The sequence below is a fragment of the Micromonospora sp. CPCC 205554 genome, from assembly GCF_036902745.1.
In the GTDB taxonomy this organism is placed as follows: domain Bacteria; phylum Actinomycetota; class Actinomycetes; order Mycobacteriales; family Micromonosporaceae; genus Micromonospora; species Micromonospora tulbaghiae.
Window position 1 is genome coordinate 1 of record NZ_JBAKHP010000039.1, and the last position, 42872, is coordinate 42872.

Consider the following 42872-nt stretch of genomic DNA (forward strand, 5'->3'; position numbering starts at 1 on the left):
TCGACAAGCCAGAACCTAGGCAGGACAACGGCGTGCGCCATCAACGACGCGCCCAACCACCCACAGACACGTCACAAGACCCAAAAAGATGTCGTGTCGCGATCGTGGAAACAGACGCCGGGCGACGATGCCGTACGGGTGATGCTCAGCCTCGAGAGGCGCCCAGTCTTCTTCTCGGACCTTCACTCGTCCGGATCCTCGTCATCGAAGAGATCGATCTCCAGCTGCCTCCAGACGTCATTGACGACGTACTCGGTCTCGGTCGGATGTTCCGAGAACGGAAAGCTGATCGCGAAGCCCACCAAGGGAGGCAGGTCCACGTCAGCTTTGGCCTCAGGATGCTCGATGGGGTAGATCAGGAGCAGGGGCTCCTGCACCGGCCGGAACCTCCGCAGCGGCTGCCCCGTGGGAATGCTCGGCTCCTTGAACTCCTTCCCCTTGCGGTCGGTTTCGAGCCGACGAGCTGCGCTCGTCGCTTCCAGAGCGCGTGTCCGAAGATCCTCGGGCAGATCCCTGCTCTCGTCCGCTGGACTGAGCACGCGCTTGATGGTGTGCCGCCCTGGCTCCGCTTCCAAGCCTTCGGGACGGGAACGGGTCACGAGGCGAAGAGAGTGGGTGCCAATCGTGCGCAGCTTCCCGGTAGGCGTGCCCACCAGCCGCACCGTCCAGCTCGACAGTTCGTGCACCGCCATGCAGCCACGGATGTACTGCGCGATGAGCGCTGGGCGCACCCGGTAGGAACCGCGGTCGGAGATGTATCCGTCGAGGAAGCCGTCGATGATCTCCGTGGGCGGCACGCCTCGCCAGACCAGACTGGTCCCATCGGTGTCAGGACCGCTTTGCTGGTCTAGGCCGGTGATGAAGCGTTTGAGGATGTCGAAGTTCCGCCGGACGGCCTCGGGATGCAGGCTGAAGACTGTCGTCTCAGGAAGCGCCCCGGAGTAGCTGAGCCGCACCTTGACGCCGCGTCGCATCTTGTTGGCGGCGGTGACCGCCAGTCCGGCCGGAGAAGCGCGAACGCGCAGTCCGAAACTCTCCGGCGTCTGGCCCAGGCGCGCCATCTCCGCGAAGTCCTGACGGAGCTCGTTGTCCGCTGCTGTGATCTCCCTGTACGAGTTGAAGAGCTCCGACGTCGTGTACAGCCTGCACAGGTCCTCGTAGCCGGGGCGGTAGCCGAACCAACGGCCCATCTGGAGCAGTGTGTCGTACATACTCGACGCGCGAAGGTAGTAACTCACACTGAGGCCCTCGAGCGTCAGCCCACGGGAGAGCTTGTCCGCACCGACGGCGATGACGGACAGCCCGGCCTTGCGCTTCTCGTAGTATTCGAGCGCGTCGCGGGAGGTGCCGTTGACGGCCCGGATATCGATCTTCCGGAGAGCCGGTCGCAGCTCCTTCTCAACCTCGGTCCATTGGACCGGCGAGGCTTCCTCGGCCGGAAACATCACACTGGTGGTGGCGAAGTCCCCCTCCCACAGGTCCCGGAGTTGGTCCAGCACGTGGGCCGCCTCGCCGCCCATGCCGTCGCGGAGCCGGTCACGCATCAGGCTGACGTACTCGTCGATCTGGTCGCGGATCCGGTTCTGCACGCTGACGAACCGCGTGACGTGGATGAGCATTGAGTTGTGCTGGGTGCCCTGTCCCCGTACCCGACGGGCGGCGCAGGTCAGGATGAAGGCATCGATCGCTTGGCAGAGTGACGGAGGAAGCTCCTCGGGCGGCATCCACTCCTTCTTGTGCCGGGGGGGCATCCAGGCCTCGTGGTCATGGACGGGGCGGAAGATCGGAAGTGCCTTGATCCCGTCCTCGTCAGGGTCCGTGGCGCTGAGCCCGAACACCCGTTCCGGTCCGAGGTAGTTCGAGGGCGCAGGCAGGCTCTCGATGAAGCTTTCGGGGAACAGGTCCAGCCCGAACGTGTCGTGGTCCGCCTTCGGCTTGATGTAGATGTTGGCGAAGGGCGTCGCGGTGTACCCGACGTAGGCCGCCTTGTCGAAGCTGTTGAGCAGGTGTCTGATCGACCGGTTGATCGTCGAGGGGTCGGTGTCGTCGTCCTTGGTCGTGTCGACGGATGCGTGATCCGCCTCATCGTCGATGACGAGGAGAGGAATGTCCCGCACGACCTTGGACTTGCCGTCCCCAATGGGCACACCCTCAACCTCAACGATCCACTTGCGGACGTTCTCAAGGATGCTCTTGTGCTTCTTGATCACCAGAACGACGGGGTAGTCGCCGATCGGCAGGTTGAGGTTCCTGGCTATCTGCTGCTTGAAATCCCCACCCTCCGCACTGTTGGTCAGTGAGGCGATCTTCAGGCGCTTCACGCCGGGCATCACTCCGACACCGATACGTGCCGTGTTCGTCGCCTCGTCGTAGCGCTGCTGGTACTGCGTGTCAAAGCCGAGCAGGCCCTCGTCGACCCGAAGCTGGGTCTGACTCCGGAGGCTGTTGTGGATGCCTGCCAGGATGACGATGAGCTTGTAACCGGCGTCCGCCGCCTTACAGGCCATGCCGATGTAGTTGCCGGTCTTACCCGACTGCACCTGGCCGACAACCAAGCCGGTACGACGCCAAGCGCCCGGGCGCCGCGGATCCTCGATCTGGCGAAGGATGCGGTCCGTGCTCTGGTCCAGCCGACGGACAACCCTCGGCGGCATCAGACGCACATCCTCGAGATACCGGCGGTAGCGGTCCCAGAAGTCCCAGCTGCGCTCCAGCTGAGCCTCGGTAAGCCACTCAATGTGGTTGCGATCGTCTTTCAAGCCGACCGAGTCGTCCTGCCACACGGCAACCCGCGACTCGATTTCCTTCAGCAGGACGTCCCGATCAAGCAACTGCCCGCGGGACTGCTGCATCACCCAGATCGGATCGACGCTTTCCGAGATCTCGTCGTGCGTGGCCTGACGGTCCTGAGGCAGCATTGCGAGCACCAAGCGGATCGCCTGCTGCATCGCGTCGTCGTTTGTCTGCGTCTGTGCAGTCATGTGGCCCTCCCCGTTGGTCTGATGGTGCGGTCGGCGGCGACAGGGCCATCAGCGTTGTTGCCAGAAGCCGTCGAACTGGTCGAAGGGCGGCATCAGCGCAAGTCGCTCCTTCGCCTCGCGCGGTGTCCGGCCTTGAGCTACGAAGGCGGCGTAGATGCGGTTCGCCACGTCGCCCACCTCCTTCGGTGCCGCTCCGAGGAACGGCTCGGGGTCGTCCGCCACGTCACCGTCGTGCATGATCCGCAGTGCGGCCACGGGGACCGTCTCCTCCAACAGTCGGATCAGCGCTTTGGCGTCAACGGCGGCATCAGGTCCGCCCTGCATCACCTCCCGTACCAGCGGGTGGTCGCGGTTGATGCGGCACCGGATGTTGCCATCGCGCTTGTCCACCCGCCATGCGTAGATGAACTCCGCGCCGTGCTCACGGGCAGCAATCCGACCGCGATGGCTGAGCACCTCTGCCGCCCTGCTGCGGGTGGCGGTACCGATGCGCTGGAGATGGCGCCGGACACCCACCGGGGGCACGGCCGTCGACTTCCGCACGTCGATGGCCCATTCGGCATCCGCCTCGGCGGGGACGTCCACGACGATCCGCGCGAGGTTGTAGCGCTCGTCGCGTCGGAAGCCGCGGATGCCGAGCCAGTCGCCGGCGAGGATCAGTCGATCCCGTCGGTAGACGTAGAAACCCTGCTGGTCGAGCCATCCGGCGGGACCGGCGGCCTGTTCCTGCTGCGCGGAGTCCAGCTTCTTGGGATGAGGCAGGATGAACGGCTCGATCCGCACAGTGTGCGAACCGACGGGCAGCTCTTCGGCGGGAAGTCTTTGAACCGACGGATGGCCAGTTAGGAAAGGATTCCACGCCTTCACCAGCGTGCCGTTGACCGTTATCGTGATCCGGTTCCGGCCGGACAGGAAACGGGCGAAGACCATGCCGAGGTGCTCCTCCACCCGGGTCGCCTCGGTGTAGAACTGCTTCTGCGCGCGGGTGTCCTCCACCGTCAGGCCATCGACATCGAACCGGTGCAGGCTCCGCCAGATGACCGTCGTGCCAACGCCCCCGTCCGGCCGCAGTTGGGCCAGTGTCTGAGTGGTCTCGTCATCGGTGCCATGCAGCAGGCGCCACTCGCTGGTGGCGGACACGACCGCCAAGTCCCAGGTGCGGACAGCCTCGGCGCCGCCCTCGGGTCTTGTCGCAACCGTGAGCCGAGCGGCCTGCGAGAACGAGGCGCTCTTCAGGCCCATACCGAAGCGACCCAGATCCTCAGATGCCCGAGCCGCGAAGGAGCCCCGCGCGGCGACGGTCATCGCGCCGACTAGGTCTTCGGTCGTCATGCCTCTGCCGTCGTCGGCGACCGCGACCCACGATGCGCGGCCCGCCCAGGTGAAGTAGACGTCGATACACCGAGCGCCGGCCGAGACGCTGTTGTCAACGAGGTCCGCCACGGCAGCCTCGACGCTGTACCCGAAGGACCGAAGCGAGGTGATTGTCCCGGCGGGGTCGGGGTTAGCGATGTCGTAGCTCAAAGCAGGTCGGCTCCAGTTGGGCACGGAGCTCGGGGCGCCGCACGTCGCATTCGTTGCTGTCCGACGACCATCTATCCCTCGCGACGATGTGAGAGTGACCGGTGGCGGACAGCGCGAGTATAGGGAGGTGATGCTCATCTCATGCGGCGCATCAAGATCGTTTCTTGCGCTTCTGGGTGACTTGCCCCTTTTGCGCATGAAGCTTCCATCCGTACGGATGGTTGCTCGCTCAGGTCAATGGTCGGGTTGACAGCAGCGCTGAATGCTCCGGCGGTGTGTCGGGACGGGCTATCGTCGCCGCAGGCGCCCTAGCGGTAACCTGCCTGATCGTGACCAGTGAAGACCAGCCCGCCGCCGCACCTGTTCGTCGCCGTGGGTACGGGGTCAAGCTGGTTCGCGGTCCTTTCGTCCGCCTCGCTGCTCACCCTGACGCCTGCTCGGAGCCGGAGGAGCTTCTTGCCTTGGCGTCGAGGCTCAGGGCCGACGGCGGCCGGCTGGCCGCCGACCTCTTCAGCGGTGCTGGCGGCCTGAGCCTGGGACTGGAAGCGGCCGGCTATCAGGTCGTGATCGCAGTGGATCACGACGAGGAAGCGATCGAAACCCACCGGCACCATCACGGCGGGATGAGTGTCGACTGGGACCTCGGCGACCCGGAGCGGGTCCGGCAGGTGGCTGAACTCATCAAGGCGGCGGGGGTGGAACTCCTCGCTGGCGGTCCTCCTTGCCAACCGTTCTCCAAGGCGGGACGCTCCAAGATCAGGCACCGTGTCCGTCATGGGCTGCGCGACCCGTACGACGAGCGTCGGGACCTGTGGCGCTCCTACCTTGAGATCGCTCGCATCGCCCGCCCTCAGGCTGTTCTGATGGAGAACGTGCCGGACATGGCACTGGACAAGGAGATGTTCATTCTCCGGACCATGGTCCATGAACTCGAGTCGATCGGCTACTCAGTCGAGGAGCGTTCGGTCGAGACTTTTCGCTATGGGGTTCCGCAGTTCCGCCAGCGGCTCATCCTGGTGGCGCTCCGTGACGGTGTGGCCTTCACCTGGCCCCAGGAGCAGCGCGAGCGGGTGACCGTTTGGAATGCCATCGGGGATCTGCCGGAAGTGGAAGGCGGATGGCGGCCGGCGGGCGGTGCCGAGGGCTGGAGCGATTACGACCGACCGCACAGTGAGTTCCAGCGGCGCATGCGGAAGTCGGTGCCTGAAGCCGATGCGAACAAGATCTTCGACCACATCACGCGACCCGTCCGTGAAGATGACGCTCGGGCCTTCGAGGCGATGGACGCCACCACGAGGTACCGGGATCTTCCGGACGAGGTCAAGCGCTACCGCGAGGACATCTTCGACGACAAGTACAAGCGACTCGATGAGAACAACCTGTCCCGCACGATCACCGCGCACATCGCCAAGGACGGGTACTGGTACATCCATCCGCGGCAGAACCGCACCATCACAGTTCGTGAGGCGGCACGACTGCAGACGTTCCCGGACTGGTTCCGCTTTGCCGGGCCGCCATCGGCGGCGTTTCGCCAGATCGGCAACGCAGTTCCCCCGCTGCTCGGGGAGCACCTCGCCGGTGCTGTCCGTGCAGCCCTGGACGATCCGCGACCCGTGCCCGCGACGACGCAGGAGATCGCTGCGCTTCTCGCCGCCTGGTTCGACAGCGCCGCGGTCCGCGGCCTGCCGTGGCTGAGGGCGGAAACCCGCTGGCAGGTGATTCAGGCCGACATGCTGCTGGACCGGGCGCCGGCGGAGGTGGTGCGCTTCATCTGGCCTCTTCTGGCCCGCTGGCGTGAGCCGCAGGAGACCGTCCTTGCGGAGGCTGAGCTGCTGGAGATCAGCAAGTGGGCCGGACGGCCGGGCCGAGCCGGAGCGATCCTGGAGCTGGCCGGACGGCTCGCCGACAACCCGGAGCTGCTTCAGGATGACGACCAGCTCCGGCAGGTCCCAGGGCTCACCGAAACGGTGGCCGATCTCGCGATTCTCGTGGTTCAGGCCCATGGCGAGGAGGACTCCGAGGAGCCTGTCCTCGTGACGAAGGGCGTACTTCGGGTTGCGGCCCGCTTCAGCGGTGATCCAGTGGATCGCCGGAATCGACTCACGGACGGCCGCCTGGAGATCGCCCGGATGATCGGCGCGGACTCGGACGCCCGGCGAGCCCATCTGGGACTGGTCGAACTGGCCAACAGCCTGTGCCGACCGGTGGAACCGGAGTGCAACGCCTGCCCGCTCCAGAAGCTCTGCTCGGAGTCGCGCGCGGATCCGCTACGGCTCTTCTGATCCCGGTCGGGCAGCGGCTCACGGCTCCAAGCCCAGCGATCGGGCGATCTCCGGGGCCTCCTTGCGCAGCGTCGCTGCGATCCGCTGCCAGGCGGCCCACTCTCCGGACTGCATCGCCGCAGCTCTCAGAGCGAGCCCTGCAGTCGCCGCCGACTGGGTCGCGGACCGCACGTCGGCGGTGGTGTTCAGATCCGGAGGAACGGGCTTGTTCTTCACGCGCGCGCTCTTGCGGTAGGCGTCGTTGGCGTAGACGCACAGCTCGTTGACCGGGGCCTCGAGCATCTGACGCAGCTGCGCCGGTAGCGAGACCCGCATCTTCGCGACGTTGATGTTGAAGGCCGAGTCGAGGTCGGTGCTGAAATCCAGCGAGGCCCGGGCCATCTTGGTGTGCTCGTCGATGCCGCGAATGGCGCTCCAGCCGCCCCATTGCACCAGCCGGTCGGCACGGTAGACGTAGAGCCCTTGCTGTCGGTTCCAGTTCAGTGGCCCGGACAGCCGCTCGAATTCGCTTGGACTGGAGAATCGATCTCGGGACGGCAGGATGAAACGACGCAGGTCAACGTGACCGGAGACGTCACCGACGGTGATTTCGAAGCGTTGCGCGGGCAGCTCGGAACGGCTCTCCTCGTCCGGAGCAAAGGGGTTCCACGGACGAACCTTCTGACCGTTGACGGTGATGACGATCGGAGCCCGTCCGCTCACCCCGTCGATGAATCGATGGAATACGATTCCCAAGTGTTCCGCCGTCTTCGTCGCCAGCGCTTCGAGACGCCGGCGCGCCCAGCCTCCCTCGGGGCGGTTCTCCGGAAGTACGCGGTCGAGGTTGCGCCACAGGACGACAGTCCCCGTCCCTTCGGCCAGCCACTGGCGAGCTCTGGCGACATCCGGATCCGCGCCAGGGTCGACCACCACCCACTGGTCCCACTCCTCGACTATGTCGAGGTCGAGAACTCGGGCTGAGGTACGCACGACATCAGGGTTGCTCCGGGAGATCACGGCCACCGAGCGGCACTGAGACAGGGACGCGGTCTTCAGCCCAAGCCCGTAGCGTCCGAGCTCACCAGCCTTGTACGTCCGGCGTGTGCCCAGCCGGAGTCCCTCCAGCAGCGCTCCGGGAGACATGCCGCGTCCGTCGTCGGCGATGTATACCCGCGTCTTCGACCCAGCGAACTCGATCATCACCTCCACTCGCGACGCGCCGGCGGCGACGCTGTTGTCGACGATGTCGGCCACTGCGGTCGGAAAGTCGTAACCGATGTCGCGCAGCGAGTTTGTCAGGCGTGAAGCTGAGGGTGCGACATCGAACCACGCCTTGCCGGGCATCTGCCCACCTCCGTCAGCTCGTCCCTGGTGACGACCAGGATGTCACAACCTACGTCGTGATCTTGAGGCAGGCGCTGGTGTCCCCAGATGCCGCCATGTCTGCTCCAACTCCTCCGCCACGGCCGCAGGGTCTTCGTGTTCCCAGAAGTGCCGAACCTGCCAGCCCAGCGCCGTCAGCGCCGCGTCCTTCTCCCGGTCCCGCTCGACGTTTCGATGCAGCTTCGCCTGCCACCACTCACGGTTGTTCTTCGGCATCACCCCGTGCTTCGGACATTGGTGCCAGAAGCACCCATCAACGAAGACCGCCAGACGCACTCTGGTGAAGGCGATGTCAGGTCGTCCTGGCAGCGCAGGATGGTTGATCCGGAACCTCAAACCGCGGCGGTGCAGTTCTCGGCGGATGAGTAGCTCGGGCTTGGTGGAGGCTTGGCGCATCCGCTTCATCTGCCTGGAGACCGCTTCACTCAACGGAGCTGGTCGACGCGTGGGTGGCCCCCCAGAGCCGCTGCTCATCGCCACGCCCCCGCACCTCGTCGCGGCGACCATGTTTCCTGCACGCGTCATCCCTATCACTCGTGTCGGACAACCCTATGTCAACGCCTGCTGAATTTCGGCTCTGGCACACATTGAGCCATATTCATCCTGAGTAGCTGTTGGTTTCGACGTGGTGCAGGACGAGGACGGCTTGGACGACCGCGGTGGCTCGGTGTGGGCAGCAGCGCAGCTTGATCAGGATCTTCCAGGTTTGAGTGTGGCGATGGCTCGTTCGACGCGGGCGCGGATCTTCGCGTGGGTCCGGTTCACGGCCTTCTGCCGGCGTGACAGCTTCGGCCGGAAGCGGCGTCGCTTGAATGGCGTACGCACGCTGCCCCCGGGCGCCCTGGTAGCCCTTGTCGGCGAAGGCCATCACGTCCGCGCTGGTCAGGGCGGCGATGATGCCGCGGATGCGGGCGGCGGTGAGGTCGTGTGCCGAGCCTGGTAGTGCCGGTGATGCCCACACGAGCCGGCCGCGAGTCGGGTGTAGGTGTCGCCGTTGCGCAGATGGGCCAGAGCCAGCAGCGCCTGCGGCCGGGCTCAAGGCGCCACCACCGGGATCGGCGCTGTCTACGGTGGCCGCGGATGCGTTCGGCGAGGTAGTTCAGGGTGCGGCTGGACAACGGAATCGTGGCGGGGTAGGGCAGCATGGCGAGGTTCCCGGTCGGGCTTTCAAGTCTTGGTCGACCGATGTCCTACCCGGAGTGTCGCGCTTATCGATCACCGGGCCAGCAACACCCGTCCTGAGCTGCAAGATCAGCTTGGAAAAAGCTCATCAAGAACCCCTCAGTCGGCGGCCACTTCCGCTGCTGCACTTTGACACAGGTCGAGTATTGCCGGCATGAGCAGCGGAGACGCGGCCAGTGTTTCCTGAGATGTGCTGTCGTGGGCGTCGCCGTGCCGGTCCACCACTGATGCCCCAGCTTCCCGCGCGATGACGACGCCGGATGCCATGTCCCACAGGTGGTTCGAGAGGGTGATCGCGGCGTCCAGCCGTCCCTCAGCGAGCCATGCGAGGTCGAGTGCGGCGCTGCCCATCATGCGTACGCGTTGGGACCGTGCAGCGAGCTGGGCGGCCAGGGCCAGTCTCATCGCGTTCTTGGCATCGGCGCCAGGCCCGACTGCGTAATCGCCGACGGCGACGATCGCATCTTTCAAGACGCTGACCCCGCCGACCGTTATCCGCTGCCCGTTAGCGTGTGCGCCACAGCCTTCCACAGCGGTATAGAGCGAGCTCAGGAACGGCAGCTCGATCACGCCCAGCACTGGATTGTTCTGATGCACGAGTGCCAGCGAGACGGCGCACATCGGCAACCGGCGGAGGAAGTTCGCGGTGCCGTCGATAGGGTCGAGTACCCAACGGAGGTCGGCTCGGCCTGAGTCACCTTCCTCCTCACCGAGGAAGCCGATATCGGGCGTCTCCGCTGCCAGGAAGGCGCGGACATCCCGCTCGATCGCGAAGTCGAGTTCGGAGGCGACGTCGCGGTCGCCCTTGAGGGTGAGTACGCCGGGAGATCCCTGCCGCATGGCCCGAGCAGCTCGCCTAACGGCCTCGGTCGCGACGGGTAGGAGGTCTTGGTAGGTGCTCACAGCGCCTTGCCACGCTGCCAGTGCGACTCGAAGAACTGCTCGAACACCTGGTAGAGCCCGGATCGGTGCACGTCGCGCCGAATGACGAAGGCGGGTGAGTCCACCCCTCGACTGTCGGTCAGGTAGGGCTGCGCCACGCACTGATCATCCACGAGCACGATGTTGAAGCGAAGAGTCTCGTCATAGGTGGCCAACTCCAGGCGAGTCCGGAGTTCGACAGGTAAACGCTCGCGGACTCGCAGTAATGTCTCCAGGTTGAGTTTGGTGAGCGCCGCGAGCTGTCCGGAGAGGAATCCCTCCTCCGCCTCGCGCGCCTGGATCGCTGTTCCCGCCGGATCCAGGAACAGGCATCGGGCGTGGGTGCCGCCTGCCAGGAGCGCTTGCCAATGACGGTCCGCGTAGTCCTGGCAGAGCATGTTGAGAGACAACCCGATCGCTCGGACGCGACGCGCGCCGTCTAGGAGACGGTCTGCGGGCAGATGGGCGGTGAGCTGCGACCGGCTCGGATAGACCGCGATCAGACCAGCGAGGTTGTCGGCCGTCGGGCCGAACAACACGTCAAGCGCCAGGAGGACGTCTCCCGGCGGTGTTTCCGTCGTCTCCCAGTCGACGACGCGCTGAGCCGTTGGATCCCATCCGAGGACGGTGCCGAGCAGGCGAGCGAAGGCCTCTGGCGACAGTCCGGCAGCGTTCCGGCCGTCCGCCAGGCGTCGCCGCGCCGCAGCCGCGAGATCGGAGGCGACTTCTGCCGCCACGCGTCCCGCTTGGTCTCGTTGCGTCGAGGCGAAGCGGCTGCGAACGTCCTCCGCTGCCGTACCGAGTGCAGTGTCGAGGGCGGCCTGCATCTCCGGCCGGGGGCAAGCCGCGTCCATCGCGGCCTCCCACTTGGAGACGGTTCGCTCGGCGACGCCGAGGTGTGCGGAGAAGTCGCGAATGCTCATCCGCAGGGCCTGCCGCAACGCCCGCGTTTCCCGGCCCGTCCATTTCTGCACGGTCGTCATTCGCGCCGTCCTCGATCACGGGTAGTTCAGACCTGAGGCAGCGTAGCCCGCATCGGTGCAGTGCAGTTACCGCTGCGGTGCAGTGCGTAGTCGTGTTGCGTGAGGGCGGGGTTGACGAGGCTTTACGCATGGCCCGGGGCGGGTGCCGGGCTCCGGCGGCACCGCGTCCCCCGATCGCGGCTTCCGCCGACCCCGCCCGCCCCGGTGCCACTCCAGAAGACCCGAACCGGAGGCGCCTGCCGATGTCCGCCGTACTCGCCGACTTCCCCGTCCACACCCCGGTCACCGACGAGGATCTACTGGTCGCCGCGCTGGCCGTGCGCGTACACGTGCCCGAGCACTGGCCGCAGGGGCCGCTGTGCCGCAGCGAGCGTGTCCCGTACCCCTGCCGGCTGGCCCGGTGGGGGAGGGCGACGCTCGCCGCGGCCGGACTGCCCGACGAGGCCCTGGCGGCCGGGACGGTGGCGTGGTGATCTACGTGACCGGGGAGCGGGTGCAGGCGTACCAGGTGCGCAGCGCCGTCTTCGACACCCGCTGGCGTGGGCTGGACCCGGCGCAGGTGCACGACTACCTGTGCCGGGTCGCCGACGAGATGGACCGCCTGCACCGGGAGCTGACCACGGCGCGGACCGAGTCGGAGCGGGTCCGTCAGGCCCTTCGGCAGTGGCAGTCCCGCCACAACGGCTGCCGGCGGCGCGGCCACGATGGCTGAGCCGCGCTGGATCATCCACCTGCCGACCACGCTGACCAGCCGGGACGCCGCCGACGAGCTGGCCGCCGCGCTCGCCCGGTCGCTCGGTCACCTGGATGCCGTCGACTTCGGCGAGATGACGCTCAGCGAGGAGGACGCGCAGCACCTGCGGTACCGGGTCTGGTGCGACGTGCGGCTCCCCGGCGGTGGGCGCTGCGGACAGCGGGATGGTCACGACGGGTCATGCGGGGCGATGGAGCTGCGCTGACTTCGGCGTGTCGGTCGATGAACGTCCTGGTGGCGGCCGGGTCCGTTGGGAGCGGTCCCAAACCGGGCGTCCATCCACCCTGTACGGTCGCTACACTCCCCGAAAACGCCCGGAACCGCCACGGAGCCTGGAGACGCCTGTGACCCGCGACAAGGCCGCACCGCCCGGAATCGACGTCACCGTTCCCAGCGTGGCCCGGGTCTACGACTACTTCCTCGGCGGCAAGGACAACTTCGAGGTCGACCGGAAGGTCGCCGAGCACGCCCTGCGCATCACGCCGGACGGGCCGGCCGCCGGTCAGGCGAACCGTGCCTTCCTGCGCCGGGTGATCCGCCACCTCGTGACCGAGGCGGGCATCGACCAGTTCCTCGACATCGGGTCGGGGCTGCCCACCCAGGGCAACGTGCACGAGGTCGCCATCGAGCACAACCCGAAGGCCCGGGTCGTGTACGTGGACAACGACCCGATCGTCCTGGCGCACGGGCGGGCGCTGCTCGCCGCCGAGGGCACCGCGACGGTGATCCAGGCCGACATCCGGGAGCCGGAGGAGATCCTCAACGACCCGGACGTCCGCCGGTTCCTCGACTTCGACCGCCCGATCGGGCTGCTGCTGTTCGCGATCCTGCACCACATCGGCGACGACGAGGACCCGCGATCGGTCGCGGCGGCGCTGATCGACGCGCTGCCGTCCGGCAGTTACGTGGCGATCTCGCACTTCCGTGACCCGGGCGAGCGGGATCCGGAGGGTTCCCGCAAGGCCCGCGAGGTCGAGCGGGTGTTCAACGAGTCGCTCGGCACCGGCCGCTGGCGTACCGACGAGGAGATCCTCGCCTTCGCCGACGGGCTGACGGTGCTGGAGCCGGGCCTGGTGCCGCTGGCCGAGTGGCGTCCGGACCCGGACGCGCCGGCCCCGCAGCAGACCGACACCTACCACACCTTCGTCGGACTGCTCGCCCGCAAACCGTAGGCGGTACGAGGCTCGTAAGTGGGTGCGGACGCGTCAGCCGGGCTCCTCTTCGCCCTCCTCGAACCGTCCCAACGCGGCGGACAGGTCCCGTAGGAACGCGTCGACCCGGACGCGGTCGTAGCCGTGCGCGACGAGCGGCAACTCGGCCAGGGCGAGTTCCACCTCTGCCTTCGCCCCCAGCCGCCCCAGGAATTCCTCCGACCGCAGGGCCTGCTGGCCCTTACGCACGACGGCGTCGACGGCAGCCCGGTCGTAGCCGCGGGCTTCGACCGGGAAGCGGGCTGAGTCGAAGCGCTGCCGGACGAGCCGGCGGTGGTCGGTGAAGCGGCTGCCGCCGTACCGGGCGAGGGCGTCGGCCACCTCGTCGGTCTTCTCCCGGACGTCGTGCACTTCGAGCAGGAGCAGGCAGGGCCGGTCGTCCAACGGGCTGCGTTGGGTCAGCGGTACGTCGACGGTCGACCTGGGGGCGGGTACGAGCAGCAGCAACGGCGACGGCATCCTCTTGTCGGACAGGACCGGAGGTGGCTGGTACAGGACCAGGTGCTCGACCTCCGCCCAGGGCAGCAGCCGGTTCAGCCCGGCTGTCCGGACGGTCAGGCCGTCGAAGCCGATGTGGAACCGGAACGGCCGGACCGCCTCGACGATGCCCGCGACGCCGGCGAGCATGACGAGCCCGCCGAGAATCAACCCGCCGATCAGTCGAAGGGTGCTGCCGCCCAGCCCGCCCAGCACCATGCAGAAGCCGAACGGCAGCAGGACGAAGCCGATGACAAGACCGACGCGACTGCGGTGCAGGTCCATCGTCTCACCCGCGCTTCCCCGTCTTTCCTGACTCAGAGCGTGACAGCCGGGCGCAAGTTGATCGATGAGGCAGGCGGCGATCTCCCTGGCGGCGGCGCGGTCCCGGCCGGGACGTGTTAGGAAGGGGCCCCGCCTCTACCGCAGACGTTGAAAGGGGGCCCTTCCTTGCACGAGGCCGAGCAGGTGATCCAGCGTGTGCTGCGGGATCTGCGCGACGGCACGCATCGCGGCGTCGTCGTGGACTCGCCTCCCGGTGCCGGCAAGTCGACCCTCGTCGTCCGCGCCGCGATCGAGACCGCCGCCACCGGCGATCCGCTGATGATCGTGGCGCAGACCAACGAGCAGGTGGACGACCTCATCGACCGGCTCGGCCGCAGGGCACCGGAGCTGCGCGTCGGGCGGCTCTCCGCGACCGACTACCGGCCCACCGAGCGGGTCACCGCCCACCCGGCGGTCCGGGTCGCGGCGAAGGTCGCCGACCTCGGCGGCCCGGCGGTCACCATCGGTACGGCGGCCAAGTGGGCCACTGTCACCGAGGGAAGCTGGCCGTGGGCGATCGTCGACGAGGCGTACCAGATGCGCGCCGACGCGCTGCTGCGCGTGGCGGGGCGGTTCGAGCGGGCGCTGTTCGTCGGCGACCCCGGTCAGCTCGACCCGTTCAGCACCGTCGAGACGTTCCGCTGGACCGGCCTGACCTGGGATCCGATGCAGTCGGCGGTGGCCACGCTGCTGCGGCACAACCCGGAGCTGCCGGTGCACCGGCTGCCGGTGTCGTGGCGGCTGCCCGACTCGGCCGCGCCTGTGGTGTCCGCCGCGTTCTACCCGTTCACCGGGTTCCGCGCCGGGACCGGCCCGGCCGACCGGGCGCTGACGTTCACCGAACCGGGTGCGGGTGACGCCTACGACGCCGCGGTGGAGGTGGCCGCCGCCACCGGCTGGGCGTTGCACGAGCTGCCGGCCCGGCACACCGTGCGTACCGATGGAGAAGCCGCCGCGGCCTGCGCGGAGCTGGCGCTGCGGGTGCTGCGGCGCGGCGCGGTCGCGGTCAGCGAGGCCGCGCCCGGCGGCGCGCCGGTCACCGCGGACCGGATCGCCGTCGGGGCCGCGCACCGCGACCAGGTCGCGGCCATCCGGTCCCGGCTGGGCGCGGCCGGGGCGGGCATCACCGTGGACACCGCAAACCGGCTCCAGGGCCGGGAGTACGACGTGACGATCGTGCTGCACCCGCTCTCCGGCCGGCGCGACGCCACCGCGTTCCACCTGGAGTCGGGGCGGCTGTGCGTGCTGGCGTCACGGCACCGGCACGCCTGCGTGGTGGTGGCGCGGGCCGGGATCGGTGAGCTGCTCGACGCGTATCCGTCGACCGAGCGGGTGCACCTGGACGTGCCGGTGAAGTTCCCCGACGGGTGGGAGGCCAACCAGACGGTGCTGACCCACCTCGATGCCCACCGGGCGTGACGAGGGGCCGTCGTGGCAGGATCGGCGGACCGTTCGGATCTTCCGGCGTTCGCGGCCGGTGGGCACGATGGCCGGATGCATCCTCACGATCCCTACCAGCAGGATCCGTACCAGCACCAGGCGTACCACCAGCAGGCGTACCCGCAACAGCCGTACTATCCGCCGCCGGCGTACGTGGAGCAGCCGAGCGAGGGGATGGGCCGGTGGGCGATCGTCCTGTGGGTCACGGTGCCGGCGCTGCTGGTGATCCTGTGCTGCGCCGGATGTGTCGTCTCCGGGTTCGCGGGCGGGTTCATGGAGGGCTTCAACGAGGGCTACGAGTCGTAGGCCGCACCGCCGCCCTCGGCGCGCGGCGCTGGCGGCGGTGCGTTAGACAGGGATCATGACCGCGAGCGTGCTGCCCTGGCTGGGCGGGGGTGTGGTGGCGGTGGCCGCCGGTTTCCTCGCCGCGTTGCTGCCCCGGCGCCGCGCCCGGGCCGAGGGCCGGCGGATCGCCTGGTCGTCGGCGCGGGCGGCGATCCACGACGCCACAGTCAGCCGGGACGCGTCCCCGGCGACGGTGCCGGAGGCCGATCGTCTGCTGGCCCGCGCCGAGCTGCTCGCCGCCGGACGCGGCGGCGCCGACGCGGCCCGCGCGGCGGCCGAGCACGCCCGCCGCGCCGACGAGCTGTGGCGGGCCGGGCGATGACGAGGGTACGCCGGGAGCTGCTGCGCTGGTCGCTGCTGGCCGCCGCGGCGGCCGTGCTCGTCGTGTTCCTGGTGGCGCAGCGGCAGAGCGTGGAGGTCAGCTACGGGCGTTCCCCGTCGAACGCCGCGCTGCCCGAGGGCTCGGCCGGGGAACTGAGCGACGCGAGCGTGCCCTCGGTCGAGGAGATGACCGCGCTGGTCGCCGCCGATCCGGTGGTCCGGCTGCCGGGTGCTGTCGCGCGCTGGGACGAGCAGCGGGTCCGGGCCGCCATCGGTGACCGGGGCACGCGCGTCCTGGTCGCCCCGCCCGGTCTGGACGAGGCCGAACGCCGGCGGGTGAAGGACGTGGAGAACGCCGAGATCCGGATCGTCGGCACCGAGGTCAGCGGGGGCATCTACGTGGCCTCACCGGACGACCTGCCGGGCTGGCGGGCCCGGTTCGCCACCCGCGACGTGACCGGCCCGCTGCTCACGCTGCTGGCCAGACTGCACGACCAGCCGACCCCGCCGGACGGCGACGACCTGCGCTGGCGGGAACCGACCGGCCCGGAACTGGCCCCGGTGGTCGCCGCGCTGCGCGCGACCGGCCGATACGTGGGCACCGGCGCCACGCTGCCCCGACTGCCGGAGAAGGCGGCGAGCGCCGCGTTCCCGGACGGCGCCTGGTTCGTGGTGCTGCCCGCCCAGCCGTACGGGGAACCGCTGCCCGCGTACGGGCCGGCGCTGCACCGGCTCGCCCCGGACCAGCCGCTCGTGGTGATGTACGGCGACTGGATCGAGTACCACGGTCCGGGCGCGGCGTCGTTCGCCGAGGTGGCCGGCGCGAGCTTCTACGCCCAGTTCGGCAGCCGGCTCGGCCGCTACACCTATCCCCAGCAGAACGTGCTCGGTGCGTACCTGGCCCAGGTCACCGACGTGCGGTACGCGGGGCTGTTCGACCGCCCGCTGCCGTACCGGCCGTTCGACCCGCTGCGGGTGGCGCTGCCGGCGCTGCCCTGGATCTTCGCCGGGTGCGTTGCGGGTTTCGTGGTGCTGTCCATCCGTACCGTGCGGGGGTCGGGCCGCCGTCCCGCCGACGTCGGTCCCGGTGGCACGCCGGCCCGGCTGGCCGGGCTCTCCGCGCTGGCGGTGGAGTTGTCGCTGCTCACCGACGCGCGCAGCGACCCCGCGCTGGTCCGGGGCGTGGGCCGGTTGCGGGCGGCCCGGGACGCCTTCGACGAGGGGTTGCCCGACCGGCACGTACGCGAACTGCTCGCCGACGCGGCGGCCGAGCTGGACGACGTGGCCCGGGACGTGCGGATGCCCGGCTACCGGCCGGACGTCTACCTGCGGGCGAGGCTGTCGTGAGCCGCGTCGCGACCCGTCCCGATCGGCCGGCGGCCCGCCGTGGCGCGGCGGTGACCGTCCCGCGCCGGCTGTTCGGCCGCCTGGTCGGTACCGCGTTCGGCCGGGCGGTGCTCGTCTGCCTCGCGCTGGCCGGTTGGGCACTGTGGACCGGAGGCGTCCTGGACGGTCCGGCCGCCCGGCAGGTACGTGGCTCCTCGGTGTACGCGGCGCCCGGGGTGGACCTGGACCGGGCCGCCGCCGAGCGGGTCATCGGCAACCGGCGGCTGGTGGTGCTGATCATGGAGCCGGGCGCCGACCTGCGGGAGGCGTGCGACGACACCGAGCGCGCCACGCAGGGCACGCTGGTGCTGGCGATGAGCCGTGACGGCGAGGACTGGGACACGTACGGCTGCTCCCGCCTCGGCGGCGACGGCCCGCGTGACCTCGGGCGGGCCATGGTCGCCGAGACCACGATCAGCCGGGGCGCCGACGCGTTCGTGGACCGGCCGGTCGAGGCGCTCAAGGTGATCGTGCTCAACTACGACCGGCTGGTCCGGGCCGGTCTGGTGCCGGACGGCGCTCGTACCATCAGCCCGTCGTTGCCCCGGTATCTGCTGGCCGGCGGCGCGGTGGCCGGGGTCGTCGCCGGTGCGGCGGTGCTCTGGTTCGGTGGGCGGCGGGCCGGTCGGCTGGCCGACGCCCGGCGGGCCGGGCGGGACGCGCGCGCCGACGAGCGGGCCGCGCTGGGCGCCGCCACCGCTGTTCTCGCCCAGCAGATCATCGACCTGGACGGGTACGTCGGGCCGGTCGCCCCGGCGTACCGGCGGCTGGCCGCCGACTACGTCGGCCTGCTCGACGAGGTGTCCGACCTCGACGGTGACGCCGAGGCGCTGCGCCGGCTCCGGGAGCGGGTCGAGGAGCTGAGCCGCCGCGCGGTGGATCTCGCCGACGACGCCGCGTCCGGCCGGCGCGCGGACCGCGCGGGCGGCCGGAAGCCGGACCGGACGGGGGCCGGGAGTTCCGGCAGGCGGGCGGCCGGGCGGCCGGACAAGGTCGCGACCGGGCGGTCCGGCCGGGCCGGTGCGACGGCGGGGAAGGGCCGGACGCGCGGACGGGGCCGGCGGTGAGCCGCCGACCCCGTCGTGCGTGCGTCGTCAGCGCTGGGCGCCCACCGTCGAGGCGGCCGGCCAGCTGCCGGTGAAGACCTGGGCGGGCGTCGCGCTGCGGGCGGCGAAGCCGAACAGCGAGTCGACCCGGGCGGCCTCGGTGGAGCTGGGGTACGGGTTGGTGCAGCTCGTGCCGGCGCTGCCACCGGACATCAGGATGGCGCAGTTGCCGTTGTAGTTGTCCGGCAGGCCGAGGATGTGGCCGATCTCGTGCGTCATGATGCGCAGCGGCGAGTACTGCTGGGCCTGGTAGTAGTCGATCACCACGCGGCCGTTGCCGAGGCTGGTGCGCTGGGCGTACGAGCCGCCGCCGTAGGTGTAGGTGATCCGCAGGTTGGACCCGCACTGGGCCATGTTGATGTTGTTCGTGTAGTTGTTCCAGATCGCCGCCGCCTGCACCGCCGTGTTGGCGAACGGGCCGGCCTGGCTGATGTTGTAGCAGACGTTGCGGACGGCGGCGGAGGCCGGAGCCGGGTTGACGGCTACCGCACCGAGCGCTGCCAGCGTCGCGGCCGCGAGGGTGGCGAGGATCCGGGACAGCTTGGGCGTACGCATGGTTCACACTCCTTGGGATGGGGGGTGAGCGGAACGCCGCCAGCCTATATATAGGCATTCATCGATATCAAGGGTTGCGGTGAACTGACCAGGATCGATCATCCGTACCCCTGGTCGTGCGGACCACGGAGCTGGTGACCTGTTCCCGCGAGCCCTTCGACCGGCTCGGCCCGGTCGCCGTGCGCGCCGCGGTGCACCGCTGGCTGCGGCTGATCGCGGCCGACGCGGAGCTGGCGCCGTACCTGATCGGGGTGGACCGCCGCCGGCTCGCCGCACTGCTCACCGCCCGGCTGGACGCGGCGCTGCGCGGCGTGCGGCGGAGCCCGGACGGCGTGCCCACGGACGCCGCCGGCCCGATCCTCGGTGGACCGCGCCGACCGCCGCTGACCGGGGAGCAGCGCTGGCGCGTCCTGGACTACCTGGCCGCCGCGCTCTGGACACTTGACCTGCCGGCGGCGACCGTCGTCGACGCGCAGCGGGCCGTGGCCGGGCTGCTCCGGGCCTGATCGGCCGCCCGGCCGGGTGGCGTGAACCCGGCACAGGAACCGGCGTTCACGCCGCCGGGTATCCCCGGCTTTCCTGTCGGCCTCCCGTCACGCAGGGTGTTTTTCTGATCGCTTCCGGTCGATAGCGTCGGGCCACTGCCGTCGACGAAGGGCCGACGATGAACGACAACGGACAACCGCTCGACCGTCGGCGACTGCTCGCCGGCGCGGCGGCGGCCTCGGCGGTCACAGTGACCGGCCTGGCCGTCGCCTCCACCACCGGCGCCGCGGCGGCCGCACCGGGCCGCCCCGCGACGCCGCTCATCTCCCGGGACCGCATCGCCACCGCCGCGTTGCGCGCGCCCGACGGGTCCGCGCTCCCGGTCGCCGTCCAGGCCGACTTCCACGCCCGGCTCGCCGCCTGGCTGGCGTTCTGGTCGGCGAACTCGCCGTCGGCCTGGAGCGTGCCGGTGCAGGTGGTCGCCCGGATCGAGGCGTCCGGTGACGCGCTGGTGCTGCACGGGATCCGGCACCGCCGCGACGACGAACTGCGCGCCGGCTTCGCCGCCGGCCGGCGGGACGCCACCCACCTGGCCACGCTGGCCAGCCTGCACCACCACTTCCCGAGCGTGCGGGTCCGCCCGGACGGCACGATCCGGGTCGCCGACGGACCCGCCGGGTACACCGGCGCGTCGGAACAGGTCGCCTTCGCGGTCGCGGCCTGCCGCGAACTGTGGGGCGAAGCGGCGGCGACCGCCGACCGCTGGGCGGAGCACGCCGCCCGGGTGCTCGCCCGCGCCGGGCACCGCACCGACGCCGCCTCGCACGCCGGCTGGGCGGCCTTCACCCGCACCAGCCTGCGTCGCGGGCTGGGCACCGAATCGTACGAGTGACCGGAGGAAGCACATGGCCCGCAACGAGTTCCGCTTCGTGGTCGACGGCGTCGACCTGAGCCCCGAGCAGCAGACCCTGATCGCCGCGGAGATCCAGAAGGCCGGCCTGGCCGCGCTGCGTACCGCCGACGCCAAGCTGACCAACCCGCTGACCGTCGGCCACGGCAACATCAAGCTGCGCCCCGAGTGGTACGGGCTCTGGGTCATCGACGGCCCGTTCGCCCAGGACCTCGGCCAGAAGATCAACGACATCGGGTTCTGGATCCAGCGGTGACCGACGCCGCCCGGCCGGCCGGCACGCCGGAGCGGATGTGCCCGAGCACCCCGGCGTCCAACGCCACCGTGTTCCTCGGCATGATCACTCCGGCGGGCCGGGTGGCCTACGTGACTCCGGCCGTACCGGCCGAGGTGGCGCTCGCCGGGCTCGGTGACTCCGACGAGCCGATCGAGTCGCGGGCGCGGCTCGCCGGACCGTGCGTCACCTCGTCCTGTGGCTTCTGGACCGGCTCGCACTGCGGGCTGGGCGCCCGGATGGCCGCTTCGTACGCCGAGACCGCCCCGCCCGCCGAGGAGACGCTGCCGAAGTGCGCGATCCGGCGTACCTGCCGGTGGTTCGCCGAACAGGGACCGGCCGCCTGTCCGGCGTGCGCGCACGTCGTCACCGACGCGCGGCTCTGAACGCGCCCCTGTTCTGTCGGACCCTTCGACTAGCGTCGTGAGGTCATGGAGCCGAGGTTCGGCGAACACATCATCGGGCGGGAGCATCCCGCTGCGCTGCTGCGCGCCGAGGTGGCCCGGCTGGTCGACAGCCACGGCGGTCTCGTCCTGGTCACCGGCGAGCCGGGCATCGGCAAGACCACACTGGTCTCGGCCGCCGCGGACGAGGCCCGCCGCAACGGGGCGCTGGTGCTCGGCGCCGCCTGCTGGGACTCCGACACCGCCCCCGACTACTGGCCCTGGGTGCAGGTGCTGCGCCGGCTGGCCCGGTCCGCCGACGACCCGCGCGGAGTGCGGGAGGCGGCCGGCGCGGGCCTGGCGGCACTGCTCGGCGAGCGCGCGGCGGGCGACATGACCGAGGCGGGTGACGCCGACCGGGCCGAGTTCGACAGGCACGACGCGGTGACCGCCGCCCTGGTCGCCGTCGCACAGCACCGGCCGGTCGCCGTGGTCCTCGACGACCTGCACTGGGCCGACCCGGCGTCGCTGCGGCTGCTCCAGTTCGTCACCCAGCACGCCTGGTTCGAGCGGTTGTTGCTGATCGGCACCTACCGGGACGCCGAAGTCGAATCCGGCGACCACCCGCTGCGGCCGTGGCTGCTGCCGCTCACCGCCAAGGCCACCACCGTCACGCTCGCCGGGCTGGGCCGCGCCGAGGTGGCCGCGCTGATGGCCCGCACCGCCGGCCGGGAGCCCGACGCGAGCCTGGTCGACGAGGTGCACCGGCGTACCGGCGGGAACCCGTTCTTCGTGGAGCAGACCGCCCGGCTCTGGCACACCCACGGCCTCACCGACACCGTCGCACCCGGCGTACGGGAGGTGGTGCGCCGCCGGCTCGACCAACTGCCCGCCGGAGTGGTCGAGGCGCTCACGGTGGCCGCGGTGCTCGGCCGCGAGTTCGGCAGGGGCGCGCTCGCCGCCTGCGTACCCGCTCCGGTCGCGCAGGTCGACCGGCTGCTCGGCCGCGCCGCCGCGGCCCGGCTGGTGCTGCCCCGGAGCGACGGACGGTTCGTCTTCGTGCACGACCTGGTCCGCGAGACGCTCTACGACGGGCTCGCCGAGGACGAACGGCGGGCCCGGCACGCGGCTGTGCTCCGGGCCGCCGACCGGTCGGACGCGCTCGTCGGCGCGCTCAGCCCGGCCCACCTGGCCCGGCACGCCTGGCTGGCCGGCGCCGAGCTGGAGCCGGAACGCGCCGGTGACCTGCTGCTGGCCGCCGCCCGGGACGCCGGGGGCCGGATCGCCGTGGACGAGTCGGTCCGGCACTACCGGCGCGCGCTGGAACTGACCGGCGAGCCCGGCCGGCGGGTCCGGGTGCTGCTGGAACTGGCCGGGCTGCTGCACCACGCCGGCCCGCCGGCCGAGGTCGAGCGGCTGCTGGCCGAGGCCGCCGCGCTGGCCCGGGCGCTGCCCGATCCCGGCGTGCTGACCCGGGTGGCGCTCATCGCGCACCGGCAGCACTCCGCCACCCGCCGCCGGCTCGACGCCGCCGAGCTGGTCCGCGAGGCGTACCGGCGGTTGATCGCGGAACCGGAGCCGGAGCGCCCGGTACGCGCGCTGGTCACCGACCTGATCACCGCCACCGAGACGCTCGCCCGGCACGGCCGCGACGACGAGGCGCTCACCTTCAGCCTGTGGGCCCGCCACGACACCACCTGGGGGCTCGGCACCGCGCAGGAACGGGCCGTGGTCACCGCCGAGATCCGGGAGGTGGCCCGTCGCAGCGGTGACCGGGAGACCGAGCTGTGGGCCACCGCGCTGCGCTGGGTCGCGTTGCTGGAGCTGGGCGACCCGGGCTACCGGCACGAGCTGACCGCGTTCGTGACCGGCGCGCAACACGGCGACGTGGACCGGCCGCGGGTGGCGGCGCTCGCGGACACCGGGATCATCGCCGCCTTCCAGGGCGACCTCGCCACCGCCGAGGCGTGCTTCGCCGAGGCGGAGAGCTACCGCGAGTCGGCGCACTCCGACCACGCCTTCATGACGCACCACATGCGCTGGTCGGTGCTGCTGCTGTACGGCCGCGTCACCGAGGCGGAGGCGGTGCTCGACCGGGTGGGCGCCGGGCACCCGCAGGCCGAGCTGCTCCGGGCGATCACCGCCGCCGAGCGCGGTGACGCGGCCACGGTGCTGCGGCTCACCGCCGCGATCGAGGCCGCGGGCACCGCGTACCCCCGGTCGGTGTCGCCGCTGTGGCTGCGCCTGCGGGCGCAGGCGGCGGCCGTGGACGGCGACCCGGCCCGCTGCGCGGAGGTACGGGCCGCCCTGGCCCCGCACCGCGGGCAGTGGGCGGCGGCGCTGTTCGGGTGCGACATCGGCGGCCCGGTCGACCTGTGGCTGGCCGGTGTGGACGCGGCCGAGGGCCGGTGGGACGACGCGATCGACGGCTACAACGCGGCCCGGGACGCGGCCGACCGGCTGGGCGCCCGGCCCTGGTCGGTGCTGGCCCGGGCCGGGCTGGTGGGCGCGCTCGCCGGGCGCGACGGGCCGGGCGACGCGGCCGAGGCGCGGCGGCTGCGGGCCGGGACGGTGGCCGAGGCGCGGGCGCTGGGCATGGTCCAGGTGGTGGACCGGACGGGCGCGGCGGATCCCGTCCCGGCGGCGTCCGCCGTGGTCGCGCCGGTGGCGGCCCGGCTCGGCGCGTGCGCTCCGGCTCTGGCTGCCGCGTCGTCGCCGGCCGGCCGCCGCGCCGCGTCGGGTCTGTCCCGGGCGGGTGTGGTCCACGGGCGGTCGCCCGACCCCGGCGCGGGCGGTGCGGCCGTGATCCGGCCCGAGTTCCGGCCGGACGGGCCGGTGTGGCGCCTCGCGTACGACGGCGTCGTGGTGCACCTGCCCGACGCCAAAGGGCTGCACGACCTGCGGCTGCTGCTGAGCCGGCCCGGCGCGGACGTGCCCGCCGTCGAACTGCTCGACCCGGCGGCCGGTCCGGAACTCGTCGCCGCGCGCCGCCTCGGTGCCGATCCGGTGCTCGACGACGAGGCGAAGGCCCGCTACCGCCGGCACCTGCGGCGGCTCGACGACGAGATCGACCGCGCGGCGGCCCGCGACGACGGGCGGCGGCTGGCCGAGCTGGACGCCGAGCGCGCGGCGCTGCTCGACCAGTTGCGTGCCGCCGCCGGGTTGGCCGGGCGCAGCCGGCGTCTCGGCGACCAGGCGGAACGGGCACGCAAGGCGGTGACCGGGCGGATCCGGGACTCCCTGCGCCGCATCGACGAGCGGCATCCGGCACTCGCCGCCCACCTGCGCGAGTCGGTCACCACCGGCGGCGCCTGCCGGTACCGGCCGGCCGAGCCGGTGCCCTGGCGGCTCTGACCGGCGAGGTGGCGGGGCCGGGCGGCCCCGCCACCGTCGTCACGTCAGCGGCGGTTGTAGCGGTACATCGTCAGCGTGCCGAACACGACCACGAAGAGGGCGCTCCAGAGCAGCATCCACATGGTGCTCGGGCCGTCCATCGAGCCGGCCATCGCGGCGCGGACCGAAGTGACGAGCTGGGTGATCGGGTTGACCTTGACGAACGCCTGCAGCCAGCCGGGCATGGTGGCCGGGTCGACGAACACGTTGCTCAGGAACGTCAGCGGGAACAGCACCATCATGCTGGTCCCCATCACCGACTTCTCGCTGCGCAGCACCAGGCCGAAGAACGTCCACACCCAGGAGAACGCGAACGAGAAGACCACCAGCAGCCCGATCCCGGCCAGCACCCCGAGCAGCCCGCCGTCGGGACGGAAGCCGAGCACCACGCCCACGGTGAGGATGACCACGGCGGCCAGGACGTAGCGCAGCACGTCGCCGAAGATCATCCCGACGAGCGCCGCCGGCCGCCAGACCGGCAGCGTACGGATCCGGTCGAAGACGCCCTTCTCGATGTCGCTGTTCAACCCGACCCCGGTGTACATGGTGATCATCACGACGCTCGTGACCATGATGCCGGGCAGGAAGAACTGGAGGTACGCACGCGGGCTGTCGGCGAGCGCGCCACCGAACAGGTACGTGAACATCAGCACCATGATGATCGGGAAGGCGGTCACGTCGAACAGCTGCTCCGGCACGTGCTTGATCTTCAGCAGCGCGCGCCAGCCGAACGTCAGCGACGCCGACAGCGCGCCGGGCCGGGCCGGCCGCTCGGCCGGGGCGAGCACAGTGGCCAGCGCCTCCGCGGACGGCATGTAGACGGACGGCGCCCGCCCGGTGGTGATCGCGGTGTCGCTCATCGCGCCGCCTCCAGTTCGTCGTCCCGCTCGTCCGCCGGGACGGCCGGGTGGTCGGTCAGGGCCAGGAAGACCTCGTCCAGGCTGGGCTGGCCGAGGGAGAAGTCGTCCACCACGATGCCGGCGGCGGCCAGCTCGCCGAGCGCCCGCGCCGCCTGCGTACCGGCCTCCAGGTCGGTGCCGTCCTCGCCGACGCGGGCGGTCAGCGCCGCCGGGTCCGCGGCCAGCTGCACCGGTACGCCCAGCGACGCCCGCAGCACCTGCTCGGCCTGCGGCCGCTGCTCCGGATCACGTAGCCGGATGTGGACGCTGCCCGCGCCGATCGACGCCTTCAACTCGCCCGGGGTGCCCTCCGCGATCACCCGGCCGTGGTCGACCACAGCGATCCGGCCGGCGAGCTGGTCCGCCTCGTCCAGATACTGCGTGGTCAGCAGCACAGTCGTGCCGTACGCCACCACCGCCCGCACGATCGCCCACACCTGATTGCGGCTGCGCGGGTCCAGCCCGGTGGTCGGCTCGTCGAGGAACAGCAGATCCGGGGTGTTGAGGATGCTCGCGGCGATGTCGATGCGCCGCCGCATCCCGCCGGAGTACTTCTTCACCTGCCGTCCCGCCGCCTCGGTCAGACCGAACGCGGCGAGCAACTGCTCGGCCCGCTCCCGGGCGCCGGCCCGGCTCAGCCCGAGCAGCCGGCCCAGCAGGACCAGGTTCTCCGCCCCGGTCAGGTCCTCGTCCAGCGAGGCGTACTGGCCGGTCAGGCTCACCCGGGCGCGCACCGCGTCGGCGTCACGCACGACGTCGTGCCCGAAGACCCGGGCCGTGCCGCCGTCCGGGCGCAACAGCGTCGCCAGCACCCGTACGGCGGTGGTCTTCCCGGCGCCGTTCGGGCCCAGCACGCCGTAGACAGTGCCGGCGGGAACCCGCAGGTCCAGCCCGTCGAGTGCCCGGGTCGAACCGAAGGACCGGACCAGGCCCTCGGCCTCGACGGCCAGGCCGGTGTTCCGGTTGCTCATGAATCGCTACCTCTCCTCGTCGGTGTCCTCGACAGGCGGCGTGCCGCCAGACCGATCGCCTGTTTCAACGAGGCCGGAAAGCCGTAGTCGTGCCGGCCTCACCCCGAAGGCGCCAGACGGCCCGCCAGATCCGATCTGGCGGTGGTGGTTGCCGGCCGACGGTGGCCGGTACGGGAGGAAAACCGGTTATGACCGTTCCCGCAGCGGTCCGCCGGATGACCGGTCGCGGACAGTACGCGATCGATCGTCTGCCATATGCTGCGCCGGCATCCGACGCACGGGGGCGTGTCCCGGTTGTGGTTACGCGGACGCCTCTCTGCGCATTGAAACCGAGAGGGGCCCGTCGTGTCCATCGTCCGAAGAGTGCTCGGCGCACTCGCCGTGGCGGCCCTGGCCGTCACCGCCGCACCCACCGCCGCCGGTGCGGCGGCGGATCCGGCAGGGGTGCTCCACCTGACCGTCACCAGGGCCGACGGCAGCCCGGCCGACGGTAACGTCGCCGTGACGGCCGCCGACAACAGCTACGACAAGGACCTCCTGCCGCTCGACGAGTCCGGGCGGCTCAGCGTGGAGGTGCCGGCCGGCGACTACAAGATCGCTGTCACCCCGGTGTACGGCGACGGCCAGGACGACGAGGTGCTCAGGCAGTGGGTGCCGGGCCGGACCAGCTGGGCGCAGGCCGGAACGGTCCGCGTGTCCGCGGGGGACACGACGGAGGTCTCCGAGCGCCTGCGCACGCCCAGCGGGTCGACCCTGCGGGCGCGCGACGCGGTCACCGGCGCCGCGATCGACGGGGTGTGCGTGTTCCTCGACCCCCGGCGCAATCCGTGCGGCGACACCCGGGTGACCGTCCCGCCGCTGATCCCCGGCCCGCAGGAGGTGTGGGTCTACACCCGGGACGACACCCACCTGCCCCGCTACGCCACGGTGAACGTCCTCGCCGACGGCAGCGGCACCGCCGTGGTCGTCCTGACCCCGGCCGCGAACGTGGCCTCCCGGGTGGTCGACGCGGCGACCGGCGCGCCCGTCGCCGGGGCCTGTGTGACGCCGGCGCCCGCCGGCACCGGCGAGCTCCCCGACAACCCGGGACGGTACTGCTCCGACGCCTCCGGGAACGTCCGCGTCGGCCTGGTCGCGGCCGGCTCCTGGAACCTGTTCGCCCGCCCCGCCGGCGGATCGGCGTACGGCGCGCAGTGGGTCGGCGCGACCGGCGGCACCGGTGACGCGAAGCAGGCCCGAGTGGTCGCCCTCCGGGCCGGGCAGACGGTCACCGTGCCCCCGATCCGGCTCGACCGCGCCGGTGTCGTCACCGGCACCGTGACCAGCGCGGCCACCGGCACGCCGGCGACCTCCGGCACCGTGACGCTCGCGCCCGAGTCGGGCCTCTTCCCGGACTGGGGAGTGGAACTGGACGCGCAGGGCCGCTACCGGATCGACTGGCTCGGCCCGTACGCGTGGCCGCTGCTGTTCACCACCGCCGACAACGCCAACCAGTGGTCCGGCGGGTTCGCCCTGCGTGGCAAGGCCGTGCCGGTCACGGTCCGGGCCGGCACCACCACCGTCTACGACCTCGCCGTACGGCGAGGCGTCCTGGTCACCGGTCGGCTCGTCGATCCGGAGGGCCGCCCGGTGGTCGCCGAGCTGACGGTGCGCAACGCACGTACCCACGAGGTCATCGGCCGTACGTCCGACCGCGACGGCGAGTACGACCTGCGCGTGCTCGGCCCCCAGCCGGTCACCGTGGCATGGCTGTGGACACCGCCGTACGTCAGCTATGCCGGCTGGTACGACGGCGCGGCCCGGCCGGCCGACGCCACCGAGGTGACCCTGCCGGGCACCGGAACCCTGCGGCTGGACGTCGAGGTCGACCGGTCCCCGGCCGGTTGAGCGGCACGAGCCGGCTGAGCGGCACGGGCGGTTGATCGGTACGGGCCGGGTGGCGTGTCGGCCACCCGGCCCGGCGCCGGTCAGCGTGCCGAGTCCAGCCGGGTCCGCTGCTCGGCGGTCAGCTCCAGGTCGACGGCGGCCAGGCTCTCCTCCAGCTGCGCCACGGAGGAGAAGCCGACGAGCGGGATCGACGGCTGGTCCCCGCCCATCAACCAGGCCAGCACCACCTGGTTCACGGTGGCGCCGGTCTCGGCGGCCACCGCCCGCAGCGCCGCCAGCCGGGCCGGGGTGGCGGGCAGCACGTACTCCTCGCCGAGCCGCTCCGGCCGGACGTACGCGCCCTTCAGCAGCGGCGAGTACGCGACCAGCGTGAGCTGCGGCTCCGTACGCAGGTAGCTGAGCAGGTCGGGGCCGACCCAGCCGACGTCGCCGTCCGGGTCCAGCTCGCTCGGCACGTCCAGACGCCGGGGCAGGTAGCTGCGGTGGTACTGGAGCACCTCGTACCCGGGCAGGCCGGCCGCGGCGGCGAGCGCGCGGGCCCGCTCGACCCGCCAGGCGCGGTGGTTGCTGGCGCCCAGCAGCCCGACCGTGCCCTCGGCGACCAGTTCGGCGAAGCCCTCCACCGTCTCCCGCATCGGGATCGTCCGGTCCTCGATGTGGGCGTAGAGCAGGTCGATCCGCTCGACGCCGAGGCGCTCCCGGCTGCGCTCGGCGGACTCGCGGATCACCTTGGCCGACAGCCCTTCCGGGTTGTCGACATAGCTGGTGCCGGGGGCGAGCGGGCGGGCGCCCAGTTTCGTCGCGATGACCACCTCGCCGCCGATGCCGCGGCTGCGCCGCCAGCGGCCGAGCAGCTCCTCGCTCTCGCCACCCTGGCCCCCGTTGTGCCAGAAGGCGTAGTTGTCCGAGGTGTCGATGAAGGTGCCGCCCGCCTCGACGTACCGGTCGAGGATGGCGAACGAGGTGGCCTCGTCGGTGGCGGTGCCGAACAGCATCGCGCCGAGACTGAGCACGCTGACCTCGCGGCGGGTGGCCGGGTCCGTGCCGATGGTGCGGTAGCGCATGTCTTCCTCCCCGTCGGAGCTTTGCCGGTCACCCTGCCCCTTCGAGTACGCGCGAAGTCAACAACGGAGGGGCCCCGGGTCTCCCCGGGGCCCCTCCGACGTGTGGCTGCTCAGCTCGGGATGTAGTCGAACTCGTCCGGGTTCGGGCCCGTCCGGCCGGCCTCGCCCCGGTCCAGCGAGGTGAGCCGCTCCATCGCGGCGTCGTCGAGTGTGAAGTCGAAGATCGCGAAGTTCTCCTCGATCCGCTTCGGGGTGGTGGACTTCGGGAAGACGATGTCGCCGCGCTGCACGTGCCAGCGCAGCACCACCTGGGCCGGGGTCCGGCCGACCTGCTCGGCGACGTCGACGACTGTCGGGTCGCCGAGCACCTTGCCCTGCGCGATCGGCGACCACGCCTCGGTGGCGATGCCGTGCGCCTTGTCGTACGCCCGCACCTCCTCGTTGCCGAGGTAGGGGTGCGCCTCGATCTGGTTGACCGCCGGCACCACGTCCGCCTCGGCGGCCAGCCGCTCCAGGTGCGCGACCTGGAAGTTGGACACGCCGATCGACCGCACCGTGCCCTCGCGCCGCAGGTCTTCGAGCACCTTCCAGGTGGAGACGAAGTCGCCGTCGTAGCGGGTGGGCAGCGGCCAGTGGATCAGGAACAGATCGAGGTAGTCGAACTTCAGCTCCCGCAGCGACTGCTCGAACGCCTTGCGGGCGTCGTCCGGGCGGTGGAAGCCGTTGTTCAGCTTGCTGGTGACGAAGACCTCGCCGCGGTCCAGCCCGGAGGCGCGCAGTGCCTGACCCACCTCGGCCTCGTTGCCGTACATCTGGGCGGTGTCGATGTGCCGGTAGCCGACCTCCAGCGCGGTGCCGACCGCCCGCGCGGTGTCCTTCGGCTCGATCTGGAAGACGCCGAAGCCCAGCTGCGGGATGGTGTTGCCGTCGTTGAGTGCGATGTCCGGAATGCCGTTCTGGGCCATGAGAGCCTCATCTCCGATCGTGCGGTGCCCGGGGCGCGTCCGTGCCGACTGCCCCCGGCCGTGCCAACCGGATGTCTCTACCCGCTCGCCACGCTTCCTCACATCGGGGACGAGCGTCAACCCCAGATCGAGCGTGCCCACTCGGGGTGGTCGACGAACGGGTTCCGGTTGCCCTGCCAGCGCTCGTAGATGCGCTGGTTGCGGCGCTTCTCGAAGGCGTCCGGCGGATCCTGGTCGTTCCAGGCCAGCAGCTTCGACAGTCGCCCGAGCCGGGGCGCGGAGCCGTTGGAGACCGAGTCGTTCGGTTCCAGGTCCGGCCAGCCGTCGCCGCCCTCGTACCGGATCGCCATGTAGAGGATCATGCGGGCCACGTCGCCCTTCACCGCGTCGCGCGGCTCGAACGAGTCGGCGTCGGTGTAGCAGCCGGGCGCCTCGGCCACCGCGCCGCCGCCCGCGTCGAAGTCCTTGTTGCCGCGCGACGAGTTGACCGACACGTCCTCCGGCCGCAGGTGGTGCACGTCGGTGCCGGGGCCGGTGGCGGTGCCGAAGTCGCCGTGCGACTTGGCCCAGACGTGCTCGCGGTTCCAGTCGTTCGCGCCGCCACCGTTGCTGGTCTTGCTCTGTGAGCGTCCGCTGTAGAGCAGGATCACGTTGGCCGGGTCGGCCGGATCCTGGTCGGTGTCCTTGAGCGCGTCCCACACCTGGTCGTAGCTGAGCTTCGTCTGCACCTTGATGATGCCGTGCAGCGCGGTGCGCAGCGCCGGCCCGGTCCGGCCGGCCGCGGCCGCGTAGTACGCGTCCGGCACGGCGGTGCCGGTCGGGCTCGGGGTCGGCGTGGGGCTCGGCGTGCCGCCGCCGAGGCTCATCGCGGTCGGGTTCTTCAGCCCGCCGTGGCTGAAGTACGCGGTGAGCGTGCCGGTCGCGGTCACCTGCCGCCCGCGCAGCGACGGGTTGGTGAGCAGCCCGAAGGTGCTCCGCCAGGCGGCCGTCACCTGTACGTACAGCATCCGGCTCGTGCCGGTCTCGCCGGCCTGGTCGGCGAGGGCGACAGCGGTGTCCGCGGTGAAGCCGGCGGTGAGCACCGTGGTGGCGGCGGTGGGCTGGCCGATGACGTAGCCGGTGACGGTGGCCGTCCGGCCGTCCTGGGCGGCGAGCGCCTGCGCCACGGTCAGGGGCGTCGCGGCCGACGCGGCGCCGGTCACGCCGAGCGGGATCCCGACCGCGACGGCGAGCACGACCGCCGCGATCAACCGCCCGGGTCGCGAGCGGGTGACGCGCTTCATATTCATGATCAGCGATACTAGTCGCCGCCGGCCGGTTTGCGGAGGGGTGCGCTGCCCGCTACGTCACGAGGCCGCCAGCCGGGCGTAGACGTCGCCGGAGCGACCGGCCGGGCGGTACGTCTCCAGCAGGCGTACCAGCTCGGCCGCGTCCAGCCACCGATCACTGGCGAAGCGCATGGTCTCCACCGGCGAGTAGTTGTAGCGGTAGCCGCCCGCCGTCGCGCCCAGCCGTTCCACCAGCTCCAACGCGGCCAGCGCGGAGTCGTGCGCGGGCGGCAGGTATTCGAACGACAGCCCGCGCACCGGACGGCTGAGCCCGGCCAGCACGTCGACCTCGAAGCCCTCGACGTCGACCTTGCAGAACGCCGGTACGCCGTGCCGCGCGATCAGGTCGTCCAGCGTCACCACCGGCACCTCGACCGACCGGTCCCAGCGGACCCCGGCGAAGCTCGGGTCGGCGGTGACCGACTCGATCCACGACGACGACATGGTGGACACCGTCGGCGTCGCCGACGACAGTTCCAGCCGCGCGCTCCCGGATCGAGCCCCGACCGCTGTCGGCTCGATCATCACGTCGGCGTCCCGCCCGAAGCCCAGACGCAGCACCCGCAGACAGTCCGGCTGCGGCTCCACAGCGACCACCCGCGCGCCCAGCCGCCGCCAGGTACGCACCCGGCCGCCCACGTGGGCGCCGATGTCGAAGCCGAGCTCTCCGGGGGAGAGGAACTGCCCGTAGAGCTGCCGGGCACGCCGGTGCTTGGCCGGCTGGCCGTGGTAGACGGCCAGGGAACGGGTGATCCCCCAGGCCCGAGCGAGCATCGTCACGACATCCCTAACTGTGAGTGGTGGACTGCGGTCCGAACGCGTTCAGGAACCGGTCGCGGAACGACTCCATCGGCCAGACCGGGGCCTGCGGGCCGGGGTTGAGGCCGTCCTGCCAGCCCCACCCGGCGATCCGGTCGAGCACGGCCGGGTCCTTCGCCACGACGGTGATCGGCACGTCCTTGCCGGCGCCCTCGCCGGTGACCGCCCGGGCCGGCTGGTGGTCGCCGAGGAACACGAGCACCAGGTTCTCGTCGCCGTACCGTTGCACGTAGGAGATGAGCGTGCGCAGCGAGTAGACCACCGCCTGCCGGTACGCCTCCCGGGTTCCCTCCGCGGAGCGGTCGGCTCGCGCGGTCCCCTTGTACACCGAGCCGTCGCCGACGTCGTCCCAGTCGACCAGCGGCGGTACCGGTGTCCACGGGATGTGGCTGGACAGCAACGGGATCTCGGCCATCACCGGGGGGTGGCCGGGTCCGCGTTCGCGGCGCTGGAACGTCGACAGCGTGTACTGGTCCGGCGGTGAGGAGAAGCTGAACAGCGGTCCCCGGTAGCCGAGTTCCTTCATGCCGTACACCTGGTCCGGGGAGAAGAAGTCGGCCTCCGGCCAGGCCCGGGTGAGCGCCGGCATGACCAGCGTGGTGCGCCAGCCGGCGCGCTTGAACGCGCCGTTGAGGGTCAGGTGGTCACTGCGGACCAGGTTGGTGTAGCGCAACTGGTTGTCCGCCCGGATGCCGCTCATCAGCGTGGCGTGCGCGAGCCAGCTCCCGCCGCCCGTGGTGGACGAGGTGAGGAACGCACTGCGGCTGCCGTATCCGGCCGTGCGCAACTGCCGGGTGCCCTCGTCCAGGACGGCGTCCACCTCCGGCGCGAGGTCCGGATCCTCCAGCGCGACCCGGCCGTAGCTCTCCACGAACGTGAACAGCACGTCCTTGCCGCGCAACGCGGTCAGCAACCGCTCGCCCGGGACGTTCTGGAACGGGTCGCCGGCGAGCTGCGTGTTCAGCGTCTCCTGGTCGTTGAGGCCCGCCCGAACCTGCCGGGCCCGGTCGTGGAGACCGGCCGCCACGGTGTCGGCGGCGACCGGGACGCCCGGCACGATCTGTGCGCCGAGTACGGCGCAGACCACCCAGGCGGCGGCGAACGCGGTGGTCGCGCGCGCGGTCACCACCCGGTGGCCGGCCACGACCCGGGTCAGCCGCCGCACCGACAGCGTCACCAGCAGCGGTACGGCGAGGACGGCGACCACTGCCAGCGCCACCGCACCTACCTCGGCGGCCCGGCCGTACGACTCGGACAGGAACTCCGCGCCCGCGCCGAGGAACGTCCAGTCGGCGATCAGGTCGAAGGGGCGGTCCAGGACCAGCGAGAACCCGAGGTCGGTGACCTTGAGGACGAGGACCAGGCCGAGCAGCGCTCCGAGAACCGTGGCCACCGCCCGGCGGCGTCGTGGCGGCAGCACCAGCAGCAGGGCGACGGCGATCAGCCCTTCCACCGGGATGCGTAGGAACGCGCCGGGGCTGAGCCCGTTGACGTCACTCGGCGCGACGAGCGCCACCAGCACGAGCGCGGCGGCGAGCGCGGTGACCGTAGCGGTGAGCACCCGCCGGGGGCGCCGCCGCCCTGGCACCGGCGCGTCGTCGGTCGTGGTGCCGGTTTCGTTGTCGTCGGTCGTGGTGACGTCCGGGGCGTCGTCGTCGCCGTCCGTCCGGCGGGACAGGTCGGTCACCGGTGCCGCCCGCCGACCTCGGCGGGCTGGCGCGCGATCCGCACGTCCGGCGTCCACTCGGGCCGGTGGTCCACCGGCGCGGGGGAGACCGGCGCGGCCGGGAGCGCGCGCGGCGCCGGGCGTACGCGGTGCCGCCACAACCAACCGACGTCACGGCCGAACGACTCGACGAGCAACGCGAGCGCGCCGAGAAGCACGGCGACTGCGAGCGGCCGGGGCAGGACGCCCGCCGCCACCACCGCCAGCGCGATGCCCTGCGTGGCGGCGACCACCTTGCGCCAGTAGCGCGGCGGCAGCGAGCCGCGCATCCACGGCAGCACCCATCCGGCGGCGACGAAGACGTACCGCATCGCGCCGATCACCAGCACCCAGGCGCCCACCTGGTCGGCGACGTACCCGCAGAGGACCAGGACGAGGAAGGAGTCAACCTCCATGTCGAACCGGGCGCCCAGCGCGCTCACCGTCCCGGTGCGGCGGGCCACCTGCCCGTCGACCCAGTCGAGGGAGAGCGCCACCGCGCTCAGTGCGACCAGGACCGGCACCGCGATCGGCTCGCGGAACGAGTCGACGGTCAACGCGGCCACGCCACCGGTGAGCGTCGCCCGGGTGAGCGTCACCCAGTCCGCCGGCCCGAGCCGGTCCGCACCCGAGCGGCGCAGCCCGTATCCGAGCGCCGCGACCGTCACCACCCCGAAGAGCAGACCGGCAAGCCAGCCGTACGCGCTCAGGCCGACCGTGCCGGCCAGGGCCGCGAGTACGCCGACCTGGAGAATCGCCCCCGCGAATGGATCAGTTCGAAGTGCGGACACCATGCCTCCGAGGTAGACGTCACGAACCACACCTGTGTACGGAGAACATGCCCGAACAGTTCGTTCTGATGCCGGAAACGCGCCAGCAGAAGTAGTGACACCGGCAGCTTCGCACGTTTGTTCGCTTGCACGTAAGTACGTACTTCCGTACTATCACCGGCGTGGCAAGCGTGGAGGAACGGCTCGCGGCCCTGGAGGCGCAGGTGGCCCGGCTCACCGGCGAGCGGGACGCGGGACACGGCACGACGACCGGCGAGGTCGCGCCGGCCGATGCCCTCTGGGCACTCGGCGGCCTGAAGCAGCGGATTCCCGCCGACGGCACCGGCGCGGTGCTCTACACCGGCACCGTCCGGACCGGGGAGCGGCACTACGACTGGCAGTACGGCGCCACGGTCGACGACCTGCTCGACGAGGACTGGCCCGCACTGGCCGGCACGCTCACCGCGCTGGCGCATCCGGTGCGACTACGGCTGCTGCGCGAGATCCTCGGCGGGCGGCACGGCACCGCCGAACTGGCCGACCTCGACGGGATCGGCACCACCGGTCAGCTCCATCACCACCTGCGGCAACTCGCCGCCGCCGGCTGGCTGCGCAGCGGCGCCCGCGGGCGCTACGACATCCCGCCGGAGCGGGTGGTGCCGCTGCTGGCCGTCCTGACCGCCGCCCGCCGCTGACCCGGCCGGTCACCTCGACGGAAGGCTGCCCTCATGCGTACCCCGATCGTTCTCGCCGTCGCCGCCGGCCTCGCCGCCTCGGCCGTGGCGGCGGTCCGGAAGCCCCGACCGCCGCGCCTGGGCCCGCAGTGGACCGGCGACGCGGACCTGGCCGCGACCCTCCGCGCCGCCGTCGACGACGCCGAGGGACTGCGCGGCCTCGCGGTGGCAGTGATCGAGGGCGACCGGGTCCGCGTCGCGGGCCTCGGCGACCGGGCACGCGGCGGGCCGGCCGTCGAACCGGGCACGCCGTTCGAGATCGGCTCGATAGCCAAGCCGCTCACCGGCATGCTCCTGTCCCGGCAGGTGGCGGCCGGGGTGGTCGGTCCCGACGACCGGCTGGCCGCCGTCCTGCCCGGCGTGACCGGTCCGGCCGGCGAGGTCACGCTCGCCGAGCTGGCCAGTCACCGGGCCGGGCTGCCCCGGCTGGCGCTCGGCTCCGCGGGCGCGATGGTCCGCACATGGTGGGCGGCGTCCACGGCCGGAAACGCGTACGCCGGTCACGACGTGGACCGGATCGTCGCCGCCGCCGCGAACACCGAGCCGGGCGGAGACCGCGGCACCGTCTCCTACTCGAACTTCGGCGCGGCGCTGCTCGGCCAGGCGCTGGCGGCCCGGGCCGGCGTCGGCTATCCGGAACTGCTGCGCCGGGACGTGCTGCGTCCACTGGGCATGACCGCCACGCTGGCCGCCACCGAGGCCGGGCACCTGCCGGCCGGGCGGGCCGAGGGCGCCACCGCCGCCGGGCGGGCCGCCGACCCGTGGCTGGGCGCGGGCTACGCCCCGGCCGGCGTCGGCATCTGGTCCACGGCCGAGGACCTGGCCCGGCTCACCGCCGCGATGCTCGCCGGCACGGCCCCCGGCGCCGACGCCGCCACGCCCCGCTTCGACGCCGGGGAGGACCGCCGCGTCGGGTACGGCTGGTTCACCAGCCGGCACGGCGACCGGGAGATCGTCTGGCACAACGGGGGCACCGGTGGCTTCCGGTCGTACCTGGGCTTCGACCGGGCAGCCGACCGGGGTGTGGTGGTGCTCAGCAACACCACACGTGACATGGACCCGATCGGCCTGCGGCTGCTCGACGTCTGAGGCGACGCGGCGGTCAGCGGGCCGGGCCGGCGGTGTCCCCGTCGCGCCGGGCCAGCGCCGAACGGCGGTAGCCGTACAGCGCGTAGACGACCGCGCCGAGCAGGAACCAGGCGCCGAACCGCAGCCACGTCACCGGGTCGAGGAACGTGATCAGCCAGATCGAGAAGATCACGCCGAGCGCCGGCACCACGGGCATGCCGGGGAGCCGGAACGTACGCGGCGCGTCCGGGCGGCGGTAGCGCAGCACGATCACCGCCACGCACACCACCACGAACGCCAGCAGGATGCCGATGTTCGTCAGCTCGGCGGCCTGCCGGATCGGCAGGAAACCGGCGATCAGCGCCGAGCCGACGCCGACGATCCAGGTGACCCGGGTGGGCACCCGGCGGACCGGGTGGACCTTGGCGAACCAGCCGGGCAACAGTCCGTCCCGGCTCATCGAGAACCACACCCGGGTCACGCCGAGCATGAAGGTGAACATCACGGTGAGGATGCCGATGATCGCCCCGACCGCGATCACGCCGGCCAGCCCGGAGAGCCCGACCGAGGCGAACGCGGAGGAGAAGCCGCTCTCCGGGTCGATGTCCCGGTAGTTCTGCATGCCGGTGAGCACCAGCGTGGCCAGCACGTACAGCACCATCGAGACGACCAGCGACCAGATGATCGCCTTCGGCATGTGGCGGCGGGCGTCCCGGGACTCCTCCGCGGCGGTGCTCATCGCGTCGTACCCGAAGACCGCGAAGAAGACGGTGGCCGCGCCGGTGATCGCGCCGCCGACGCCGAACGGGAAGAACGGCGAGTAGTTGGCGGTCTTCACGTGGAAGAAGCCGACCACGATCACCAGCAGCACGACGGCGACCTTGAGGACCACCACGAACGTCTCGAACCGCGCGGCGGCCCTGATGCCCCGGGTCAGCAGGAACGCGATGAGCAGGCAGAGCACCACCGCGAACAGGTCGACCCGGTGCCCCTCGCCGGTGCCCGGCGCGCCGAGCATCCAGGCCGGCAGGTCCGCGCCCAGTTCGTTGACCAGGAAGCCGAAGTAGCCGGAGATGCCGATCGCGACCACGGCGACGATCGCCGTGTACTCCAGCAGCAGGTCCCAGCCGATGAACCAGCCGACCGCCTCGCCCAGCACCGCGTACCCGTAGGTGTAGGCCGACCCCGCCTTGGGGATCATGCCGGCGAACTCCGCGTACGACAGTGCGGCGGCGGCGCTGGCCAGACCGGCGATCAGGAACGACACCAGCACGGCCGGGCCGGCGGTCTCGTTCGCCACCGCCCCGGCCAGCGCGAAGATGCCCGCGCCGATGATGCCGCCGACCCCGATCGCGGTGAGCTGCCACAACCCCAGTTCGCGGGAGAGGCCCTCGTCGGTCTCGTCGGCGATCTGCTCGACCGGCTTGCGCCGGAAGATGCCCTGTCCCACCGCCATGCCGGCCCCTCCCCGTCACCCGCGTCGTACCGTCCGGGGCCACCGCGTCCGACGAGCCGCGACCCCGCCATGGACGAACGTAGATCCTCGGCGCGAAGATCGCAGCGCGACGGCGGCGGTCACCCCGGCGGCGGACCGGCGACCAGCCGCCAGTACTGCCGTTTGCCCTCGTCGCGGACCACGACACCGAGCCGGGCCAGCTCCCCGTGCAGCTCCCGGGCCTCGCCGTCGTGGCCGCCGTCGAGCGCCCGCTGCCGGGCGCGCAGCAGGGCGTCCGCACCGGGCGGCAGGCCGGGCAGCCCCTCCACCCAGCGCCGGTACGCGTCCCGGTGCGGGTCCTGCTCGATCCACGGCCAGCCCTGCCGGGTGAAGGCCGCGCGCAACCGCCCGGCGTCCAGGTCGGACTTCTCCCGGGCCAGCTCGCCGCCGGCGGTGTCGAGCAGCACCAGCGCCGTGCCGTCGACGAACACCCCGGCCACGTCGGCGCGGGCGAGGTCACGGCCGTGCCCGTCACGGTGCAGCCGTACCGACCGGTGGCCGACCGTGACGGTCAGCCGCTCGCGGACCGCCACCACCGCCAGCAGCAGGCCGGCCAGCAGGCCCACCCCGATCCCGATCGGGTACGAACGCTCGTCCGGCCAGCGGGCGAGCAGCTCGAACAGGCCCTGGAACGGGAACCAGGCCAGCCCGGCGATCCAGCCGGACAGCGCGGTCAGCCCGGCGGCCAGCCCCGCCCCGGCCAGTGGGAATCCTGCCCAGAACAGCACCAGCTCGCCGCGTCCGCCGTCGACCACGACGTCCTCGCCGGGTTGCCGGGCGGCCACGGTCAGGACACCTCCCGGCGCATGGTGCGGACCAGGCCGGCGGCCAGCGGCAGGAGCATCCAGACGGCGACCGATACGGCGAGCCGGCCCCACTGCCCGCCGGTCATCTCGGCGCCGAGCAGCGGCTCCATGGTGAGCGAGGTGTCCAGCCAGCGGGCCGGCTCACGCAGCGCGGAGATCATCGCGGACAGCAGGCTCCACACGGTGGGCAGCAGCAGGTAGGCGACGATCGCCAGCGGCGTGTTCAGCAACAGCAGGCCGAAACCGGCGCCCATCAGCACGTTCACCACCTGGAACACGGCCGCGTGCGGCAGCAGTCGCCAGTCGAACGTCCAGGCCCCCGCCCCGCCGGTGGCGTCGGCGGCGAGCGTGCCGGCGGCGGCGACGGCGAGGCTGACGAGCACCGAGGCCAGTGCGGCGAGCACCACCGCGGCGAGCTTGGCGATGATCACCCGCTCCCGGCGGGGCACCAGCGCGAACGTGGTGAGCGCGCTGCGCTGCGACCACTCGCCGGTGATGGAGAGGATGCCGAGTACCGGCAGGAGCAGCCCGACCGGCAGCAGCGACGGCGTGAAGAACGCGGTGAACGTCTGGTCCGGCGCGTCGAGGACGAACAGCTGCACCACCACGATCACGGCCGCGATCAGGCCGATCGCGATCAGCAACCAGCGTCCGGCCCGGGTGTCGGCGAGCTTGCGCAGCTCCACGGCGGTCAGCCGGGCCAGCGTCGGTCCGGCGACGACGGCCTCGGGTCGTGGCGGCGCGGGGGTGCGGGTGGCGGTGGTCATCGGACGGCCTCCTTGGTCGACGCGCCGGCGGTGAGGGTGAGGAAGAGTTGTTCCAGGCCGCCGCTGCCCGCCGGGCGCAGCTCGGTGAGGACCAGTCCGGCGTCCGCCGCGGCCTGGCCGACCTCGCCCGGCTCGGCCCGGACGACGAAGCCGCCGTCGGTGCCGGCGGTGGCCGGCAGCGCGGCCCGCTCCAGCGTCAGGCGCAGGGCGTGCGCGTCACGGGCGCGGACGAGCGTGCCGGCACCCGCGAGCAACTCGTCCTTCCCGCCCTGGGCGACCACCCGGCCGCCGCCGATCACCACCAGCCGGTCCGCCACCGCCTCCACCTCGCGCAGCAGATGCGAGGAGAGCAGCACCGTCCCGCCCCGGTCGGCGAAGTCGCGCAGCAGGCCGCGCATCCAGAAGATCCCCTCCGGGTCGAGGCCGTTGGCCGGCTCGTCCAGGATCAGGATCCGGGGGTCGCCCAGCAGCGCCAGCGCCAGGCCGAGCCGCTGCCGCATGCCCAGGGAGTACGCGCCGACGCGGCGCCGGGCGGCGGTGTCGTTCAGCCCGACCTGGTCGAGTGCCGCCGCCACCCGTTCCCGGCCGACGCCCATGGTGCGGGCGGCGAGCGTGAGCGTCTCCCGCCCGGTGCGCCCGGCGTGCTGCGCCGAGGCGTCGAGCAGCACGCCGATCTCCCGGCCCGGATTGGGCAGCTGCCGGTAGGGGCGACCGCCGACGGCGGCGCCGCCCGAGGTGGGCGGCGTCATCCCGCAGATCATCCGCATCGTGGTGGACTTCCCGGCACCGTTCGGCCCGAGGAAACCGGTCACCGAGCCCGGTTCGCACCGGAACGTGACGTCCTCGACGGCGGTGTGCGGGCCGTACCGCTTGGTGAGCTGGTCGACTTCGATCATGCCGTCGAGCCTGCCGGGGCCACCCGGTCACGCGCTGCGGCCGGCGGTCGGCGCCGCCGTCGACCTCGGTTCACCGCAGGCGTCGACTTTGGTAGCTGGTAGCCGGTCCGGACGGCTTCCTAGCATGGACGGGTGACCAGCGCCGCCGTACCCGATCACCCCTGGCTCCTGCCGGGTTCCCTGGTGCCCGCCCGCGCCCCGCGGCGGACCCCACGGGACTGGTTCGTGGACAGCGTGCTGTTCGTGGCCTCGCTGCTCTGGGTGCTGATCACCCACGGCGACGTCACCAGCGCCACCCCGGAGTTCGGCCTCAACGCCGGTCCGGCCTGGCTGGAGGAGGCCGACCTGCTGATCGGCCTGCTGGTCAGCGGAGCGCTCTGGCTGCGCCGGCGCTGGCCGGTCGGGCTGGCGGTGGCCACCGCGCCACTGGTGTTCTTCTCGATCACGTCCGGCCTGGCGTTGCTCGTCATCACGTTCACCGTGCTCGTGCACCGGCCGCTGCCGGTGGGTCTGGCCCTGGCGGCGTGGAATGTGCTGAGCCTGCCGGTCTACCTCGCCGTCCGGCCCGACCCTACGATGCCGTTCTGGGGTTCGGTGATCTGGACCGCGCTGTTCATCGGCGTGGTGGTGGCCTGGGCGCTGTTCGTCCGGGCCCGCCGCCAGCTGGTGCTGTCCCTGCGCGACCGGGCCGAGCGGGCCGAGGCCGAGCAGCAGCTCCGGCTCGACCAGGCCCGGCAGCTCGAACGCGGCCGGATCGCCCGCGAGATGCACGACGTGCTCGCCCACCGGATCTCCCTGCTCAGCCTGCACGCGGGCGCGCTGGAGTTCCGGCCGGACGCGCCGCCGGAGGAGGTGGCGCGGGCGGCCGGGGTGATCCGGGCCAGCGCGCACGCCGCGCTCCAGGACCTGCGCGAGGTGATCGGCGTGCTGCGGGCCGAGGTCGGCTCCGAGGCCACACCGGAACGGCCCCAGCCCACGCTGGCCGACGTGCCCGCGCTCGTCGCCGAGAGCCGCGACGCCGGGGTACGGGTCGGCGTGGTCGACGAGGTGGCCGAGCCGGAGGCGGTGCCCGCGGCGATCGGGCGCAGCGCGTACCGGATCGTGCAGGAGGGGCTGACCAACGCCCGCAAGCACGCGCCGGGCGCGGTGGTGACGGTCCGGCTCGCCGGCGGCCCGGGGGACGGGCTGGCGGTGGAGATCCACAACCCGTGGCCGGTGGGCGCGTCGCCCACCGCCATTCCCGGCACCGGCACCGGGCTGGTCGGGATCGCGGAGCGGGTCACGCTCGCCGGTGGCCGCCTCGAACACGGGCGGGACGCCGACGGCGGGTTCCGGCTGACCGCCTGGCTGCCCTGGGCGGCGGCGCAGTGAGCGCGCCGGTGCGGGTGCTCGTCGTCGACGACGACCCGCTGGTCCGCGGCGCGCTGTCGATGATCCTCGGCGGCGTACCCGACCTGGCCGTGGTCGGCGAGGCCACCGACGGCGCCGAGGTGCCCGAGGCCGTCGCCGCGTACGCCCCGGACGTGGTGCTGATGGACATCCGCATGCCCCGGGTCGACGGGCTGGCCGCCACCGAGGCGCTGCGGGCCACCGCCGACCCGCCCGAGGTGCTGGTGCTCACCACCTTCGACGCCGACGAGCAGGTGCTGCGGGCGCTGCGCGCCGGGGCCAGCGGCTTCCTGCTCAAGGACACCCCGCCCGCCGAGATCGTGGCCGCGGTACGCCGGGTCGCGGCGGGGGAGGCGACGCTGTCCCCGGCGGTGACCCGCAAGCTCATCGCGCACGTCACCGGCACCGCACCGGTGCCCGGCGCGGACCCGAAGCGGGAGCGGGCGGTACGGCTGCTCGACGGGCTCTCCGAGCGGGAGCGGGAGGTCGCGGTGCTGCTCGGCCGGGGCCGGACCAACGCGGAGATCTCCGCCGAGCTGTTCATGAGCGTGGCGACCGTGAAGGCATACGTGTCCCGGCTGCTGACGAAGCTCGACCTGAACAACCGCGTGCAGGTGGCCCTGCTGGTCCAGGACGCCGGCCTGGACTGACTGTGAGGCTGGCCGGGTCGGCCCGTACGTGATGGGCTGATGTCGGCGGCAGTGGACGT

40 protein-coding genes and 1 pseudogene are annotated in these 42872 nt (G+C 71.9%); 20 read left to right on the plus strand and 21 right to left on the minus strand.

Annotated elements, in window-relative coordinates:
* Positions 1-182 precede the first annotated feature (182 nt).
* Positions 183-2981 (minus strand): Z1 domain-containing protein, encoded by a 2799-nt coding sequence (locus V6U82_RS28940; protein WP_334466847.1) that lies wholly within the window; start codon positions 2979-2981, stop codon positions 183-185.
* 48 nt (positions 2982-3029) lie between these two features.
* Positions 3030-4505, minus strand: coding sequence for an ATP-binding protein (locus V6U82_RS28945; RefSeq protein ID WP_334466850.1), 1476 nt, complete (start codon positions 4503-4505; stop codon positions 3030-3032).
* 329 nt (positions 4506-4834) lie between these two features.
* Between V6U82_RS28945 and dcm the strand changes: the two genes are divergently transcribed.
* Positions 4835-6787: a DNA cytosine methyltransferase gene (gene dcm, locus V6U82_RS28950; protein ID WP_334466854.1), complete on the plus strand. Its 1953-nt coding sequence runs from the start codon at positions 4835-4837 to the stop codon at positions 6785-6787.
* 18 nt (positions 6788-6805) lie between these two features.
* Here the strand turns inward: dcm and V6U82_RS28955 are convergent, their stop codons facing one another.
* The 5 genes and pseudogenes from V6U82_RS28955 to V6U82_RS28975 form a co-directional block, all read right to left on the minus strand.
* On the minus strand, positions 6806-8110 hold the full coding sequence (locus V6U82_RS28955; protein ID WP_334466857.1) for an ATP-binding protein: 1305 nt from the start codon (positions 8108-8110) through the stop codon (positions 6806-6808).
* A gap of 42 nt (positions 8111-8152) precedes the next feature.
* Positions 8153-8578 (minus strand): very short patch repair endonuclease, encoded by a 426-nt coding sequence (locus V6U82_RS28960; RefSeq protein ID WP_334466860.1) that lies wholly within the window; start codon positions 8576-8578, stop codon positions 8153-8155.
* Positions 8579-8747: 169 nt separating this feature from the next.
* A pseudogene (locus tag V6U82_RS28965) lies at positions 8748-9294 on the minus strand (transposase family protein).
* 136 nt (positions 9295-9430) lie between these two features.
* Entirely contained in the window at positions 9431-10234 is an 804-nt protein-coding gene (locus V6U82_RS28970) for an inositol monophosphatase family protein (protein WP_334466863.1), read from the minus strand.
* Entirely contained in the window at positions 10231-11235 is a 1005-nt protein-coding gene (locus tag V6U82_RS28975) for a DUF5919 domain-containing protein (protein ID WP_334466865.1), read from the minus strand. The genes V6U82_RS28970 and V6U82_RS28975 overlap by 4 nt, the downstream gene beginning before the upstream one ends.
* A gap of 242 nt (positions 11236-11477) precedes the next feature.
* On the opposite strand from V6U82_RS28975, the gene V6U82_RS28980 reads away from it, so the two are divergent.
* The 4 genes from V6U82_RS28980 to V6U82_RS28995 all read left to right on the plus strand — a co-directional run bounded on the left by V6U82_RS28980 (position 11478) and on the right by V6U82_RS28995 (position 13161).
* Complete coding sequence (locus tag V6U82_RS28980) at positions 11478-11708, plus strand: hypothetical protein (protein ID WP_128137734.1); 231 nt, start codon at positions 11478-11480, stop codon at positions 11706-11708.
* Positions 11705-11947: a DivIVA domain-containing protein gene (locus V6U82_RS28985; protein WP_128137740.1), complete on the plus strand. Its 243-nt coding sequence runs from the start codon at positions 11705-11707 to the stop codon at positions 11945-11947. Before V6U82_RS28980 ends, V6U82_RS28985 begins: the two co-directional genes overlap by 4 nt.
* The gene (locus V6U82_RS28990) at positions 11940-12194 is read left to right on the plus strand and encodes a hypothetical protein (RefSeq protein ID WP_334466869.1); all 255 of its coding nucleotides are present in this window, start codon (positions 11940-11942) and stop codon (positions 12192-12194) included. Before V6U82_RS28985 ends, V6U82_RS28990 begins: the two co-directional genes overlap by 8 nt.
* 139 nt (positions 12195-12333) lie before the next feature.
* Positions 12334-13161 (plus strand): SAM-dependent methyltransferase, encoded by an 828-nt coding sequence (locus tag V6U82_RS28995; protein ID WP_128137736.1) that lies wholly within the window; start codon positions 12334-12336, stop codon positions 13159-13161.
* A 33-nt stretch (positions 13162-13194) separates the two neighbouring features.
* Here the strand turns inward: V6U82_RS28995 and V6U82_RS29000 are convergent, their stop codons facing one another.
* Complete coding sequence (locus tag V6U82_RS29000) at positions 13195-13962, minus strand: hypothetical protein (protein WP_334466874.1); 768 nt, start codon at positions 13960-13962, stop codon at positions 13195-13197.
* 165 nt (positions 13963-14127) lie between these two features.
* Here V6U82_RS29000 and V6U82_RS29005 point away from each other — a divergent pair, with 165 nt between their 5' ends.
* The 5 genes from V6U82_RS29005 (at position 14128) to V6U82_RS29025 (ending at position 18560) form a co-directional block, all read left to right on the plus strand.
* Positions 14128-15420, plus strand: coding sequence for an AAA family ATPase (locus V6U82_RS29005; RefSeq protein ID WP_334466877.1), 1293 nt, complete (start codon positions 14128-14130; stop codon positions 15418-15420).
* A gap of 75 nt (positions 15421-15495) precedes the next feature.
* Positions 15496-15747, plus strand: a complete 252-nt coding sequence (locus V6U82_RS29010) for a hypothetical protein (protein WP_184977262.1) — start codon at positions 15496-15498, stop codon at positions 15745-15747.
* 55 nt (positions 15748-15802) lie between these two features.
* Positions 15803-16108: a DUF6403 family protein gene (locus tag V6U82_RS29015; protein ID WP_334466883.1), complete on the plus strand. Its 306-nt coding sequence runs from the start codon at positions 15803-15805 to the stop codon at positions 16106-16108.
* Positions 16105-17454 carry a hypothetical protein gene (locus tag V6U82_RS29020; protein ID WP_334466886.1) on the plus strand — a complete coding sequence of 450 codons (1350 nt, stop codon included), beginning with the start codon at positions 16105-16107 and terminating at the stop codon, positions 17452-17454. Before V6U82_RS29015 ends, V6U82_RS29020 begins: the two co-directional genes overlap by 4 nt.
* Positions 17451-18560 (plus strand): hypothetical protein, encoded by a 1110-nt coding sequence (locus tag V6U82_RS29025; RefSeq protein ID WP_334466889.1) that lies wholly within the window; start codon positions 17451-17453, stop codon positions 18558-18560. The genes V6U82_RS29020 and V6U82_RS29025 overlap by 4 nt, the downstream gene beginning before the upstream one ends.
* A 27-nt stretch (positions 18561-18587) precedes the next feature.
* Here V6U82_RS29025 and V6U82_RS29030 read toward each other — a convergent pair whose 3' ends face one another.
* Positions 18588-19154, minus strand: coding sequence for a snapalysin family zinc-dependent metalloprotease (locus V6U82_RS29030; protein ID WP_334466892.1), 567 nt, complete (start codon positions 19152-19154; stop codon positions 18588-18590).
* Positions 19155-19270: 116 nt separating this feature from the next.
* Here V6U82_RS29030 and V6U82_RS29035 point away from each other — a divergent pair, with 116 nt between their 5' ends.
* From V6U82_RS29035 to V6U82_RS29055, 5 genes are all read left to right on the plus strand, one after another.
* A complete protein-coding gene (locus tag V6U82_RS29035) occupies positions 19271-19660 on the plus strand; it encodes a globin (RefSeq protein ID WP_334466894.1) in 390 nt (129 codons plus the stop codon).
* Between the two features lie 158 nt (positions 19661-19818).
* The gene (locus V6U82_RS29040) at positions 19819-20532 is read left to right on the plus strand and encodes a hypothetical protein (protein WP_334466897.1); all 714 of its coding nucleotides are present in this window, start codon (positions 19819-19821) and stop codon (positions 20530-20532) included.
* Positions 20533-20545: 13 nt separating this feature from the next.
* Positions 20546-20806, plus strand: coding sequence for a hypothetical protein (locus V6U82_RS29045; protein WP_013284305.1), 261 nt, complete (start codon positions 20546-20548; stop codon positions 20804-20806).
* Positions 20803-21210 (plus strand): hypothetical protein, encoded by a 408-nt coding sequence (locus V6U82_RS29050; protein ID WP_091418959.1) that lies wholly within the window; start codon positions 20803-20805, stop codon positions 21208-21210. Before V6U82_RS29045 ends, V6U82_RS29050 begins: the two co-directional genes overlap by 4 nt.
* Before the next feature lie 45 nt (positions 21211-21255).
* Positions 21256-24561 (plus strand): ATP-binding protein, encoded by a 3306-nt coding sequence (locus V6U82_RS29055; protein WP_334466902.1) that lies wholly within the window; start codon positions 21256-21258, stop codon positions 24559-24561.
* 44 nt (positions 24562-24605) lie between these two features.
* Here the strand turns inward: V6U82_RS29055 and V6U82_RS29060 are convergent, their stop codons facing one another.
* Positions 24606-25460: an ABC transporter permease gene (locus V6U82_RS29060; RefSeq protein ID WP_128137590.1), complete on the minus strand. Its 855-nt coding sequence runs from the start codon at positions 25458-25460 to the stop codon at positions 24606-24608.
* Entirely contained in the window at positions 25457-26470 is a 1014-nt protein-coding gene (locus V6U82_RS29065) for an ATP-binding cassette domain-containing protein (protein ID WP_128137591.1), read from the minus strand. The genes V6U82_RS29060 and V6U82_RS29065 overlap by 4 nt, the downstream gene beginning before the upstream one ends.
* Before the next feature lie 345 nt (positions 26471-26815).
* On the opposite strand from V6U82_RS29065, the gene V6U82_RS29070 reads away from it, so the two are divergent.
* Positions 26816-28357 carry a carboxypeptidase-like regulatory domain-containing protein gene (locus V6U82_RS29070; RefSeq protein WP_334466907.1) on the plus strand — a complete coding sequence of 514 codons (1542 nt, stop codon included), beginning with the start codon at positions 26816-26818 and terminating at the stop codon, positions 28355-28357.
* An 80-nt stretch (positions 28358-28437) separates the two neighbouring features.
* Here the strand turns inward: V6U82_RS29070 and V6U82_RS29075 are convergent, their stop codons facing one another.
* From V6U82_RS29075 to V6U82_RS29100, 6 genes are all read right to left on the minus strand, one after another.
* Entirely contained in the window at positions 28438-29421 is a 984-nt protein-coding gene (locus V6U82_RS29075) for an aldo/keto reductase (RefSeq protein ID WP_128137594.1), read from the minus strand.
* A 110-nt stretch (positions 29422-29531) separates the two neighbouring features.
* Positions 29532-30386 (minus strand): aldo/keto reductase, encoded by an 855-nt coding sequence (locus V6U82_RS29080; protein ID WP_128137595.1) that lies wholly within the window; start codon positions 30384-30386, stop codon positions 29532-29534.
* Positions 30387-30502: 116 nt separating this feature from the next.
* Positions 30503-31675, minus strand: a complete 1173-nt coding sequence (locus V6U82_RS29085; RefSeq protein WP_334466912.1) for an endonuclease — start codon at positions 31673-31675, stop codon at positions 30503-30505.
* A 57-nt stretch (positions 31676-31732) separates the two neighbouring features.
* Positions 31733-32488 (minus strand): FkbM family methyltransferase, encoded by a 756-nt coding sequence (locus tag V6U82_RS29090; protein ID WP_334466941.1) that lies wholly within the window; start codon positions 32486-32488, stop codon positions 31733-31735.
* 13 nt (positions 32489-32501) lie between these two features.
* Positions 32502-34220, minus strand: a complete 1719-nt coding sequence (locus V6U82_RS29095) for a sulfatase (protein ID WP_334466915.1) — start codon at positions 34218-34220, stop codon at positions 32502-32504.
* Positions 34217-35032, minus strand: a complete 816-nt coding sequence (locus tag V6U82_RS29100; RefSeq protein ID WP_334466917.1) for a CDP-alcohol phosphatidyltransferase family protein — start codon at positions 35030-35032, stop codon at positions 34217-34219. Before V6U82_RS29100 ends, V6U82_RS29095 begins: the two co-directional genes overlap by 4 nt.
* Positions 35033-35190: 158 nt before the next feature.
* On the opposite strand from V6U82_RS29100, the gene V6U82_RS29105 reads away from it, so the two are divergent.
* Both V6U82_RS29105 and V6U82_RS29110 read left to right on the plus strand, forming a co-directional pair.
* A complete protein-coding gene (locus V6U82_RS29105; protein WP_334466919.1) occupies positions 35191-35703 on the plus strand; it encodes an ArsR/SmtB family transcription factor in 513 nt (170 codons plus the stop codon).
* Positions 35704-35736: 33 nt separating this feature from the next.
* Positions 35737-36831 (plus strand): serine hydrolase domain-containing protein, encoded by a 1095-nt coding sequence (locus tag V6U82_RS29110; RefSeq protein ID WP_334466921.1) that lies wholly within the window; start codon positions 35737-35739, stop codon positions 36829-36831.
* 13 nt (positions 36832-36844) lie between these two features.
* Here the strand turns inward: V6U82_RS29110 and V6U82_RS29115 are convergent, their stop codons facing one another.
* The 4 genes from V6U82_RS29115 to V6U82_RS29130 all read right to left on the minus strand — a co-directional run bounded on the left by V6U82_RS29115 (position 36845) and on the right by V6U82_RS29130 (position 40774).
* Entirely contained in the window at positions 36845-38266 is a 1422-nt protein-coding gene (locus V6U82_RS29115; protein WP_334466923.1) for an amino acid permease, read from the minus strand.
* A gap of 119 nt (positions 38267-38385) precedes the next feature.
* Positions 38386-39090 (minus strand): YqeB family protein, encoded by a 705-nt coding sequence (locus tag V6U82_RS29120; protein WP_334466926.1) that lies wholly within the window; start codon positions 39088-39090, stop codon positions 38386-38388.
* A 2-nt stretch (positions 39091-39092) separates the two neighbouring features.
* Positions 39093-39878: an ABC transporter permease gene (locus tag V6U82_RS29125; protein ID WP_334466929.1), complete on the minus strand. Its 786-nt coding sequence runs from the start codon at positions 39876-39878 to the stop codon at positions 39093-39095.
* Complete coding sequence (locus V6U82_RS29130) at positions 39875-40774, minus strand: ABC transporter ATP-binding protein (RefSeq protein ID WP_334466932.1); 900 nt, start codon at positions 40772-40774, stop codon at positions 39875-39877. The genes V6U82_RS29125 and V6U82_RS29130 overlap by 4 nt, the downstream gene beginning before the upstream one ends.
* A 132-nt stretch (positions 40775-40906) precedes the next feature.
* Here V6U82_RS29130 and V6U82_RS29135 point away from each other — a divergent pair, with 132 nt between their 5' ends.
* Positions 40907-42145 (plus strand): sensor histidine kinase, encoded by a 1239-nt coding sequence (locus V6U82_RS29135; RefSeq protein ID WP_334466935.1) that lies wholly within the window; start codon positions 40907-40909, stop codon positions 42143-42145.
* The gene (locus V6U82_RS29140) at positions 42118-42813 is read left to right on the plus strand and encodes a response regulator (RefSeq protein ID WP_442933478.1); all 696 of its coding nucleotides are present in this window, start codon (positions 42118-42120) and stop codon (positions 42811-42813) included. The genes V6U82_RS29135 and V6U82_RS29140 overlap by 28 nt, the downstream gene beginning before the upstream one ends.
* Positions 42814-42872 lie beyond the last annotated feature (59 nt).

Bases quoted from the DNA above. Each gene is read 5' to 3' on its own strand.
- V6U82_RS28940 (WP_334466847.1), bottom strand. From the start codon at position 2,981: ATGACTGCACAGACGCAGACAAACGACGACGCGATGCAGCAGGCGATC.
- V6U82_RS28955 (WP_334466857.1), bottom strand. From the start codon at position 8,110: ATGCCCGGCAAGGCGTGGTTCGATGTCGCACCCTCAGCTTCACGCCTG.
- V6U82_RS28975 (WP_334466865.1), bottom strand. From the start codon at position 11,235: ATGACGACCGTGCAGAAATGGACGGGCCGGGAAACGCGGGCGTTGCGG.
- V6U82_RS28980 (WP_128137734.1), top strand. From the start codon at position 11,478: ATGTCCGCCGTACTCGCCGACTTCCCCGTCCACACCCCGGTCACCGAC.
- V6U82_RS28990 (WP_334466869.1), top strand. From the start codon at position 11,940: ATGGCTGAGCCGCGCTGGATCATCCACCTGCCGACCACGCTGACCAGC.
- V6U82_RS29000 (WP_334466874.1), bottom strand. From the start codon at position 13,962: ATGGACCTGCACCGCAGTCGCGTCGGTCTTGTCATCGGCTTCGTCCTG.
- V6U82_RS29010 (WP_184977262.1), top strand. From the start codon at position 15,496: ATGCATCCTCACGATCCCTACCAGCAGGATCCGTACCAGCACCAGGCG.
- V6U82_RS29015 (WP_334466883.1), top strand. From the start codon at position 15,803: ATGACCGCGAGCGTGCTGCCCTGGCTGGGCGGGGGTGTGGTGGCGGTG.
- V6U82_RS29020 (WP_334466886.1), top strand. From the start codon at position 16,105: ATGACGAGGGTACGCCGGGAGCTGCTGCGCTGGTCGCTGCTGGCCGCC.
- V6U82_RS29030 (WP_334466892.1), bottom strand. From the start codon at position 19,154: ATGCGTACGCCCAAGCTGTCCCGGATCCTCGCCACCCTCGCGGCCGCG.
- V6U82_RS29040 (WP_334466897.1), top strand. From the start codon at position 19,819: ATGAACGACAACGGACAACCGCTCGACCGTCGGCGACTGCTCGCCGGC.
- V6U82_RS29045 (WP_013284305.1), top strand. From the start codon at position 20,546: ATGGCCCGCAACGAGTTCCGCTTCGTGGTCGACGGCGTCGACCTGAGC.
- V6U82_RS29055 (WP_334466902.1), top strand. From the start codon at position 21,256: ATGGAGCCGAGGTTCGGCGAACACATCATCGGGCGGGAGCATCCCGCT.
- V6U82_RS29060 (WP_128137590.1), bottom strand. From the start codon at position 25,460: ATGAGCGACACCGCGATCACCACCGGGCGGGCGCCGTCCGTCTACATG.
- V6U82_RS29065 (WP_128137591.1), bottom strand. From the start codon at position 26,470: ATGAGCAACCGGAACACCGGCCTGGCCGTCGAGGCCGAGGGCCTGGTC.
- V6U82_RS29075 (WP_128137594.1), bottom strand. From the start codon at position 29,421: ATGCGCTACCGCACCATCGGCACGGACCCGGCCACCCGCCGCGAGGTC.
- V6U82_RS29080 (WP_128137595.1), bottom strand. From the start codon at position 30,386: ATGGCCCAGAACGGCATTCCGGACATCGCACTCAACGACGGCAACACC.
- V6U82_RS29085 (WP_334466912.1), bottom strand. From the start codon at position 31,675: ATGAATATGAAGCGCGTCACCCGCTCGCGACCCGGGCGGTTGATCGCG.
- V6U82_RS29090 (WP_334466941.1), bottom strand. From the start codon at position 32,488: ATGCTCGCTCGGGCCTGGGGGATCACCCGTTCCCTGGCCGTCTACCAC.
- V6U82_RS29100 (WP_334466917.1), bottom strand. From the start codon at position 35,032: ATGGTGTCCGCACTTCGAACTGATCCATTCGCGGGGGCGATTCTCCAG.
- V6U82_RS29110 (WP_334466921.1), top strand. From the start codon at position 35,737: ATGCGTACCCCGATCGTTCTCGCCGTCGCCGCCGGCCTCGCCGCCTCG.
- V6U82_RS29115 (WP_334466923.1), bottom strand. From the start codon at position 38,266: ATGGCGGTGGGACAGGGCATCTTCCGGCGCAAGCCGGTCGAGCAGATC.
- V6U82_RS29125 (WP_334466929.1), bottom strand. From the start codon at position 39,878: ATGACCACCGCCACCCGCACCCCCGCGCCGCCACGACCCGAGGCCGTC.
- V6U82_RS29130 (WP_334466932.1), bottom strand. From the start codon at position 40,774: ATGATCGAAGTCGACCAGCTCACCAAGCGGTACGGCCCGCACACCGCC.